General features: G+C 71.3%; 44 protein-coding genes (2 of these 44 only partly in view). 21 read left to right on the top strand and 23 right to left on the bottom strand.

The window, feature by feature from the left end; translation table 11 throughout:
* Together QSK25_RS22350 and QSK25_RS22345 are read left to right on the top strand one after the other, a co-directional pair.
* On the top strand, positions 1-401 hold the end of the coding sequence (locus QSK25_RS22350; RefSeq protein ID WP_285640912.1) for a type I polyketide synthase. Its footprint begins 11,356 nt before the window's first position; only the last 401 of its 11,757 coding nucleotides appear in the window; its start codon lies beyond the left edge, outside the window; its stop codon occupies positions 399-401.
* Entirely contained in the window at positions 398-1,888 is a 1,491-nt protein-coding gene (locus QSK25_RS22345) for a carboxymuconolactone decarboxylase family protein (protein ID WP_285640910.1), read from the top strand. Before QSK25_RS22350 ends, QSK25_RS22345 begins: the two co-directional genes overlap by 4 nt.
* A 24-nt stretch (positions 1,889-1,912) precedes the next feature.
* Here the strand turns inward: QSK25_RS22345 and QSK25_RS22340 are convergent, their stop codons facing one another.
* The 4 genes from QSK25_RS22340 to QSK25_RS22325 form a co-directional block, all read right to left on the bottom strand.
* Complete coding sequence (locus QSK25_RS22340; RefSeq protein WP_285640909.1) at positions 1,913-2,878, bottom strand: aminoglycoside phosphotransferase family protein; 966 nt, start codon at positions 2,876-2,878, stop codon at positions 1,913-1,915.
* Positions 2,879-3,166: 288 nt separating this feature from the next.
* Positions 3,167-3,754: a uracil-DNA glycosylase family protein gene (locus QSK25_RS22335; RefSeq protein WP_285640908.1), complete on the bottom strand. Its 588-nt coding sequence runs from the start codon at positions 3,752-3,754 to the stop codon at positions 3,167-3,169.
* Positions 3,755-4,160: 406 nt separating this feature from the next.
* The gene (locus QSK25_RS22330; RefSeq protein ID WP_285640907.1) at positions 4,161-5,663 is read right to left on the bottom strand and encodes a PPE domain-containing protein; all 1,503 of its coding nucleotides are present in this window, start codon (positions 5,661-5,663) and stop codon (positions 4,161-4,163) included.
* A 27-nt stretch (positions 5,664-5,690) separates the two neighbouring features.
* Positions 5,691-6,083: a hypothetical protein gene (locus tag QSK25_RS22325; protein ID WP_285640905.1), complete on the bottom strand. Its 393-nt coding sequence runs from the start codon at positions 6,081-6,083 to the stop codon at positions 5,691-5,693.
* A 179-nt stretch (positions 6,084-6,262) separates the two neighbouring features.
* Here QSK25_RS22325 and QSK25_RS22320 point away from each other — a divergent pair, with 179 nt between their 5' ends.
* The 8 genes from QSK25_RS22320 to QSK25_RS22285 all read left to right on the top strand — a co-directional run bounded on the left by QSK25_RS22320 (position 6,263) and on the right by QSK25_RS22285 (position 15,740).
* Entirely contained in the window at positions 6,263-6,913 is a 651-nt protein-coding gene (locus tag QSK25_RS22320) for a hypothetical protein (protein ID WP_285640904.1), read from the top strand.
* An 88-nt stretch (positions 6,914-7,001) separates the two neighbouring features.
* Positions 7,002-7,577 carry a hypothetical protein gene (locus tag QSK25_RS22315; RefSeq protein ID WP_285640903.1) on the top strand — a complete coding sequence of 192 codons (576 nt, stop codon included), beginning with the start codon at positions 7,002-7,004 and terminating at the stop codon, positions 7,575-7,577.
* Positions 7,578-7,655: 78 nt separating this feature from the next.
* Positions 7,656-8,126: a hypothetical protein gene (locus tag QSK25_RS22310; protein WP_352236220.1), complete on the top strand. Its 471-nt coding sequence runs from the start codon at positions 7,656-7,658 to the stop codon at positions 8,124-8,126.
* A gap of 166 nt (positions 8,127-8,292) precedes the next feature.
* Positions 8,293-8,964: a response regulator gene (locus QSK25_RS22305; RefSeq protein ID WP_285640901.1), complete on the top strand. Its 672-nt coding sequence runs from the start codon at positions 8,293-8,295 to the stop codon at positions 8,962-8,964.
* Positions 8,961-10,391 (top strand): sensor histidine kinase, encoded by a 1,431-nt coding sequence (locus QSK25_RS22300; protein WP_285640900.1) that lies wholly within the window; start codon positions 8,961-8,963, stop codon positions 10,389-10,391. The genes QSK25_RS22305 and QSK25_RS22300 overlap by 4 nt, the downstream gene beginning before the upstream one ends.
* 168 nt (positions 10,392-10,559) lie before the next feature.
* On the top strand, positions 10,560-14,834 hold the full coding sequence (locus QSK25_RS22295; protein ID WP_285640899.1) for a DUF8616 domain-containing protein: 4,275 nt from the start codon (positions 10,560-10,562) through the stop codon (positions 14,832-14,834).
* Positions 14,803-15,261, top strand: a complete 459-nt coding sequence (locus tag QSK25_RS22290) for an antitoxin YezG family protein (protein WP_285640898.1) — start codon at positions 14,803-14,805, stop codon at positions 15,259-15,261. Before QSK25_RS22295 ends, QSK25_RS22290 begins: the two co-directional genes overlap by 32 nt.
* Positions 15,262-15,302: 41 nt before the next feature.
* A complete protein-coding gene (locus tag QSK25_RS22285; protein WP_285640897.1) occupies positions 15,303-15,740 on the top strand; it encodes an antitoxin YezG family protein in 438 nt (145 codons plus the stop codon).
* A 9-nt stretch (positions 15,741-15,749) separates the two neighbouring features.
* Here the strand turns inward: QSK25_RS22285 and QSK25_RS22280 are convergent, their stop codons facing one another.
* The 4 genes from QSK25_RS22280 to QSK25_RS22265 are packed head-to-tail and all read right to left on the bottom strand — an operon-like array spanning position 15,750 to position 23,300.
* Entirely contained in the window at positions 15,750-16,535 is a 786-nt protein-coding gene (locus tag QSK25_RS22280) for a serine peptidase (protein WP_285640896.1), read from the bottom strand.
* Positions 16,532-21,292 (bottom strand): AAA family ATPase, encoded by a 4,761-nt coding sequence (locus QSK25_RS22275; RefSeq protein ID WP_285640894.1) that lies wholly within the window; start codon positions 21,290-21,292, stop codon positions 16,532-16,534. Before QSK25_RS22275 ends, QSK25_RS22280 begins: the two co-directional genes overlap by 4 nt.
* 47 nt (positions 21,293-21,339) lie before the next feature.
* Positions 21,340-22,731 (bottom strand): DUF4407 domain-containing protein, encoded by a 1,392-nt coding sequence (locus tag QSK25_RS22270; RefSeq protein ID WP_285640893.1) that lies wholly within the window; start codon positions 22,729-22,731, stop codon positions 21,340-21,342.
* Positions 22,728-23,300: a hypothetical protein gene (locus QSK25_RS22265; RefSeq protein WP_285640892.1), complete on the bottom strand. Its 573-nt coding sequence runs from the start codon at positions 23,298-23,300 to the stop codon at positions 22,728-22,730. Before QSK25_RS22265 ends, QSK25_RS22270 begins: the two co-directional genes overlap by 4 nt.
* A 167-nt stretch (positions 23,301-23,467) precedes the next feature.
* On the opposite strand from QSK25_RS22265, the gene QSK25_RS22260 reads away from it, so the two are divergent.
* Complete coding sequence (locus QSK25_RS22260; protein WP_285640891.1) at positions 23,468-27,877, top strand: tetratricopeptide repeat protein; 4,410 nt, start codon at positions 23,468-23,470, stop codon at positions 27,875-27,877.
* Positions 27,878-27,882: 5 nt separating this feature from the next.
* On the opposite strand, the gene QSK25_RS22255 is transcribed toward QSK25_RS22260, so the two are convergent.
* The 10 genes from QSK25_RS22255 to QSK25_RS22210 form a co-directional block, all read right to left on the bottom strand.
* On the bottom strand, positions 27,883-29,331 hold the full coding sequence (locus tag QSK25_RS22255) for a vWA domain-containing protein (RefSeq protein ID WP_285640890.1): 1,449 nt from the start codon (positions 29,329-29,331) through the stop codon (positions 27,883-27,885).
* Positions 29,325-30,254: a coiled-coil domain-containing protein gene (locus QSK25_RS22250; RefSeq protein WP_285640889.1), complete on the bottom strand. Its 930-nt coding sequence runs from the start codon at positions 30,252-30,254 to the stop codon at positions 29,325-29,327. The genes QSK25_RS22255 and QSK25_RS22250 overlap by 7 nt, the downstream gene beginning before the upstream one ends.
* Before the next feature lie 14 nt (positions 30,255-30,268).
* Positions 30,269-31,456 (bottom strand): hypothetical protein, encoded by a 1,188-nt coding sequence (locus tag QSK25_RS22245; RefSeq protein ID WP_285640888.1) that lies wholly within the window; start codon positions 31,454-31,456, stop codon positions 30,269-30,271.
* Complete coding sequence (locus QSK25_RS22240; protein WP_285640886.1) at positions 31,443-33,962, bottom strand: hypothetical protein; 2,520 nt, start codon at positions 33,960-33,962, stop codon at positions 31,443-31,445. Before QSK25_RS22240 ends, QSK25_RS22245 begins: the two co-directional genes overlap by 14 nt.
* The gene (locus tag QSK25_RS22235; protein ID WP_285640885.1) at positions 33,926-34,984 is read right to left on the bottom strand and encodes an ATP-binding protein; all 1,059 of its coding nucleotides are present in this window, start codon (positions 34,982-34,984) and stop codon (positions 33,926-33,928) included. Before QSK25_RS22235 ends, QSK25_RS22240 begins: the two co-directional genes overlap by 37 nt.
* 8 nt (positions 34,985-34,992) lie before the next feature.
* Positions 34,993-36,747, bottom strand: a complete 1,755-nt coding sequence (locus tag QSK25_RS22230; RefSeq protein WP_285640883.1) for a hypothetical protein — start codon at positions 36,745-36,747, stop codon at positions 34,993-34,995.
* Complete coding sequence (locus tag QSK25_RS22225) at positions 36,744-39,296, bottom strand: AAA family ATPase (RefSeq protein ID WP_285640882.1); 2,553 nt, start codon at positions 39,294-39,296, stop codon at positions 36,744-36,746. Before QSK25_RS22225 ends, QSK25_RS22230 begins: the two co-directional genes overlap by 4 nt.
* A gap of 13 nt (positions 39,297-39,309) precedes the next feature.
* Positions 39,310-40,716 (bottom strand): coiled-coil domain-containing protein, encoded by a 1,407-nt coding sequence (locus QSK25_RS22220; RefSeq protein ID WP_285640881.1) that lies wholly within the window; start codon positions 40,714-40,716, stop codon positions 39,310-39,312.
* 66 nt (positions 40,717-40,782) lie between these two features.
* Positions 40,783-41,757, bottom strand: a complete 975-nt coding sequence (locus QSK25_RS22215; protein WP_285640880.1) for an effector-associated domain EAD1-containing protein — start codon at positions 41,755-41,757, stop codon at positions 40,783-40,785.
* A gap of 174 nt (positions 41,758-41,931) precedes the next feature.
* Positions 41,932-42,570 (bottom strand): 4Fe-4S single cluster domain-containing protein, encoded by a 639-nt coding sequence (locus tag QSK25_RS22210; RefSeq protein ID WP_285640879.1) that lies wholly within the window; start codon positions 42,568-42,570, stop codon positions 41,932-41,934.
* Between the two features lie 47 nt (positions 42,571-42,617).
* Here QSK25_RS22210 and QSK25_RS22205 point away from each other — a divergent pair, with 47 nt between their 5' ends.
* A complete protein-coding gene (locus QSK25_RS22205) occupies positions 42,618-43,376 on the top strand; it encodes a metallophosphoesterase (RefSeq protein WP_285640878.1) in 759 nt (252 codons plus the stop codon).
* A 14-nt stretch (positions 43,377-43,390) separates the two neighbouring features.
* On the opposite strand, the gene QSK25_RS22200 is transcribed toward QSK25_RS22205, so the two are convergent.
* Positions 43,391-44,833: an IucA/IucC family protein gene (locus QSK25_RS22200; RefSeq protein WP_285640877.1), complete on the bottom strand. Its 1,443-nt coding sequence runs from the start codon at positions 44,831-44,833 to the stop codon at positions 43,391-43,393.
* A gap of 22 nt (positions 44,834-44,855) precedes the next feature.
* Between QSK25_RS22200 and QSK25_RS22195 the strand changes: the two genes are divergently transcribed.
* Positions 44,856-46,199: an IucA/IucC family protein gene (locus tag QSK25_RS22195; protein ID WP_285640875.1), complete on the top strand. Its 1,344-nt coding sequence runs from the start codon at positions 44,856-44,858 to the stop codon at positions 46,197-46,199.
* Here QSK25_RS22195 and QSK25_RS22190 read toward each other — a convergent pair.
* Positions 46,189-47,190: a hypothetical protein gene (locus QSK25_RS22190; protein WP_285640873.1), complete on the bottom strand. Its 1,002-nt coding sequence runs from the start codon at positions 47,188-47,190 to the stop codon at positions 46,189-46,191. The two genes, QSK25_RS22195 and QSK25_RS22190, sit on opposite strands and share 11 nt — an antisense overlap.
* A 74-nt stretch (positions 47,191-47,264) precedes the next feature.
* Positions 47,265-47,615, bottom strand: a complete 351-nt coding sequence (locus tag QSK25_RS22185; RefSeq protein WP_285640872.1) for a hypothetical protein — start codon at positions 47,613-47,615, stop codon at positions 47,265-47,267.
* Between the two features lie 178 nt (positions 47,616-47,793).
* Between QSK25_RS22185 and QSK25_RS22180 the strand changes: the two genes are divergently transcribed.
* Genes QSK25_RS22180 through QSK25_RS22165 form a run of 4 tightly spaced genes read left to right on the top strand, consistent with a single transcriptional unit; the run spans position 47,794 to position 50,796 of the window.
* Positions 47,794-48,324: an NUDIX domain-containing protein gene (locus QSK25_RS22180; protein ID WP_285640871.1), complete on the top strand. Its 531-nt coding sequence runs from the start codon at positions 47,794-47,796 to the stop codon at positions 48,322-48,324.
* The gene (locus tag QSK25_RS22175; protein ID WP_285640864.1) at positions 48,324-49,181 is read left to right on the top strand and encodes an ABC transporter substrate-binding protein; all 858 of its coding nucleotides are present in this window, start codon (positions 48,324-48,326) and stop codon (positions 49,179-49,181) included. The genes QSK25_RS22180 and QSK25_RS22175 overlap by 1 nt, the downstream gene beginning before the upstream one ends.
* The gene (locus QSK25_RS22170; protein WP_285640861.1) at positions 49,172-50,152 is read left to right on the top strand and encodes a D-cysteine desulfhydrase family protein; all 981 of its coding nucleotides are present in this window, start codon (positions 49,172-49,174) and stop codon (positions 50,150-50,152) included. Before QSK25_RS22175 ends, QSK25_RS22170 begins: the two co-directional genes overlap by 10 nt.
* An 8-nt stretch (positions 50,153-50,160) precedes the next feature.
* Positions 50,161-50,796 carry a GTP pyrophosphokinase gene (locus QSK25_RS22165; protein WP_502881889.1) on the top strand — a complete coding sequence of 212 codons (636 nt, stop codon included), beginning with the start codon at positions 50,161-50,163 and terminating at the stop codon, positions 50,794-50,796.
* 37 nt (positions 50,797-50,833) lie between these two features.
* On the opposite strand, the gene QSK25_RS22160 is transcribed toward QSK25_RS22165, so the two are convergent.
* Positions 50,834-51,655, bottom strand: a complete 822-nt coding sequence (locus tag QSK25_RS22160) for a MerR family transcriptional regulator (protein WP_285640857.1) — start codon at positions 51,653-51,655, stop codon at positions 50,834-50,836.
* A 101-nt stretch (positions 51,656-51,756) separates the two neighbouring features.
* Between QSK25_RS22160 and QSK25_RS22155 the strand changes: the two genes are divergently transcribed.
* The 3 genes from QSK25_RS22155 (at position 51,757) to QSK25_RS22145 (ending at position 53,709) form a co-directional block, all read left to right on the top strand.
* Positions 51,757-52,680 (top strand): anti-sigma factor RsbA family regulatory protein, encoded by a 924-nt coding sequence (locus tag QSK25_RS22155; protein ID WP_285640855.1) that lies wholly within the window; start codon positions 51,757-51,759, stop codon positions 52,678-52,680.
* A 216-nt stretch (positions 52,681-52,896) separates the two neighbouring features.
* A complete protein-coding gene (locus QSK25_RS22150) occupies positions 52,897-53,250 on the top strand; it encodes a DUF742 domain-containing protein (protein WP_285640853.1) in 354 nt (117 codons plus the stop codon).
* 48 nt (positions 53,251-53,298) lie between these two features.
* Entirely contained in the window at positions 53,299-53,709 is a 411-nt protein-coding gene (locus QSK25_RS22145; protein ID WP_285640851.1) for a LapA family protein, read from the top strand.
* Here QSK25_RS22145 and QSK25_RS22140 read toward each other — a convergent pair.
* Positions 53,663-56,287, bottom strand: coding sequence for a helix-turn-helix transcriptional regulator (locus QSK25_RS22140; protein ID WP_285640849.1), 2,625 nt, complete (start codon positions 56,285-56,287; stop codon positions 53,663-53,665). The two genes, QSK25_RS22145 and QSK25_RS22140, sit on opposite strands and share 47 nt — an antisense overlap.
* A 280-nt stretch (positions 56,288-56,567) precedes the next feature.
* Here QSK25_RS22140 and QSK25_RS22135 point away from each other — a divergent pair, with 280 nt between their 5' ends.
* On the top strand, positions 56,568-57,671 hold the beginning of the coding sequence (locus tag QSK25_RS22135; RefSeq protein WP_285640847.1) for an ATP-binding protein. It continues 1,449 nt past the right edge of the window; only the first 1,104 of its 2,553 coding nucleotides appear in the window; its start codon is at positions 56,568-56,570; its stop codon lies off the right edge, out of view.

Genomic DNA, 57,671 nt, shown 5'->3' with positions numbered 1-57,671 from the left:
CCGCGGCCGGGCGGGACGTGCGGGCGGTCGTGCTGGTCGACACCTACCTGCTCGACAGCCCCGCCAAGAGGGCGTTGCACCCGGCACTGTGGCGCGGGCTCTTCGAGCGCGAGCACGTCGTCGACGGGTTCGACGGGACCCGGCTCTCGGCGTTCGCGTGGGCCGAGCGGCTGCTGCTGGACTGGCGTCCCGCGGCCGGCCTGCCCACGGTGCTGGTCCGTGCGGGCGAGCCGCTCGACGGCCTCGCCGGGGACTGGCGCACCGAACTGCCCGGCGTCCCCGCGTTCGCGGACGTCGACGGGGACCACTTCACCATGGTCGAGCAACACCTCGGTGCCACCGTCGGTGTCATCCGGGACCGGCTCGACGCGCTGACCGACGACGCGAGGACCCCACGATGACCACACCGCTCCGCATCGGCAAGCACACCCTGGTGTGGCCCAACGGCGACAGGCGTTGGGCGAGCGGCACCAGCGCCGTCGTGCACGACGGCGCCGAGGGGTTGCTCGTCAACGCCCTGCGCGACCGCGCGCACACCGAGCGGTTGCTCGACGCCGCCCGCTCCGCCCTCCCGGACGTCCACATCGGACACCTGGTGGTGACCGACGCCGCCGTGCACCGGCACGGCGGGTGGGGCGCTCTGGCCGGGGCCGAGGTGCACGTCAGCGCCCGCGTCGCCGCCGAGATCGCCGCCGATCCCGACCAGGTGACCGCCGAGCCGGACTCGTTGCTGGACCGGTACCTGCGGCGCGCGCTCGCCGGTTTCGACCTGTCCGAACCGGGTTTCGCGACCGGCGCGACCTTCGACGCCTGCACGACGATCAAGCTGGGCACCGTGCCGGTCGAACTGGTCGACCTCGGCCCCGCGCACAGCACGGGCGACACCGCGGTGTGGCTGCCCGACGACGAAACCCTGATCACCGGCGACCTGCTCTGCCCCGGCACCCACCCCGCGCAGTGGTCGGGTTCCACCGCCCGGTGGTACGAGGTGTGCGCGGAAATGGCGTCGATGCGGCCCGCCGTCGTGGTGCCCGGCCGCGGCCCGGTGACCACCGTCGCCGGCATCCTCGACTTCCGCAACTACCTGGAGCACCTGCTGGTCGAGACCCGCCGCCGCTTCGACCGGGGCATGCCGGTGGAGGAGACCGCGGTGGACCTGCCCATGCGCCGCTGGGCGGACTGGGCGTGCCCCGAGAACCTCGCCGTCACGGTCGCCCACCTCTACCACGAGTTCGGCGGCCCCCCGACCCCGCGCGCGGCATCGCTCACCCTGGCCGCCGAGATCGCCGAGGGCCTGCGCCGTCCCCCGCGGGTGCGCCCGTACGCCCCCGCCGACCGCGACCCGGTCACCGACGAACGGCTGGCGCTCACCGAGGGGGCGAGCGCGATCTGGGACGAACACCGCGCGCAGACCCCGAACATCCTGCTGGCCCTGGTGCGCCACCCGCACCTCTACGAGCAGACGGTGCCCATCGCCCGAGGCGTGGTGACCGGCGTGCTGCCCGCGCGCGACCGCGAGATCGTCATCCTGCGCGGTGCCTGGAACTGCGTCGCGCCCTACCAGTGGAACCACCACCTGCCCATCGCCGCCGCAGCAGGACTGTCCGCCGCCGAGATCGACGCCCTGTCGCACCCGGTGGACTCCGCCCCGTGGTCGCCGCGTGAGCAGGTGCTGATCACCGCGCTGGACGAGTTGCACGAGCGGTCCACCATCACCGACGACACCTGGCGCGCACTGGCCGCGCACTACTCGCCGGTGGAGTTGATCGAGCTGGTCACGTTGTGCGGGGAGTACCGCAAGATCTCGTTCCAGGTGAACGCGTGGCGCATGCCGCTGGAGCCGTGGGCCGGTCCGTACCGGTTGCCCAGCGGGTGGCGGTCCTCGTGATCTCCTGCTCGCCGAGCCTGGTCGTCACCCGGCACTCGGCACGCGAGTGGCTCCGGACGTGGCGGCCGCCGCAGACCGCATGGCGGCGGCCATCGTCACCTGCCTGCGGTCCAGTGCGGTGGCACCGTCTTCCACGTCCCACAGGCAGTTCTGCAGCACCCGCCCCAGGGTCCACCCGGCAGCCCGGTCGCGGTCGAGGCCCAGTTCGGCGGTGAGCAGGTCGAAGCGCCGCCGCACCACCCGAACCGGTTCGCCGGTGGCGACCACGGCGTCCCACCCGCCGTCCAAGGCGGGCCACAGGTCGAACCCCGGATCGCCGGCCAGCGGCTCCGGGTCGATCGCCAGCCACGGCTCGCGGTCCGCGGCCAGCACGTTGCCGTGGTGCAGGTCCCAGTGCAGGAGGCGGTCGCCGGGTTCGCCGGCCAGTTCCCGCACCGCGGCGGCACACGAACCCAGCAGCTCCCGGTCCGCCGGATCGGTCAGAGCGGCCATCGCCGCGGGGGTCTGCGCCAGCATCTCGGCCGCGATGTCACCGAGCCGCGGCACACCACCGGGCGCGGTCACCGGCGTCAACTTCCTCAGCAGCCCCGCGAGCACGGTCATCGCCTCGTCGTCGTCCTCGACGTCCGCGAGGGTGCGCGTGTCGTCGAGCCGTTCCAGCAGCATCGCGCAGGTCTCCGGATCGCTGTCGAGCAACCGCACGACGCCCGCGCCGTCCCAGACCCGCAGCCCGATCAGCGCGGCCCTCGTCTCGGTCTTGGGCATCTGCAACCGCAGTGCCGCGCGTCCGCCGCCTGTCCGCCGGACCGGCAGCACCAGCGCCGCTTCTCCGGAGCGCGGCTGCCCGTCCGGTTCCAGCGTCCACTCGTCCAGGAACCGGTCGACCAACCCCGGCAGCGCGTCGATCCACTCCCGCTCGGCCTCGCCGCCGTTCCTCCGGTACGAGGCGGCCAGTGCGGCCGGGACGGCGATGCGGGCCGACGCGCTCACGTGGCAACTCCCCCTTGCTCTGCCAGGACCTCCCGACCAACGTAGCGGGTGCGGTGCCTCGCCTCGTGTTCGCGCTCGGCATCCTGCTGTTCGTGCTGCTCGGACACCCCGCCGGAGCGGCGCGGAACTCGCGCGGCGCGCCGCCCGGGAGTCGCTCGCCGTCGAACCGCTCGACCTCTTCCGCGACCCGGGGTCCACTTCGGACCGCGACGGGGTGGTCGTGGGGTTCGCGGCCCCCTCGCCCAGCGGTTGGCCGGGTGCGCTGGAAGCCCTGGTACGTGCGCTCGGCTAGGACGTGATCGCCGCGGCCACCGCGGACCGCAGCGCGGGGACCACGTCCGTCTCGAACCACGGGTTCTTGGTCTGCCAGCGGAAGTTCAACGGGGACGGGTGCACGAGCGGGATCGTCGACGGCAGGTACTCGGCGTAGGCGCGCACGGTCTCGGTGAGGCTCGGCTTGGCGCGGGTGCCCAGGTAGTGCTTCTGGGCGTAGCTGCCCACCAGGACGACGAGGCTCACCCGCGGCAGCTCGGCGAGGATCCGCCGGTGCCAGAGGTCCGCGAAACCCTTGCGCGGCGGGAGGTCTCCGGACTTGGCCTTGCCGGGGTAGTAGAAGTCCATCGGCAGGATCGCGAACAGCCCGGGGTCGTAGAACTGCTCGTCCGTGACGTCCAGCCAGCTGCGCAGCCGCACCCCGCTGACGTCGTTCCACGGCACGCCGCTCTCCTGGGCCTTGCGGCCGGGCGCCTGCCCGACGAGGGCGATCCTCGCGCCGGGGGCCGCGGCGTAGATCGGCTGGTAGCCGAGCTCGCGCGCCCAGGCGTTGGACTCGTGAGCGATGATCTCCGCGCGGATCCGGTCCAGCGGACCTGCCACGACCCCTCCACTCCAGATCGGGTTTGCCCCGCCGAGCGTGACAAACGCGCGCCGGAAATCCAAAACCGCTGTACAGCGGCACCAACAGGCAGTGCGCCTTGCGGAGTTCCTCGTTCATCACATCGCCCTGGGTTCGCGGCGGCTGCTCCTCCGTCACCTTCGCGACCCGCTTCGTCGCCGGCCGCGTGAAGGGCACGGAGAAGTCCAGCGTCACCGCGCAGATCGGCACGTGGTCGTTGCACACCGGCATCGCGGCCCGCGGCGCGCCTGAGCTCCGCCGACTACTTCGACGTCGAGAACCACCCCGGCGGGCCGCTGCTGATCGGGGACGCCACCGATCTGACGCTGGAGATCCAGGCCGTGCCCGCCGCCTGAGCCGGAGGTCAGGCGGCGGTGTTCCGGCCGGCTAGGTCCGCGACTTGCTCCTGGCGGCGCCGATCACCGACGGGGGCAGGTTCTCGCCGGGGAGTTCGAACAGGTCGCCGGCGATGATGTAGCTGGCGGAGCGGTGTTCCTTGTCCTCTTCGCCGCGGCCGCCGGCCGCGGGGGCACCGCCCATCGGGGCGCCCGCGCCCATGCCGGCTGCTGCCGAGGTCGCGCCGGGGCCCGTGCTCATCGGGAAGCCGCCGCGGCCTTGGGCTTGAACGCCCGCCGCACCACCGGACTGCAGCGAGCCGCCGGCACCGCCACCTCCACCTCCTGCACCACCACCGCCACCGCCGCCGCCCGCACCCATCTGCGGGGTGTACGGCACGGGGCCGCCCTTCATGCCCGCGCCAGCGCCACCGGCACCACCTGCGCCGCCACCACCTGCGCCCATCTGCGGCGTGTACGGCACGGGGCCGCCCTTCGCGCCCGTGCCACCACCGAGTGCATCACGACCGCCTGCGCCGCCAGGTCCGTTGTAACCAGGAGCCGTCGGCGAGTAGGGAACGGGGCCGCCCTTGACCGCTTGGGGGCTGTAGCCGGGGTTCTGGGGGTTGTAGATCGGATTGGGCACGTCGCGACCCACGGCCGGGACGGTGCTCCCGCTCGTGGTGGTCGTACCCGTCTGCGGCGTGTAGCTGCCGGAAGCGTGGGTGCTGGAGCTCGCGGCCGGGCTGTAGGCGGGCGCGGTCGGCGTGTAGGCCGCGGCGGCGTTGGTGTTGCCGGTGTTCCCGCCCATCTGCGGGGTGTACCCGGCGCCACCACCAGAGCCGGTCTGCGCACCGGTCGCGACCGGTGCGTCCACAGTGGACTGCATACGGGTGAAACCGTCCACGCCGCTGCTGAGGGCCGCGGCGCCGGTGCGCGGCAGGGCGATCACCGGTTCCTCGACCTGGCCGGTGTTCGGGTTGAACGGCGGCTTGAAGGCCGGCGTCGACGCGTCGATCTGGCGGGAGTTGTTCTCCATGTCGGTCATCACGGTGACCGCCTGGTCGTGTGCCACCCGCGACACGAGGTTCGCCACGGCGATGTCGACGGAAGCCAGGACGAACGCGGGCGTGCCCGGCTGGGCGAGCGCGGCGGCGGCCTTGTTCCAGTCGAACTCCACCGGCGCGGGCATTTGCGCGCGGGCGTTCTCCATCACGCGGCCCTGGTCGGCGACCTTGTTGCCGACCTCGACCGCGGTGCGAGCCGTCTCGTCCACCCAGTCACCGAGCTTCTTCATCGCGGCGCGGGCGGCGTCCGCTGCACCACCGGTCCACTTGGACTCGGATGAGGTGATGACCGAGTTGATGACTCGGGAGGCCTCGGTGAGCTCGCTGCCGTACTTGCCCCAGTCGGAGCTGATCTGGCCGGCTTGACCGGGGTCGTTGTTGTTGTGCACCGCGGCATAGAGCTCTTGGTGCGATCGGGACGCCCAGTTCTGCGGGTCCGTGAGGACCGGGACGTTCTCGACCTCGCTCGGGTCGGTCTCGAGGGCCATGGCGGGCTCGTCTCTCGCGTCGGTGGATCAGCTGGTTCCCATGTGCTTCTTCAGTTCGGCCTGCTGTTCCTGGTCGAGCGCCTCGAAGTTCCCGATCGCCTCGACGATGGAGGTCTTCGTCTGCTCGAGAACCGTGCGGTACGCGGTCATCACGCTGACGAACGAGTACTGCTCACCCTCGGCGCGTTGCGTGAACTTCTCGCGCATCTTGTCGCCCACCGGGTTCGCGCCCAGGGCCGCCGGACGGGCGATGCTGGACGTCGCGCGTTCGATCCACGAGTCGACCTGGTCGATCTGGGCCTGCAGCTGCTTGCGGAGTTCCTCGCCCGCCTCCGGGTCGATCTGCACCTGACCCGAGGTGACGGTCTCGCCGAGCGGAACGACCTTCTCCTCACCGACCTTGTCACCGACGATGTACATGTGGGCGGTCGTCCTTCCTGACAGTCCTCGCGGCAAGCCACGCCATCGCCGTTGACACGGCTGCCGAACGCGGGCGGTTCACCGCGAGACGCACGTCACCGCCTCGATCCTCCGCCGCCGCGATCAACCGCAACCACGATCAACCGGCACCACGCCGTTCTCTGCCAGACTCGGATGGCATGAGGGGCGAGCACGGTCCGCACTGGATCGACAGCGACCGGTTTCCGGAAGACGTCATCGCGACGATCGAGGCACTGCGCCCCGGCGAGGACCTCTTCGTCGTCCGCGACGGCGTGCCGCTCGCGAAGATCACCGGAGCCGCCCGGCCGTCCCCGGCGTCGACGACCGGCACCTCGGAGGCGTACGACGACGTCACGGTCGTGGCGACCGCGATGAAGCTGTCGCCGTCGGCGCGCGCCACGCTGTCGGGCCAGCTCGGTCCCGACTACATCGTGCTCGACATGCACTCCGCTCCCCGGACCGCGGAGGTGCTGCTGATCCCGCCGTTGAGCCCGCAGCTGATCGGAGGGCTGCGCGCGTCGTTCCCGAAGGCGCGGGTGGTCATCGCGGAGGTCGAGGACCGCGAACTCGGCGTCGTCCACGAAGGTCCGGTCCGCCGCCTCCTCGACGCCGGCGCGGACGTCTACTTCCCGCCCAGTTCGATCCCGCGGCTGGCCCAGCAGCTCGACCGCGCGGTGACCCACCTCAACCAGCTCGAGGCCGCGTCCGGCGCGGCGGCACCGCTGGTCATCGAACCAGCGAAGAGCGACGAGGAACGCCCCACCGCCGCAGCCGTTCCAGCGCGACGTCGATCGCGTCGACGTCGATGAAGGCGGTGTTCGAGGCAGGCCCCACCGCGTGCGTCGGCTCAGGGTGGCTCCCGCGGGTTTCGCCGGTGTGCGACGGCATGCTCGCGGGATGGCGGAAGATCTTGCGCTGACCGACTACCAGCTCGGCCTGCGGACGCGGTTCCTCGCGGCTCCCGTGGTGGCGGCCCCCGCGCCGTGGCGGCCGGCGGACAACCACGAGATCGCGGTCGGCGGACTGCTCGGGGTCGGGTTCGGGGTCGACCCCGTGAGCGGCCGGGACCTGCTGCTGCTGGTGGTGTCCTCGCAGGGGCTCGGGTTGCTGGACGCCGTCACCGGGGAGCGGCTCGCGCGGGATCGGGACGACGACCTGGGGTGGCCGGACGACGACCTGACCTGTCCCGGGATCGGCGTGCTCGAAGGGGTTCGCGTGCCGGTGGCCGGATTGGCCGGTGGTGGGCTGCACACCGGAGCCGACGGGTGGTCGGTGGACGTGGTGAGTCCTGACTGGCCGCACGACCGGGTCCTGCTGTCCACCTGGAGTCCCTTCCGCGGGGAACACGGCGAAGGGTGGTGGCACGTCTTCCACTCGCGGCACTCGGAGTTGCGAGCGGCCGGGTTCTCACCGTCCGGCAGGACGCTCGTGGTGGCGACGAGCAGCGACGTCACGCTGTGGACGAGGGCCTGACGAGCAGCGCGACCCCGTACGCGACCAGCCAGACGACCCGCAGCAGCCAGCCCGCCAGCGGTCGCCGAAGAGGCGGAGGTGTCGGTGCCCACGGTCTACGCCGCGTACGGGGACAAGGCCGGGCTGGTGCGGGCCGTGGCCGAGGCGGCGGACCTGGACGCCGACGCGCTGACGATGGTGGCCGAGTTGGAGGACGCGGAACCCGCACGGCAGCTCGCGGCGATGGCGGCCTACGACCGGAGGCTCTTCGAACGGGCGGGGGACGTGATCGCGCTGGTCAGGGAGGCGGCGCGAACGGAGCCCGAACTGGCAAGCGCTTACCTCGACGGGCGGCGGCGCGGGGACGAGACACGCGTGAGGGTGTTCTCGTCGTGGCCAGCACACACGCTGCGGGACGGACTGACCGTCGAGGAAGCGGTCGACGTCTACGCGGCGCTGTGCAACATCGACGTCTACACGACGCTGACCGTTGAACGCGGGTGGCGGCCGGACCGGGTCGAACGCTGGTGGGGCGAGGCGCTGGCCAGGGAACTCCTGCACCGCGTGTAGAAGGTGGCAGCCCCGTTCCCCCGAAGCGGCGCCGCCACCTTCTCCCCCTTGGTGTGGATCCCCTCGTCCACGACGCAGAGCCTGCCAGGGTGAACCTGAAGCCACGCTGAACGAACCTGAACCGGATTTCAGGACGCGGTCGTGATCGATGCGGCAGGCTGCCCCCATGCGCGTGCTCGTGGTGGAGGATGACCCCCGTCTCGCCGACCTGCTCACCCGCGGGCTGACGGCGGAGGGGTTCGCGGTCGACGTCGAGCGGAACGGGACCGACGGGTTGTGGCGCGCCCGCGAGCACCCCTACGACGTCATCGTCCTCGACATCATGTTGCCCGGGCTCAACGGTTATCGGGTGTGCTCGGAGCTGCGGGACGCCGGGGTGTGGACGCCGATCCTCATGCTCACGGCCAAGGACGGCGAGTTCGACGAGGCCGAGGGGCTCGACACCGGGGCCGACGACTACCTGACCAAGCCGTTCTCGTACGTGGTGCTGGTCGCGCGGCTGCGGGCGTTGGCGCGCCGGAGCAGGACGGCGCAGCCGGTGCTCCTGCGCGCCGGGGACCTGGTGCTGGACCCGGTGTCCAGGGAGTGCCATCGGGGGACGGCGCGGATCGACCTCAAGGCCAAGGAGTTCTCCGTGCTGAACTTCCTGCTGAGGCACGCGGGCGAGGTGGTCACCAAGACGGAGATCATCGACGGGGTGTGGGACTCGGCGCAGGACCCCGACCCGAACCTCGTCGAGGTCTACATCAGCGCGTTGCGGCGCAAGATCGACGCTCCGTTCGACCGGCGGACGATCACGACGGTGCGGGGTGTCGGGTACAGGTTGGTGGACCGGTGAAGTCCTTGCAGGTCAGGGTTACCGTGCTGGCCGGGGTGGCCACGGCGGTGCTGCTCGGCGTGGCCGGGGTGCTGATGGTCGAGTCGCAGCGCGAGCAGATCGTGACGCAGACGGCGGACCAGTCGCGGACGCACTTCGCGTGCGCGGGGCAGAAGTGCGTTCAGCTGTACCAGCAGACGACTGTGTCGATGCCGTCGGCGAACGTGCGGTACGCGAACACGGAGATCCGGCCGCGCCTTTCGTTGTGGCCCTTCCGCACCGACGCGCCGTACGACGTGATCGGCGACGGACCGCACCTCGACGAAACGACGGCGCGGTCGATCGCGTCCACCGCGCAACTCGAGCTGAACAACGTCTCGTTGATCGTGCTCGGGGTGCTGATGTCGGTCACCGCGCTGGTGGCGGTCACGGTGCTGACCGCGGTCAGCAGGGTGTTGCGGCCCATCGGGGCGATGCGGGCGGAAGTGGCCGAGGTCAACGAGAACAACCTCACCCGGCGCGTGCCGGTGCCGTCGTCGGACAACGAGATCGCCCGGCTGGGGGCCGCGATCAACGGGACGCTCGACCGGATGCACCGCACGGTCGAGGACACCCGCCGGTTCGTCGGGGACGCCTCGCACGAGCTGCGCAGCCCGCTGGCGGCGTTGCGGGCCGAGCTGGAGATCGCGTTGTCGCACCCCGAACTGGCGGACTGGCCGACGGTGGTCAAGGCGGCGCTGGAGGACGCGGAACGGTTGCAGGAGCTGACGACGGACCTGTTGCTGCTGGCCAGGTTGGACGCCGACGCGCTCGACAAGGTGGACACCGTCGACCTGACGGCGCTCGCCCGGCGAGAGGTGTCACGGCGGGCGATGGTGACGCTCCACGCCGACGAGCACGTGGTCGTGCCCGGCCGCAAAGCCCAGCTGTCGCGGTTGCTCGGCAACCTGCTGGACAACGCCGAGCGGCACGCCGGCACGGAGGTCGTCGTGCGGCTCAGGGGCGGGACCTCGGCGACGCTGGAGGTCATCGACGACGGGCCGGGCATCCCGGAGGCGGACCGGGAGCGGGTGTTCGACAGGTTCACGCGGCTCGACGAGGCACGGACGCGCGCGGCGGGTGGCGCGGGCCTCGGGCTCGCGATCGCGCGGCGCATCGCCAGCAGGCACCAGGGCACGCTCAAGGCCACCGACGCCGAGGGCTTTCGCGGAATCCGGTTCGTGGCAACGATTCCCACCGGCATCTCCCAGCCGAGGAAGGCCGCGGCGACCCAGCAACGGGTCGGCGACGAGGTCTGGCAGTTCCTCAACGGCTCGATCGTCTCCACCCACGACTTCATCCCCGAACCGCGCCCGGTCCCCCGCGCCGAACTGGACCACGGCCGCATCTTCGGCGAGCACCGGCCCGTCACGACCGCGACGCGCGCGGTGGTGGATCTGACCGTTTAGTTCCTGCTCACCGGCGGATCGGCGTTGCTCCGAACGGCCCATTTGCGCGCCTGGTGGAACCGGTTCGCGGAACGCTGCGTCATCCTGTGGAACCTGTACGTTCCGGGGGAAGGTCGCCACCGTGCCTGAACGCGAGTCGGACAACGCCAAGACGGTCGGAGGCGCGCGATGACGAACCCCAATCCCCTGGTCGTCCAGCCCGACGCCGCGCCGACGGGGTTCATGAACGCGGGCACCGGCGACAACGGCTGGATGACCGGCATCTCGATCGCCGAGTCCGCGATGGACACCTACAACGGCATCAAGGACGGCAGCTGGGTCGAGGCCGGCCTCGGCATGGTCGGCCTGGTGGCGGACGCCGCGTCCATGGCGATCGACCCGTTCGGCACGCTGCTGTCCTCCGCCGCGTCGTTCCTGATGGAACACATGCAGCCGTTGAAGGAAGCGCTGGACTGGCTGGCCGGCAACCCGCCGGTGATCGAGTCGTACTCCGCCACCTGGAACAAGGTGTCCGCGGAGATCGGCAAGGTGGCGCAGGACTACCAGGCGGCCGTCCAGCAGGGAACGTCCCAGTGGACCGGTCCGGCCGCCGACTCCTACCGCGCCGCCGCCGCGGCCCAAGGCGACGCGCTGGCCGGTGCCGCCTCCACCGCCGGGTCGGTCGGCACCGTCGTCGGCATCATGGGCATGGTCGTGGCGTTCGTGCGCGAGATGGTGCGCGACCTGATCGCGGACCTGGTCGGCAAGCTGATCACGTGGGTGCTGGAGGCCGTGTTCACGCTCGGCTTCGGCACGCCGGTGATCGTGGCGCAGGCCGTGACCGCGATCTCGAAGTGGGCGACCCGCATCGGTGAGCTGATCGAGAAGCTCATCAAGACCATCAAGAAGGTCTCCCCGATGCTGGGGAAGATCGTCGAGGTCTTCACGAAGATCATGAAGGTCGTGGGCAAGCTGGTCGGCAAGGTGACCGGCCTGGACGTCATCTCGACCAAGTCCATCAAGCCGGGCGGCCTGTTCCACTCGACCAAGGCACCCGACCTGCCGAACGCCGGTGGCACGCACACGAGCGGCTCGCCGACTTCTTCGTCGCCGGACGCCTCGCCTTCCCCGCCGGACGCTTCGCCCTCGTCTCCCGGGTCGCCGTCGTCGCCGTCGTCGCCCGGTGCGGGAACACCGAACTCGCCTGGGTCACCGGGTTCACCGTCCTCTCCCGACGCGCCCAGCCCGACGTCGTCCCCTTCCCCTTCCCCTTCCCCTTCCCCTTCGCCGAGCGGACCTTCGTCCACGCCGAACAGCCCGTCGTCGAACGGCCCGTCGCCTTCGTCGACCCCAGACGCGCCGAACACCTCGAACTCGCCGAACGCCCCGAACTCGCCGTCGAGCGGCGCCCCCACGGGCAGCCCGACGGCGCCGAGCGCGCACGGCCCGTCCTCCACTCCAGACGCCCCTGCGGCTCCCCCGCGCAACACCGGCCAAACCACCCAGGCAGGCGTCACGGCCCCCGAGGCCCCGACGCAGCACGCCCCGTCCGCCCCGCGCGACACGACCCCGTCCGGCCCCTCCACCACCCCGCAGCAGGGCCCGATGGGCGGTCCGGCAGGCGGCCCGGCTGGCGCGCCCTCCGGCAACGCCCCGTCGGCGGGCGGCGCACGTCCGGGTGCGGGCAGCGGCTGGACGGGCACGCCGGGTTCGCGCGGCGACCTGGGCTCCGGCATGCCGTCCCAGCGCACCCCGGACACCACCCCGTCGTCGCCCCGCCCGTCCCAGCCGAACTTCGGCCCGTCCAGCACGCCGAACGCGCCCAGCGCACCCTCCGCCCCGCACGGCGGTCCCAGCGCGCCCACCAGCCCGAACGCACCTTCGGCACCGCACGGCGGCCCGAGCGCACCCAACGCACCGTCCACCCCGAACGCGCCGCATGGCGGTCCGGGCGCTCCTCACTCCCCCGACGGACCGCACGGCCCCGGCACGACCTCCCCGGCGGGCAGGCCGGACGCGCCGACGCGTCCGCAGTCGACCACCTCGCCGACCCACGCGGACGCCCCGTCTGCGCCGCACGCCGGTCCGAACACCCCCAACTCCCCCAACGCTCCCCAGATCCCGCAGCAGCCCGGCTTCACGCCGAACGGCCCCGGCGGCGCACCGCACGGCGGCCCCGGCTCGCACACGCCCAGCGGTCCCGGCGCACGGCCCGACGGACCTGGTCCCCGCCCGGACGGTCCTGGTTCGCGCCCCGACGGACCCGGTTCGCGTCCGGACGCCTCGCGCCCCCGCACCGACGCGCCCGGAGGACACCCCGGCGGTCCCAGCAGGCCTGATGCGCCGCAGCACCGTCCCGACGGCGCACGCCCGCGCGGCGCCGACGGCCCCCTGACCCATCCCGGCCCCCGGACCGACGCACCCGGCCAGCCCCACCCCGGCTCCCGCCCGGACGTGCCAGGCCCCCGCACCGACGGCCCCGGCTCACGGCCCGACGGCTTCGGTCCCCGTCCCGACGCCCCCGGCTCACGACCGGACGGTTTCGGTCCCCGTCCCGACGGACCCGGCTCACGACCTGACGCGCCCGGCCAGCCGCACCCCGCCTCCCGTCCGGACGCTCCCGGCCAGCCGCACCACCAGCCCAACGGTCAAGGCCCCGGCCACGGTCCCGACGGCCCCGGCCACCGCGATGGCGACGGGCCCGGGCACCACGACTCCGACGGCCCCGCCGACAGCCCGAACGACAGCCCGAACACGCACTCCGAAGAGCGCCCCTCCCCCGAGCAGGCCCACGAGAGGCACGCCGAGCAGACGCCCGCCGGTGTGTCGCACCACGGTGGCGACGCCGACATGGGCGACCTGCCGCACCGCGTGCCGGAGGACCCGCGCTTCTTCACCGCCGACGTGCACGTCACGCCGGACGGCCGGGCGCGCATCGGCGGGCACGACTACACGCCCGCCGAGTACGCGGACATGTTGCGGCGCAGCGGTTACGACGGCAGCCGGCCCGTGCGGCTCATCGGGTGCGACGCGGGCAGCAACGACTTCGCGCAGCAACTCGCCCACCACCTCGACGCTCCCGTCGTGGCGCCGAACAAGCCCGCGTGGACCGACAGCAGCGGCCGGGTGTTCACGAGCGACCCCGAGATCGGGCCCGACGGCACGCGCAGTCCCAGGATCCCGCCGAACGGCGAGTGGGAGACGCACCACCCGGACGGCAGCCGCACCAGGGCCAGCGAGGACGGGTACGCGCCCGGCAGCGACCGCGACACCGACGGTGCGGACGCCAGGGACCGCGGCGACGACGACGCGCCCGACACCAACAACGACGATCCCGAGAACCAGCAGCACGACCCGACCGACGACCCCGAGTACACGCCGCCCCCGCAGGACCGGGTCATCTCGCCGGACGACCCGGCGTTCACCGAGCGGTTCGTCGACTTCGACCGGCCCACGCACCAGCCGATCGACCCGAACAACCCCGACGCGCCGCCGAGGCCGCTCAACCGGCACGAGGAGATCGAGGCGCCGCACCGCGACCGCGAGACGGTCCCGGACGGCAACACCGAGCCCGACCGGCTCCGGCCGGTCGAGAACCCCGATCCGGTGCCGGTGCCGTTGCGCGACCACCAGCCGCTCGAGCCGTGGACGGAGTACCCGGTCCGCAACGAGAACGGCACGCGCACGACGTTCATCACCGACGGCGACGGCAACGTCAAGTGGGTCGAGGCGACGCCGGGCCGCCAGGACATGAACATCGACGGCAAGGGCAAGTGGTCCGGCTTCAACCCCGACCTCAGCCACCCGTTGCTGCCGGACGCCAAGTACCAGGTGCCGAACTACCACAACAACGAGAAGATGCTGTCCTTCCACACGGACCAGCACGGGCAGACCGACTCGATGACGGGTGACGTCGAGGCGGGCGGCCAGAACAAGAACTACCGCGACGACGACGCGGGCAAGGGTGCCCAGCAGCGCGCCTACCAGGAAGGCGAGGCCGCGTACCCGAGCAACCCGCCGGACCGCGAGCTCACACCGCAGGAGATCGAGGACTCGCGGGTCAAGTGGGCCGGCGGTCACCTGCTGGCCAACGAGCTCGGCGGGTTCGGCGAGTACCTCAACATGCACGGGCAGATGGCGGCGTCGAACTCCGGCAACGCGCGCGACGGCTGGTTCCACGACCCGTCGTGGCGCGCCAAGGAGAAGGAGCTCGTCGACTTCGCCGGGCAGCCGCACCAGGACATCCAGAACTACCAGGTGCGGGCGACGCGCGAGGCCGACGGCGTGCCGTCCGAGGTGACCATGCGCTGGCAGGAGGTCACGTACGCGCGGAACGCGGACGGTAGCGTTCAGCTCGGCCCGGACAACAAGCCGGTGGTGGAGAACGTGGTCACCAAGGAACGCGTCTTCCCGAACCGGCCGGAGGTGAACTATGGACCCCAGAACCGCTACAAGGGTCGCTGAGATCTGCACGCTGCTCGAGGCGGGCGCCCCGGTCGGCTGGAACCGCGTCACCCTGGACGTCTGGGCGAACGTCATGGCGTACGAGCTCGCGTCGTCCGCGAAGGACGGCGAGGGCCGGTTCGCGGGCGAGGTGCGGCTGGCGGAGATCACCGACCAGCTGCAGGAGCTGCGCGAGGAGATGTACGAGGAAGGCCGCGGCACGTGGCTCTCCGCCCGGTTCACGCTGCACCGCGAGGCCGAGCCCGAGGTGACGTTCAACTACGACGAGAACCCGAACTGGTCGCCGGACCTGCATCCGATGATGTTCGTGCGCGACCTGGAGGCCTTCCCGCGCACCGAGGAGCACGTGCCGGACTGGCTGCGTGAACTCGTCGAGCGCGCGCTCGAACTCCAGCGCGCACACGAGGCGAGCCTGGCCGATCAGTAGGCTGGCCGGGCACGACCGCGATCTAGGAGGAAGCGACAACCATGGCGAACTGGCCGGCGCTCAGCCCCGTCGAGCAGCAGGAGAAGCTCGCGGAGATCACGCAGGAGATCCTGCCGACCCTGCCGCAGGGGTGGTCGCGCCTGGTGCTGCGCGCCAAGATGATCGGCCCGCACAGCGAGGCCGACACGGGCGTGAAGATGACGGACGGCACCGTGCGCGGCTGGTCGTTCCCGCCGGAGGTGTGGCGCAAGTTCCAGCAGCTGCGCAAGGGCATGTACTCCGAGGGCCTCGGCTCCTGGATCGAGTTCGAGTACATCTTGGACCCGCCCGGCAAGTTCTCGATCCGCTACAACCGCGACGAGGCCCCGAAGTTCGACGCGGCCCCGTCCCCGGAGAACTTCGCGACGGAGCAGAAGTGGTTCCCGCGCGCGGACGAGCAGATGCCCGAGTGGTTCCGCCGCGGCCTCACCCCCGCCTGATCCCCGGTTTCACGCGAGCAGACCGGCTACCTCCGCCGTGCGCAGGTAGCCGGCCGCCGTGTGGAAGTCCCATTGCCCCACAACGACTTCGACGTCCTGCTCCACCCCGTCGAAGTGGTCCCGCAACCCACCCCGCGGAATCGCGACGAGGTCCCCGACGTCCGCGACGTTCACCCACCGCTTGACCCGAGGCGGCATCCCACCCCCTTGCGGCACCAGCCGGGGCGCCACGATCCCGGGCATCGCCAGCGGACTACCGATCGTCACCAGCAACTCGACGTCGTGCTCCTGGTGCGCCCAAAGCGTTTCGTACGTGACGACGCTGCCCAGTGAGTGCGCGACGATCACCTCAGGCCGATGCCGCATGATCGCGTCCGCCACCGCCCTGCGCGCGGCCAGCCGCCGCGGCGAGTCCGGTGTGGACAGATACGTGTGCACCTCGCGGCAGAACGCGATCGCGAACACCCGAGCCGCTCCACCGAACTTCCGCGTCATCCAGTCGGCCGCCTGCCGAGCCCTCCTCGTCCGAGGCCCCTGCGGGATGTGCTCGCCCGGCTGCAACAACTCCGCCCACTCGACCAACAGGTCCTGAGCGCCCGGCTCCAGCCTGGCCGGGTCGTCGTCCGCACCCATCGCCGTGCCGCGGTGGAGCAGGTGCGCGTAATAGGCGGCACCTACATCGTTGCGTCCCAACGCCTTCGCCCAATCCTCAGCCATCGCGGCCGCGGCAGCCTCCTCAGATCCGTTCTCGCGGAAGTACTTGTAGTTCCAGATGCCGTGCACGCCGAGGATCACTTCAGGCCTTCCTTCTTGAACGCGAGCAACTCACCGTCCGCGCGGACGACCAGGTACTTGCCGTCGACCGACTCGATCCGGCGGATCGGCCGACCGATCGTGAGGACGTCGTGCAACATCCGGGACACCGGATCCCAGACAAGCACCAGGCCGTCCTCCCCACCGGTGAAGGCGAACGGTGCGCCATCGACGTAGGCGCAGTGCACGACCTCGCAGGAAACGTGCGTACCGAGCTCCGTCCCCTGCACGACACCGGAGTTCGTGGTCAACATCCACACCATGTCCGCGTCGTGGCGGACCTCCACCAGTTCGCCGTCGACCACGATGCGGGCGGAGTGGTCGTCCCGCCGGAAGCACGCCGCCGCCCAGTCGTCACCCGGACCGATCGTGATGAACTCGTCCAGGGCGCCACGGGTGAGGTGGTACCCGTCCTCGTGGGCGAGCAGCAGGAAGTTCTCGCCACCGACGTCCACCACGGCGAGGTCGAGGGAGGAGGTCGTGCCCCACAAGAGGTCCCCGATCTCCTTCAACTCGCCGTCAGCGGCTTCGACGCTGAACACCGGCCCCTCTCCCAAGGCCAGCACGAGGCCGCCACCGAGTTCGTGCAAGGCGTTGACGTAGAGGGCCGACCGGTCGGGCTGGGCGTCGTCGGCGAAGTGCCGGACGAACGGCGGCAACCGCCAGGCCGAGGTTCCGTCGAAGCAGTGGGCCACCTGGTTGTTGTCGAAAGCGACGGCTCGCACCCCCTGCGCGGATTCCATCGACACGATGGGGAGCGCGGCGGGTAGTGAGGATCTGGTGTACTGCTGCTCCCCGTCGAAGAAGACCACCGAACCGTCGGCGAAGGCTGCCGCCAGGTCACCGTTGAGCGTGAACGAGAACGCGGTCACGGCGCGACCCGACGCGGGGCAGACGGGTCGCTCGACGCCGTCGCCGCGATCCAGAACGCTGATGGAACCGTCCGACAAACCCACCACCAGCTTCAAGCCGTCAGGGCTCAGCGCGACGGCCGTGTGCTGGTCGTCCAGCGGGTACGACTCGATCTCTCCCAACTCGTCGTCGAACAGCGCGACCTGGCTCGTGACCACACTCGCGTACGCCACCACGACACCATCGGCGCCCTCCGCCAGCATGCACATGTCCGTGTGCTCTCCGATGTCGAGTCCGGCGATCTCCTCCACCACCCGGTCATCACCGGCGAACCTCAGGACCCGGCCGTCCTCGGTGACGCCGAGCAGGCCGGAGTCGGTCACCACCGCGGCGCACAGCGGTGTCTCGACCCGGCCGAGACTGCGCGGCGCCTCGGTCCCACCGAGCTCGAACCAGGTCACCTCCTCGCCGATGGCCGCCGCGAACCGGCCATCGGCGGACAGGTCGACCCAGTACCCCTCGGGGCAGCTCAGGATGTCGTCCGGATCGAGGCCAAACGGCTCGCCCACGGGCCAGTTCCACACGGCGAGCGCCTCGCCGATCAGGCCCACGACGACCGTTCCGTCCTGCGAGATCGCGATCGAGCTGAACCGCGGCGGGACGTTCTCGGCCGGCGGGAGCGCCTGCGAACCGATCGACCAGAGCGGTTGCCACGTCAGCGGAACCTCGCCGGCCATGTTGGCGGCGCGCCGGGCCAGTTCGCCCCTGCCCGCTCTGGCCGCTGCCAGGGCCAGTTCGGCCGGGGTGCGGAGGCCGGCGAACAGGCGTGCGTTGGCGGCCACCGCAGCGGCGGCGTGGGAGTCGTCGGTGGCGGCGGTGAGGGCGAGCGACGAGTCGGGGTGCAGGAGCAGGCCGGGGTCCGACTCGATCTCCTCGATCCGGCCGGCTTTCACACCGTGGTCGGCGACGTGGCGGAAGAGGTACGGCTCGGCGGCGTTCCAGTCGCGGTTCTCCGGTGGGCCGAGGGACGACAGGAGGGCGTCGAGGATCTTGCCGTGCACCTCGGGCGTGGGGTGGGCGAGCGTGTCGGCGAGGCCCTGGTGGAAGAGGCGGTAGACGTTGCTGCGGTCGGTGTCCATCTGCTGACGCAGGTAGAAGCGGGCGATCGCGAGCGCCGCGCGGACCTGGGCGGTGGTGGCGGCCTCGCCCGCGAAGATCGGGACGATCCGGGTGATGACCGAGACCGGCATGCCGGCGCCGCGTGCGTGGGCGAGGGCGGTGAGGACCGGGCGGAGCCAGACGTGGTCGCGTTCGAGTTCGAGGTCCAGTTCCAGGACGCCACCGAGGTCGGACGGCACCTTCTCACCCAGTTCCGCGGCCACGGCGGCGTCGGTGACGACCTTCTCGGCGTTGGCGGCCAGGAAGTGCCTCGTGTACAGGCCCGCCACCAGGAACGGGCCCCACCGGCGGCCACCGTCCTCGTCCGGAGCGGCGAGCGTGGTGGCCACCGCGTGGGCGAAGGCGCCCGTCACCGCACCCTGACCGCGGTACTCGGCCGTGGTGCGCAACAGGTTCTGCACGTACGTGAGGAGGTCGTCCTCCAGCACGTGTTGTTCGACCTCGTCGAGGTCGAGCACCCAGCCGCGGTCGAACAACGGGGAGAAGTCGTCGTAGTTGCGCACGCCGACCAGCAGCCGCACGGGGTTTCCCGGTGCGTCGGGATCGGTCAGCGGCAGGAGGAAGTCGTTCATCAGCGCGGCCGGGTCGTCGGCCTCGTCCAAGGCGTCGACGACGAGCACCGGCGCGATGGGTCGCGTGCGCAGCGCGGTGATCAGCTCGGCCGTCGTCAGGTTCTCCGGCAGGTCCAGCTGGCGCGCCACCGAACCCACGACCGTGGCGACACCGCGCTGACGGGCGTGCACCGCGGCGAGGCGGTCGAGCGGCAGCGGTGCCTGGACGATCCGGTCCCAGACCTGTTTGGTGGCGTCGCGCAGGTCCGGGCTCGCCGCGCAGACCAGCACGCCGAGCAACGCCGACTTGCCCGCGCCAGGGCTTCCCGTCACCACGCACAGCGGCGGTTCGTCGCCGTGGCCGTTCAGCCAGGGCGAGACCCGCTTCAACTCCCTGTCCCTGCCGGTGAAACAGCCGACGAGACCAGTGTTGCTGTCGGTGAGCCGGCCGAGCCCGGTCGCGCGCTCCAGGAAGTGCCGGGGGTCGAGCCCCTCGTCGAGGTCGTCGAGGAACGGCAGCTTGACGGGGTCGACCGCGGCCCGGAGCCTCGGGCGGTCCGCGGGGTCGTGGCCGGGGTTGGGGAAGAACGGCGGTTCGACGTCCGAGCTGATGTCGACCGGCGTCGCCGTCACGCGCTGGGGATACGCGTCGTTCTTCTCCGCCAGGCGGTTGACCTCGCGCCGGATCGCGCGCGCCACGGTCGTGAGCGGGACGTGCGGCAAGCTCGGGTCGATGTCGAGCTCGCCCTCCCGCAACGCCTCCAGCACGGTCACGACGGCCTCGGTGAACCTGCCGTCGTAGGCCGACTCGTGCTCGCTGCAGGCGGCGATCACCCAGCCGCGCAACGGTTGTTCGAGCTTCACCTGCCACGGCAGGCGGGCCGCCGTGCCCGCGCCGCAGAGGTCGAGCAGGAACAACGTCGTCGGGCGCTCGTCCGACTGCTGCATGGTGAGCCAGTGCGCGATGCTCGCGTCACCGTGCTTCTTGCCGTCACTGCCCAGCGCGAAGACCGTGGCGTCACCGTCGAGGCCTTCGCCGTGCGTCACCAGGTGCACCACGGCGAGGTCTTCGGGCTTGCCGGACTCGAGGGACCGCTTGACGTGGCCGCCGAGTGCCTCGCCGGACATGCGTTCCTCGGTGTGCCACTCGGCGTCGTAACCCAGGTCGGCGAAGACCTGGCTGAGCCGGTGGGCACGTGCCGGCGCGAACTCGAGCCGGACGTCGCGGTCGAAGTCGCGCACACCGATCGACAGGGCGCGCCGGATCGGTTCCCCTTGCGGGCGAACGTGCTGGGTGAACGTCCCCGACTCGGGCACGGCTGAAGGAACAGGCTCGGGAGGCACAGGTGGCGAAGTCACGGCTTTTCTGGGCAGCTGAGGCCGTATGTGGAGCAGATCCCTGACGAGCTGTTCGGCCAACTCCTGGTGCGGGAAGCTGGGTCGGACGCGATCGAAGTCGACGATCACTCGCCCGTTGTCGTTCTGCGGCTCCCCGGACAGGAAGACGATCTCCGGCGCGTTCGCGAACTCTCTGGGATCGCGGCCTTCACCGGTCGAGTAGGACCACCGGCGTCGGATCCCCGATGACTTCAGGTGCCCATCTGCTGCCCCGCGAAGCCCCCACACGAGCGAAAGGCGTTCCGAGCTCGGACATCCCACGATGCCCAGCGACTCAGCAGGATGATCGAGCAGCACGCTCAGCGCGTCGGCCAGTTCGCGAGCGATGGGCTCCACCCTCGCCAGCCACGGCACCAGGGTCGATTCGTCCACCAGCCGCCGACGGGTGAGCTCTGCCGCCCAGGGAACGGCATCGGCGGTCCTGCTCCACCCCTTCCACCGGTGCAGGCGGAAGGACATGTGCGAATCGAGCGTGGCGGCATCACCGACCAACACGTGCGCGTTGCTTTGGTGACCCGGCTCCTCGACGCGGAACTGCCGGACGACAGCCGCGGTCCCGTCGTCGAACGTGAGGTACGACGACGCGCTGTCCGGTTCGACCCCGTGGTGCATGGCCACCAAACCGACGTGCGGCCTCAGTTTCGAGTCCCAGGCCCCCAGCATGCTCGTCTCACGGTACGAGCTGCTCGCGACGTAGTCGTCACCGACCACGTTCTCGTAGAACAGCTGATGAACGACCTCGTCCGGCTTCTCGTCCACCAACTCGGTGCTCCTCCCCAGATCGGTTCTCCGTCATGCGGCTCTGTTCAGCCCTCCTGCGGCCGGAACGGCCGGGTGATCGGGTCGAACGGCATCGTGCGGTCCGCCTGCGCCGGCGGTGGCGGGTTCGGCGCGGGTCTGCCCGAAGAGCGGAACCACTCGGTCAGCTCGTGGTCGCTCTGGCGCCGCGCCTCCTCCGCCCACCGCCGGATCGCCTGCTGGGCGATCAACGACTGTTGGTCGACCAGCAACCGATTGGCTTCCAGGCCCGCCTCGTACTGGCGTTGGGCCTGGTCGTGTTCGACTTCGGCCTGGAGTTCGGCGTAGTTGTCGGCGACGTTCTGCTCGCGGGCCGCGTTGCGGGCCGCCGTGCGTTTGGCGTCGGCCTCCATGCGGTCGATCAGCTGGTCGTAGGTGGTGGGTGGACCGCCCAGCTGCAGCAGCTTGGCCAGGACCGGCAGCACTTCCAGTGACAGGAACAGCAGGAAGAGCACGAACTGGGCCAGGCCCAGGCGGGGGCGCTTGTCCGCCAGCGAGTTCAGGGCCTCGATCCGGGACAGGAGGCCCTCGTCCTTGGCCAGGCGTTCGTTGAAGAGCGCCCGGTCGGCTTCGCGGTCGGCTCGGCGCCGCTCCACGTCGGTGCGGAGGCGTTCGGCTTCGCCGCGTGCCGAGAGGGAGGCGGCCGCTGCCCCGTCGCGTGCTTTGGACTGGGCCACGTCGAGCCTGGTCTTGGCCTTTTCGTAGTCGTCCAGGGCGATGTCACGTGTTCGGCGCTTTTCCTCCGCCGCCTGAGCCACGCCCGGAACGCCGGTGCCACAGGTGCCGTCGATTTCGCAGGTGGCCTCGCTCTGCGCCTTCTCGTAAACCCCACGCGCGCGTGTCACCTCGGTTTCCGCGGCCTTCACGCCTTCGTCCGCGGCCACTGCCGCGTCGGTGCTGCGGTCGGCCACGGACTGCGTTTCGGCCAGCTTCTTCTCCAGGTCGGGGATGACCTGGTAGCGGGGATTGGCTTCCAGTTCGGTGGCGTACTTGGAGTTGCGTTCGTTCTGGAGGGCCTTCAGCTCGGTGTCGATCTCCGGCTGGAAGATGCGCAGCACCAGCGGGGTGGAGATGACGGTGCCCAGCAGCACGGCGAGTGCCACTCGCGGGAGGGCGCCGACGATGTTGCGCAGCCAGCCCGCCCGGCGGGTCATGCCGATGATCAGGAGGCGGTCCAGGTTCAGGATCACCACGCCCCACAGGACGCCGGCGATCAGGGACGCCCACCACGGGAGGCGGACGGCCATCTGGAGGGCGAAGGCGGCGGAGACCGTGGCCACCGCCGCGGTGGTGAGGAGCACGCCGCCCGTTGCGGTGTACTTCAGGCGGTCGGTCGGGGTTTGTTCGAGAACGTCGTACCTGCCGCCCGCGAGGGTCGCGAGCCACTTGCGCAAGATCACTGAGGAGCTCCTCGGAATAGCCTGGTTCCCCAGCGTCGCAACGAGGTCCACCACGGCACGCGGCCCAGCCACCTGGTGTGGCTCGACCACCTCGGACGTCCTGGCGCGCGGGCGGGCACGACCGAGGTCAGGCCCGTCGGCGGGGTCGCCCAGGCCGGGCGCGGCGGAACGGCGGCGGGCGCCAGGGGTGCGAGGTCGAGGACGGACCGTCCTCTTGCGACCAGAGCGGGTGTCAGGCCCGTCGGCTGCACGAACCGGATGCCGGTGCGCCCGAACGACGGCATCGGTGCGCCGATGAGGTCGGGCATCGGCACCGGGACGACCTCGGCCGGTTCGAACACCGCGACCTCGCGGTACACCGACGCAGGCAGGCCCCGGCCGTGGGCGGTCGCGGTCACGACGCCGGAAGTGGTGACGACGAAACGGAACTCGCCCGCACCGTCGAACTCGTAAATCATTCCATCCGGCAGAGAAAGCACGACGTGGGTCGTGTCGATGGTGTTCCACCTGGCCGTCACGGATTCACCGGCCAGCAACGCCACCCGGTCGAGGTGGAATTCGGTGAACACGGCAGACATCGTCACTCCGGGCGCGGGAACGCGGGAAATCCTTGGTGCGCCGAGGGTTCTGTCGGCGCATCCACCTTGTCGATCCGGCAGGGCCGATCGTTACGCCGCTAACGAACTCGTTCTCGGGCGCGATCGAAAGCGGTGGCGGCGAATTGTGCGGAGGGCCGATGAGCAGCACCGAAAATGGGGATCGCGACCAGGAAGAGCCGGTGGCGCTGCCCCGTTTCCAGAGCACTTTCACCGCTGTCGGCGGTTCTCCGCGCAAAGGTGAGGCAGCGGAGGAACTGCGGCCCATCACCATCGCGCCCCGGCTCAGCCTCCTGCCGGGCCGGCTGTACGGGCGGGACTCGGTGAAGCCGGAGCTCACCGACGCCCTGCAGCGGCCGGACGGCCGGATCTGGGTGCTGCACGGCATTCCCGGGGGCGGCAAGAGCACGCTCGCGCTGTGGCTCGCGCGGCAGGCCGCCGACCAGGGGCGCCGGGTCTACTGGATCGGGCACAGCGACGTCGAGCGGTCCATGCACGCGGTCGCCAGGGACCTCGGCGTCGACCAGGGACGGCTGGGTGACGCGAACGCGCGAACCGTGGTGTGGCAGGCGTTGGACGCCCAGGACGAGCCCTGGTTGCTGGTCTTCGACAACGTCGACGACGTGCACCGCGAGGACCTCTTCGGGTCGTCGGGGCCTCGGCTCGACGGCACCGGCTGGATCCGCACGAGCCGCAGGGGCATGGTCGTCGTGACCAGCCGCCGCAGCGACCGCGGCCCCTGGGGCGAGAACGCCGAGATGCGCCGCGTCGAATGCCTCAGCAACGCCGACGGAGGCCTGGTGCTGTCCGGGCTCGCTCCGGGCGCCGGCACCGAGGAGGAGGCCCAGGCGCTGGCCCGGCGCCTCGGCGGCCTTCCGCTCGCGTTGAGGCTGGCAGGCCGCTACCTCGCCGACGACCCGCCGTTCAACCGCACTTTCGTGACCTATCAACAGGCTTTGGAACGCGACCTGGACCTGCTCGACACCGCCGATCCCACCGCGCCCGCGCCGTTCGACGAGGAGTCCGCGCGCAGGTCGATCAAGCTGACGTGGGAGCTCTCCCTGGCGCTGCTGGAACAACGCGGCCTGCACGCCGCGCGCCCGGTGCTGCAGCTCCTGTCCTGCTTCGGGGCACCGCACCCGATCCCGGTCGGCATGCTGGCCGCCGAGGAACCGCCGTTGCCCGGCCTGACCGCGACGCAGCTCGACCAGGTCGTCCGCGGCCTCACCTCCTCGGCGTTGCTCGACCAGACCGTCGAGCCCGACGACGACGCGGTCTGCCTGCGCCTGCACCCGTTGCTGTGGGAGGTGATCTCGGCCTCCCTCGACGCCACGACGGGCGCCGAGATCTGGCCCGCGGCCGTGCGGCTGCTGGCAGGGGCGGACCTGCGGTCGGCCAGGATTCCCGCGATCTGCACCTCGCTCGTCACCCACGTCCCGGACTCCGACCTGGACGTGCTGGCCGGCGCCGTCGACGCCACCGACGAGTGCGCCTCGTACCTGCTCACCTCCGGCGCGATCAGGGCGTCGCACGACATGAGCAGGCTCGCGCTCGACCGGGCCGGTGTGCTCGACTCACTGCATCCCGTGCGGCTGCAGGCGAGGCTCGCCGTGGGCATGATCGGCCGCACCGAAGGCCACGCCACCGCCACCGAGGAACTCATGTCGCTGTACGGCGACGCGCGGCAGGTGTTCGACATGGACGAGCCGTTCATGGTGACGTTGCGGCAGCAGCTCGCGCACGCCGCGTGGAACAGCAACGAGTACGACATAGCCGACGACCTCTACGAAGACCTCCTGGAGGCGCACGAACGCGGCATCTGCCCCCACCTGAGCCGCACCACGCGGTTCGGGTTCGCGCAGATGATGACGCGGCGCGGCGTGTTCGACCTGGCGGAGCAGGAGTTCCTCGCCGTCCTGGAGGAGGAACGCGCGATGTGGCCGGACGACCCCGACCACCCGGACATCCTCGTCACCAGGGCGATGCTCGCGGACGCGTGGGCCGGCAAGGGCGACCTCGTCAAGGCGCGCGACGAGCTGCAGTCCGTGCTGGAGGCCCAGGAACGCGTGCACGGACCGGACAACCCGCTCACGTTGTCCGCCCGCGTCACGCTGATGGGCGTCCACTCCATGCTCAACGAGCAGGGCAACGCCGAGGCCCAGCTCAACCAGATGCTGAAGATCCACCACAACGCGCTCAACCCCGAGGACCCGCTCGCCCTGCTCGGCATCGCCACGCTCATCAACATGCGGGCGCACAGCCAGACCGCGGACGCCGACCCGCGCCGCGACGCCGACCGGCTGATCCACGTCGCCGTCACGATGGCGGGCACGCTCGGCGACGACCACCCGTACGTGCTGTCGACGCGGCTCGGCGCGGCGGTGCAGCGCAGCCACTTCGACCCCACCGTCGCGCGGGAAGAAGTCGAATCCGTCCTCGACCGGCAGATGGACACGCACGGCCCGTTGCACATCGCGACGCTCACGACCCGGCTCGTCTACACGCAGATGCTGGTCGCGTCGGAGGACGACAACGCCGAGGCCGAGGCGGAACTGCGCGACCTGCTGGACGCGCAGATGCAGGCGTTCGGGCCGGACAACCCGCACACGTCGCTGGTGCGGTCGGCGCTCGCGAACATCGCGCTGGTCAACGGAGACCAGGAGGGCGCGGAGGACCTGCTGCGCCAGACCCTCGAGTCGCGGCAACGCATCCACGGCCCCGACCACGACGAGACCAGGGAGACCCGCGCGGCGCTGGCCCGGCTGCTCGCCGACGCACGGCGGTTCGGCGAGTCCGAGGAACAACTGCTGCTGCTCATCGAGTCGTTGCGCAAGGACGACCCGGAGTCGAACGACACGCTCGGCGCGCGGCTGCTGCTGGCGCTCGTGCACTGGGCCGACGAACAGCGCACGGTGGCGGAAGCCGAGACGCGCGACCTGCTCGCGGTGCTGGAACGGCTGGACGAGGACCACCGCTACGACATCGCGATGGTCAACACCGTCCTCGCGGGCATCGTGCGCGAGCTGAACCGGCTCGGCGAGTCGGAAGTGCTGCTGCTGGGCGTGATCACCGCGCTGGAGGAGCTCGGCGACCCGGACGACGACATCGTGTACGTGCGGCTCGCGCTGAGCGAGGTGCTGCACGACCTCGGCAAGCTCGGCCCGGCCGAACACCACCTGCAGCTGCTGCTGAGGAACGTCGACCGGCAGGACCACGCCGAGGAGGCGGACCGGGCGCGCGTGCTGCTCGACACCGTCGTCGAGCAGCTCAACAACCCCGTGGCCGTCGAGGCCGCACCGGAACCACCACCGGCACCCACGCCGGAACCGGCGCCGGAACCCGCGGCACAGCCGGAGAACGACGGGGCGGCGCGCTGGCGGGCGTTCCTCGGCGGCGCCGGGGAGGCTCCGGAACAGGTCGTGCCGGTGCCGGTGCCCGAGCCGGATCGGCCGGTCGCGCCCGCCCCGCCACCACCGCCGCGCCCCGAACCCAGGACCGTGGTGGTGGACCCGTTCCACGCCGCGATCGCGATGCTCGACCAGGGTCTCACCGACCAGTCCGAACGGGCGTTGCGCCGACTGTCTGCAGAGGACTACCGGATTCCGCTGACCCTGGCCCGCATCTGCCGCTCCACCGGCCGGATCGCCGAGGCAGAGCGGCTCCTGTCCGCCGCTCCCGACCACGCCGAGATCGCGGGCGAACGCGCGGAAACGGCCAGGGACCACCGCATCACGCACGCCGAGGACCTGCGGCTGGCGAACGCCATGGCGGCGGTGCTGCGGCGGACCGACCTGTCCGCGCCGGTGCGGGCGGAGGTGCGCCGGCGGTACGCGCTGGTGCTCGCGGACCAGGGTTTCCTCGCCGCGGCGCACGGCCACCTCGCGGGTGTGGTGTCCGCCGCGCACCGGCTCGGGCTGCCCACGTTGCCGTGCCTGGTCGACCTCGCCCTGACCCGTCCGCACGACGAGGACACGGCCGCGCACCTGGACCGCACCCACCGCACGGTCGTGGAGCAGGTCGGCGACAACCACGCGCTGGCGCTGCGCGTCGCCCAGGACCGCGCCGCGCTGTGGTCGGACCGGGGCGACCCGGCCAGGGCCGTCGGCGAGCTGAACTCGGTGCTGCGCGTCAGGATGCGCCTGTCCCCCTCACCGGACCGCGCCAAAGCGGTGTTGCGGCGCGTGCTCGCGACGGCGTTGTGGCGCACCGGTGACCACGGCGCCGCCCGCCAGCTGCTGAGCCAGGCGATCGGCGAACTGGGCCCCGCGCTCGGCCGCGAGCACCCGGAAGTCCTGCGCTGCCAGGCGGCACTGGCCGCGCTCACGAACGACGAGCTCCGTCCCGTGCTCGCCGCGCAACTCCGCAGGCGCGGCGAGTGGCACCCCGACGTCGCCGAGACCCGGCACCACCTCGGCGTGCGCGCGGCGGCGCGGGGCGATCGCGAGACGGCGCGGACCGAACTGGCGCTGGCCGTGCGGATCAGGGTCCGCGGCCTCGGCGCCGGCCATCCGGCGACAGAGGCGAGCCGGCAGGCACTGGCTCGCCTCTGACCGGCTCAGATCCGCTCGTCCGGGTGGTGCCGGAACACCACGCCGTACAGGTCGAGGTCGTCACCGTCGGGCGGGCACTGCCGCGACTCGCCCTTCTTGCCGTTGGGCTTGAGGAAGGTGAGCACGGGAACACCGCGCACGGGCTTGGTGGCGCCACGCACGTGGAACTCGCCGCCGAGCCCACCGTCGCGTTCCGGCCGCGGGAACGTGAACCCGCGGCGGTGGCCGTGCACCGGGATGCGGTGGGTCGTGGTGTCACCGCCGATCGCGACCAGCACACCCCGCATCGGCGGGTGCCGCCGCAGCCACAGGACGATCCCCAGCACCAGCGCCGCGATCAGCACGATGAACGCGAACGCGATGTAGCCCCAGCGCACGCCGGTGGTCAACACGCCGTTCCACGTGCCCTCGGCGGTCACCACCGGGATCGCGGGCCGCACGGCGAGTTCGCGTTCGAGGACCGTCCGCCACGGCGTGTCGGCGTCGGCGGCGAACTTCAACCCCGCCCGCGCCGGTGAGGTGGCCTGACCGAGCCGTTTCCAGGTCGCCTCGGTGGAGCTCAACCTCAGCGGCAGCTCACGCCGTTCCCCGGGAGCCAGCTCGACGCGGTCGGGCAGACCGCGCAGTTCCCCTGACACGCCACCGAGTTCCACCCGCAGGTTGCGCAGTTCGAGCGGCATCTTCCTGGCCGTCGACTCCAGGACGAGCCCGATCTCGACGGTGTCCGCGAGGTTCTCGTCGGCGGGCAGCGACCAGCCGGCCTTCACCGCGGCCTGCGCGTCGTCACCCAGCGCGCGCTTGGCGTTGCCGCGCTTGACCTGCTCCTGCAACCGGCCGAGGAAGTCTCCGACGCCCTCGGTGTAGGGCAGCACGACGGTGTTCGGCACCACCGTCATCATCTGGCCGGTGCCCGACTCGCCGGACACCACCGGCACGACGTACCCGCTGGTGCGCGCCGCGAGGTCACGCCCGCGCGCACCGAGCGCCGCCCACGCCGGCCCCTGCTCGTCGTGGTAGCGGCTGGCGCCCGGCGGTGCCGAGATGCCGTCCGTGATCAGCACGATCGCGCCGGACTGGCCGGTTTTCCCGCCCTCCAGCACGGTCATCGCGACCTCCAGTGCCGCACCGATGTCCGTGGCGGCGCCGTCCGGCACGGCGGGCATCGCGTCGATCGCGGCGACGGCGCTGTCCGGCGACCCGGTGTGCAGCACGCTGGGCACGACGTCGAACGTGACCAGCGTGACCTGGTCGCGGTCCTCCAGCTCGCCGACGAACGTGCGCAGGTTCGCGCGAACGTTGTCGTAGCGCTGGTTCTGCGCCATCGAACCGGACGTGTCGACGAGCAGCACGTAGTCCGTCGGGGTGTCGTGCACGCCCAACGCCTTGTAGACGTCCTCCGCGGTCGGTTCCGCCGTTGTCAGCAGAAGTGCGAGGACGGCCAGCAGTCTCACCACCGCAACACCTCGCGGTTCTTCTCGACGAACTGGTCGTAGCGCACGAGCGCGTCACCGAGCGCGGTCTCGACCTGGTCGAGATTGGTCTGCACGTCCGCCAGCAATGCCCGCACCCGGTCGAGCGCGCCGCCCTCGCTCACGGTGCTGAGCCTGGCGCGCAGGTCCTCGTCGCACTTGCGCTGTTCCTCGAACGCGCGCAGCTGGGTGTCCCGTTGCTCACGCAGCTTCTCGAACTCCTTGTGCTTCTCGGCCAGCGCGGTCGCCCGCTTCGCGTAGTCGCCGTGCAGGTCCGCCCACTTCTTCTCGACGCCGCGCAGCTCGTCGAGCTGCTCCCTGGTGCGGCGGTCGAGGTCGGCGATCAGCTCGTCGCGCAGCACCACGACCTGTCCGGCGGTCGCGACCAGCGCCTGCTCCGCCTCCGCCGACTCCGACGTCATCGCCTGCAACCGCCGCCGCAGCACCTCGTGCTGCTCGCGCATCTCCGGCAACGCCTCGGACAGGCGCTGCAACCGGTTCAGCTCCTCGACCTGCGCACCGATCCGCTCGTGCTCCTCACCGCACGCCCGCAGCTCCTCCTCGACGGCGAACAACGCCTCGTGCTCGCGCCGCACCGACGCGACCCGGTGCGCGAGCTCGGTCAGCGCGGACGCCTGCCGCGCCAGGTACTCGGTGACGGGTGCGCCGGCGACCCCGGCGTCCGCGACCGCCACCACGTTCTCCACCAGCGCGTCGACCTGGGACAGGGCGTCGTCGAGCACGATCACCAACTCGATCGCGGCGGGATCGGTGTGCTCGCGCGGTTGCGCGTTCGCCACCGCCCGCGCCGACCACGCGAGTGCGTGGCGCAGCACGAGCAACGCCGTATGCGGCCCGTCGTCACCTTCGGCCGCCGCGAGCAGCGCGGCGCGTGGGTCGTCGTTCACTGGCAAGCCCCTCTTCAGGTCGTGCCGTCGAGCACGGGCCCCGCCTCGGCACCCAACGGCAACACGATGTCGGCGCCCGCCCCCGCAGGACGCAAGAGCACAGCGCCCAGACCGCCCCTGCGGCCGAGCGCCGTGACGTGGTAGGTCCCGCGCGGCACGTGGACCCGGTGCTGTTGCCCGGCCTCGCGCCACGGCCCCTGCCGGTCGATCCGCACCCGCACCGGCACCTGTCCACTGTGGTCGGTCTCGACCTCCACGGTGACGGGGGTGCGGCCGCCGACCGGGATCGTCGTGGACTCCAGCAGCCCGCCGGCGATCCGGCGCACGCCGATGCCGAGCTCGTGCGGGTAGCCGTCGAGCGCGGTGGCCCGGCCGGCGGCGATGCGCCACGCCCCTCGTGCCGCCTGGTCGGGCGTGAGGACGTGGACGGGTGCGCCGGCCGCCGCACGGACCGCGGCCTCGACCGGGCCGAGCACGTTGCCGCCGGTGAGCAGCACGTGCCCGACCGGCTCGCCGACCCGTTCCAGCACACGGGTCACGAGCGCGGCCGCGAGTGTCGCGAGTGGACGGAGAGCTTCGAGCACCATCTCCGCCGTCACGCCGGGCAGGTACACCGGCGTGCCGAGATAACGCTGGTGCGTCCGCGCCCTTTCCAGCACGATGACCGCGCGCTCGGCCGCCTGGCAGCGGTGTTCGTCGAACGCCACGAGACCCGCCGGTTCGACGCCGGCCTTCTCCCGCAACGACTCGCGCACCTCCGACCGGGCGGTCTCGCTGTCGAGCAGCCGCGAAGTCGTTGCCTCACAGGCGTAAACGGCCGCGGTGACAGCGCTGGCCCCGACGTCGCACACCAGCACGCACCCCGTGGTCTCGCCGTGCGCCGCCGCCACGCACTGCGACACCGGCACGAGCCGCACCGACCCGAACCCGGCTCGTTCGGTGAGAACCCGTGCCAGCTCGGCACCCTGCGAGGTGTGCTCGACCGCCTCGGTCCACGTTCCGTCCGCGCCTTCGGCGGCCCAGCCGTCCGGTACCGCGACCACCGCCGCGGCGCCGTCCGGCTCCACGCCGCAGTCGCGCCGCACGACCTCACGCAGCAGTCCGGCGACGTCCGTGCTGGACGGCCCGTGCCACACCCGGTCGCCACACGCCACCTTGGTGCGCGCCGACCCGACGTCGATCCCGATCTCAGTGGTGGTCACGAGACCCCTCACCTCGGCCGAAGATCCTGCCGATCATGCCCTTGGGCATCACGTCCTTGACGCGCTTCACCAGGTCCTCCAGGAAGAGGGCCAGGTCCTCGCCGCGGCCGGAGGCCTGCGTCGCCCGGAAGGCCTCGCGGAACACCTCCACGGTGAGATACCCCTGCTGCATCATGTACGCCGGGAGTTGCCGGATCGCCGCCTGTTGAGCGTCCTCACCGAAGTCGCCGCGCATCAACGCGTGCACGAACTTCGCGCAGATCTGGGGTCCCTTGAAATCGCCCATCCCGGCGAGACGTGCGTTCAGCACGGCGAGGAACTCGACCCAGCCGTACGGCGGCGGGCACCAGATGCGGCGGAGCACCTCCAGCACGTCGTTCTCCCCCACCACCTTCCGGTGCAGGATCGTCGCGACGAGCACCGCCACGTTCGCGGGTGCGGCGTTCTCCTTCACGCCGCGCAGCTGTGCCATGAGAACCTGGCTGTGCAACTCGGGGTCGAGCGCGAAGAACGGCAGCCACTCGGCCAGGCGACCGTCGTCGAGCCGCTCCGGCGCCCCGCGGATCTGCCCGGCGATCGACCTCAGCAGGGTCACCGTCAGCACCTCGCCGCCACCGGTCGCGGCGGAAAGCCGCCACAACCCGTCCATGACGGCGAAGAAGCGGCCGGACTCCGCACCCCAGTCACGACCGAGCGCGCTCGCGAGCGTGTCTCCGAGCACCTGCCGCTGCCGTCCGTCGACGTGGGCGGCACGGGCGGCCTCGACCAGCCCGTCCCAGTACGCCACCCCGGCCAGGCCGAGGTTCTGGCCCGGCGCCTCGCCCCGGCGGCACAGCTCGAAGTCCGCCCTCGCCCGCTCGGCCGGTTCCATCGGCTCGAGGCCGTGCCGCAGCAGGTCGACCCACGACCGCACCAGCTCGTTACACCGGCGGACCAGGTCGAGGAACCACCCGAGCACCCGCGGCCACCACCCCGGCTCCGCGGTCTTGCGCGCGTGGCGCATCACGTCGGTGACGGCCTCGGGGTCGATCGAGTGCAGCTCGCTCAGGTTCTGCTCGCTCAGGTTCTCCGGGCGCAGGTACGGCCTGCCGTACCGCGACCAGCTGCTGTTCGGGTGGTCCTCCAGGCCTGCCAGCAACCGGGGGTTCACCCCGGAGCCGTCGGGCAGCGCCGCCCGCAGGACCGCGACCGAGAGCTGGTCGGACTGCGTGATGACCGGTACCAGCGCCTCGCTCCAGCCGTCGTCCGACGCGAGTCTCATCACGACTTCCCGCAACGACGACGAGTTGCGCTCACTCGCGCACGACCGCAACGCGCCCGCGAAGGCCTGCCGCGCCCCGACCGCGGCGCAGATGTCGGCGACGACGAGCAGGTCCGCGATCGTCCAGGCGCGCTGCGACACCCGTTGCCGCACCAGGTCTTCCAGGTTCCGGTCGAGCGAATACCGCCAGGTCTCGACCAGGAGCGCGCGGTCCCGCCTCAGGTCCTCCGCCGAAGCCAGTTCCAGGTAGCTCGCCAGAATCGTCTCCCGCTGGTCGTCGGCCATCCCGCGAAACCTGGCGGCCCCGAGCCTGCGCAGCATGCCGACCGTCAGCCTGCCGGTGGTGGCGGCCTTGAACAGCAGGTTCTCCTGGTCCATGTCCTGCAGCGCGGCGAGCACGTCGTCCAGGTCGCGCGTGCGGACGGTCGTCATGGTCGCGAGGTGCGCGCGGACCTTGGCCGCCCCGTACTGCCCGACCAGTTCGGTGAGCTGGTGGCCGTACGCACCGCTCGCCCGGGGAGCGGCACCCTGGACGTTGATCCCCAGCGCGGTGTCCGGCACCTGCGGCGCGAACGCGAGCCGCAACGGGTAGCGCGTGGAGGTGTCCGTCCACCCGCCCGCCGACACCCACGCCCTCGCCCCCGCCGGCAGGAACGCCAGCACGTCGTCCAGCACCGCGATCCGCTCGTCGAGCGAGACCGGACCGCTCAGCAACCCCACCCGCTGGCGTTCCAGCAAGCCGGCGGCCGCGGCCATGGCGTGACCGTCGGGCAACGGTTCCCGCTGCCGCGCCGGCACCGGGTTCAGCGGGACCGGGCCGCTCGGCAGCTGCTCGGACAGCGGCGTGTTCTCCGCCGCGCGGTAGAAGTCCGCATAGGACAGACGAGCCGCGATCAGGTCGTCCGTGCGCACGCAGTAGAACCGCGACACCACGATCGGCCGGTTGATCGCGTCCAGCGCGTCCGACCACGTGCTGATCGTCAGGCAGACGTACCTCGTGCTCTCGACGTTGATGGTGGAGAACCAGGCCCACGGCATCGCGCCGGGACCGGACTCCTGCACCACCGACTGGTCGGCCGGTGCCCTGTCGATCACGATCTGCCGGAGGCTGCTGTGCGTGAACGGCTCGCGGCTCGCGGCGAGCACCCCGTACTCCTCGTAGCTGCCCGGCCGTTTCCCGAGCAGCGCCCAGTACGCGTCGACGCCGGTCATGGCCGTGCCGGGAGGATGCTCTGGTAGAGCCACAGCAACGGCTCCAGCACGTTGATCGGGTAGACCCGGCCCTTGATCCGGAACCCGTCGGGGCCCGCGTTGACGCGCTCGACGTTCAGCGAGTCCTGTGCCCGGAACCTGTTGCCCGCCACGTAGAACCCGATGGACGAGGTGATGAAGTAGTTGAGGGTGCTGAAGTACTGCCGCAGGCCCTTCTCCACGAGGTCGGTGTTGCTCTGCGGGTCGGCGCACAGCATCGCGAAGAACTCGCCCGCGCTCTCGTTGGGGACGCGGGGCAGGTACGGCGGTTCGCCGTCCATCAGCGTGTACCCCTTGAGCTGGGCCTGCCGGTAGATGTTCGGCTGGTCGAACTTCGTCACGCAGACGGCCACGTGGTGCGGCAGCCGCGCGCGGTTGAAGTGGACCTGGCTCATCACCCGCTCGGTCAGCTTGTCGAGCACGGGGTGGAAGTAGCGGAACGCGTCGTGCTCCACGGAGTCGCGCTCGGGGTCGAAGAGGTAGACGATGCCGTGGCACATCTGCAGGTGGTCGAGCAGCTGGTTCTCCTGCTCCACCGGCGACATCGCGGGCGCGTGCAGGCGCTCGGTCTCCACGACCTCGTCGTCGCCGAACCCGAGGTCCTGCTTCTGCTGCTCGCCGCCCTGCGACAGGCGGTCGCTGTCGTACCGGCCGCCGGGGACGTCGAGCACGTCGAGTTCGAAGGAGATGGGCTCCATCTCGACGACCTTGCGGCCGAACCTGTTGCGGCGCGTCACCTCCCGTTCGCCGGTGAACCGGAACAGCATGCTCTTGTCGGTGGACGTCGCCCTGGGGAACGTGCGCTGGTGGGTCAGCTGGTCGGTCGACTCCTGCAGGAAGCGGGTCGACTCGTCGTCCAGGCCGCTCATGATCCAGTTGCCGACGCCCTCGGCGCGGCGCATCGTCGCGAGCTTCAGCGCGGCCAGGTAGGTGGTCTTGCCGCTGCCCGGCGGCCCCCACAGGCCGAGCCGCAGCTGCGTCGGCGGCGCGGGTCGGTTGTTCTGCGGCGTGGTCATGGGTCTCCTCAGTTCTTGATCACGAGAGGGAAGAGCAGGGGCGGCTGAGGCGTGGCGTCCCGGACGGCCTTGGCCTCCTTGACGACGTACGCCGCGGTCACGCCGCCGTGCAGCAACATCGGTGGTCTGGGGCTGGCCAGCGCGTGCCACGTCTGGGTGGCGAGCTTGGCCTCGTTGTTGGAGCGTTCGGTCCAGGCGGGGCGGTCCCACACGGCGGCGTGCACCACGTGGTCGTTCTCCAGCTGCCGCAACAGGACCCGCCAGTCGTACTGGTGCGGGCAGCGGCTGATCCCGGCGTCCACGGCCGGGTGCGGTGGCCTGCCGCCGATGACCAGCAGCCGGCGGGCGGACGGCAGCGGTCGCCAGGTCAGCGCGCGGGCGGTGGCGAGCGCGTCCTCCACCGGGGCGCCCTTCGGTTCGACCGGGGTGCTGCACGGCAGCGTGGCCGCGAAGTCCTCGGCGTCCTGCAGGCCGACGAAACCGCGCGTCTTCTTGAGGACGCCGCGGCCGCGGAGGTGGTCGTCGTAGCCGATGACGCAGACCCGCACCGCGGACGGGTCGGGGTGGTGAGCGGCCAGGTGGGCCAGCACGCCCACGGCCAGGTCGCGTCTCGGGTTGACGGTGTCCGGGTCCCCGCCGAGCTCCAGCGCGATCGCGAGGTCGAGCGCGTTGGCGTCGGGCTGGTAGCGCATGGGCATCTCGTCCAGCAGATCCGGCCAGCCCGCCGCCGTGGTCGCGTCGGTGGTGCCGCCGGGGCGCACCAGGGCGACTTCACCGGGGCCGTCGAGGCGGAACTCCAGTTCGTGCGGCTGGGACGGGGTGAGGTCGCAGCGCAGCACGGAGATCGGCGCGCACTGGCGGGGCGGGGTGCCGGGCGGGCCGCTCACGACCGCCAGCGCGAGGGCGTCGCGGCCGCCGGCGGGTGCCTGCACGTTCACGCGCGCGAGCGGGAGGTCACGGGCCGAAGTGCCCGCGCTGAACAGGGTTCTGGTGACCGGGCGGGTGACCCCGGCGTCGTCCACGTCGACCAGGACGAGGCTGATGTCGTGCCGCAACGGGGCCCTGGCGATCCAGGAGGCCACCGCGGCGTCGTCCAGGGGCTCGCCGCGGGAGACCAGCCGCACGTCGGCGAAGCGGGAGACGAAGATGTCCGGGATCGTCAGGCCTGCCAGGCGGTGCAGGACGAGGACGTGGTCGCCCAGGTCCAGGTCCGCCAGTTCCACCGGTGCGCGGCGCTGGTCGCGGCCGACGCCTCCGGCCAGCACCAGGGCGAGTTCGTCGGGGTCGTGGGGCAGCGACGGCATCAGGTCGCGCCACGCGTGCAGTCGCACGGTGCCGGTCAGGGCGGGCACGTGGCGGTCGGTCACATCGATCCTGGCCACCGCGACGCCGTCCAGCCGGACGTCCACGACCGCCAGCTCACCGCGACGTGCCACCAGTTCCATCGCCGTGGCACCCACCGCGGCCAGCGGCTCGGTCCGGTGCGCGGCGGGGCGCACGCGGACGGGCTGCTCCGGTGCGCCGCCCCGCACGTGCGCCAGCAGGCGTCCCAGCAGGTCCGCGTCGTCCCCGGAGGCGAGCAGGGCCGCGGCGACGTCGAACTCCTGACGGGCCGCGGTCAGTTCGGCGTGGAAGTCGTTGCGGCGCCGCAACGGGTCGACGTCGAGCCACGGCCCGGCCGACAGCACCCAGTCGCACCGGGTGCACGACGGGGTGGCCGGCACGACGTACGCGCACACCGGGCAGGTGAGGGCCGTGGTCATGACGCCTCCGGGTCGGGAACGTCGACGGCGAGGACGTGGCGTGCCTGCGCGCGGCGTTGCTCGGCGGGCAGCTTCAGCACCCGCACGGCGAGGCGGCGTTCGACCGCGGCGACGAGGTTGCGGACGGTGCGGGCGTTCGCGAACTCCCTGCCCTGGCGCGCCATCTGGTCGCGGTTGTGCTCTAGCCAGCGCACGGCCCGCGCGGGCACGGTCGGCTCGTAGGTGTAGCCCATCGCCTCGACCATGCCGACGAAGATCGACCGCAGCTCCTTGAGCGTGTAGTCGGCGAAGTGCAGCCGTTCCGCGCGCGAGAGCACGCCGCTGTTGCTGCGGACGAACTCGTCCATCCGGTCCGGGTAGCCAGCGGCGATCACCACGAGCCGGCCGCGGTGCTGCTCCATCAACGTGATCAGCTCGGCCACCGCCTCGGAGCCGAAGTCGTTGCCCTCGCCCGCGAGTTCGTACGCCTCGTCGATCAGCAGCACGCCGTCGAGCGCCTCCAGCACCTTCGCGCGGGTCTTCGGCGCGGTCTGGCCGACGTACTCGCCCACCAGGTCGGCGCGGGTCGTCACGACGACGTGGCCGCGGTAGAGCAGGCCGAGCGCGGCGAAGGCCTTGCCCATCAGCTCCGCCACCGTCGTCTTGCCGGTGCCGGGCGAGCCGAGGAACAGCATGTGCGGCGCTGCGACGCGGCCGGGGTCCTCCTCCTGCAGCTTGCGCAGTTCCAGCACGGCGGCCAGTTCGCGCATGGTGTCCTTGACCGCCTGCAGGCCGGTGAGCTGGTCCAGCTCGGCCAGCACCTGGTCGAGCGGCTGCTGTTCGGCGAGGTAGGGCCGGTAGTGCTCGGGCACGTCCGCCGCGGTCGCCGGGCTGATCTCGCCGTCGCGGGTCAGCCGGGTGCGGCCGGCCCACTCGGTGCTGATCTCCGCCGCCAGCTCGCGCATGGTCCGCGCGTTCGCGAAGTCGGCCGCCCTGGTGCGGTACAAGGCCTCCGTGATGGTGCGCAACGCCGTGACGAGGTCGTCGGCGCACGTCAGGCCCCGCCGCCGGAGCTGGCCGAGCAGGATCTCGTGCAGCTCGGCGGGCGTGTAGTCGGGGAACACCAGGCGGTTGCCGCGCGGGAACCGGCCCGACAGGCCCTGGTTCGTGGCGAGGAAGTCGTCGATGCGGTCCGCGTACCCCGCGATGATCACGACGAGCCGTTCGCGGTTGTTCTCCATCTCGGTCAGCAGCACGTCGATCGCCTGCGTGCCGAGCCCGAGCGGATCCTCGCTCAGCCGGTACGCCTCGTCGATGAACAGCACGCCGTCCAGCGCGTCGCGCACCCGTGCGGACGTCAGCCGCGCGGTGTCCCCGGTGGGGGACACCAGGTCCTCGACCTTCGCCTCGATCACGTGCCCGCGCCGCAACAACCCCAGGTCGCGGTACAGCTCACCGACCATGCGCGCCACCACGGTCTTGCCGGTGCCGGGGTTGCCGGTGAACGTGAGGTGCAGCGCGGCGGGTTCGGCGTCGGCGTCGAGACCCCGCGCCCGCAACGCCATCCCGGCCTCCAGCACGTACCGGTGCCGCGTCAGGAACGTCTTCACCGCGGTCATGCCGACCATCTCGTCGAGCTTGCGCCAGACGTCCCTGGCGTCCGCGACCGCGACCTCCGCCATTCCCCGCTCCCGCAGGACTTCCACGGACAACGCGGCGCGGCCGGCCATCCGGCGCAGCACGGGTTCCCAGGTCTTGACCGGCACCTCCTGCGCGACCATCACGCGCAGCACGTGGGGCAGCGCGGTCCAGTCCTCGATGCGCAGGCCGTGCCGCAACCGGGTGCCGTGCACGAGCGCGCCGAGCTCGGTCTCGTCGGGGAACCCGAGGTGGCCCACCGCCCGGCCGGACCGCCGGGTCGCGAGCGCGGCGAGCTTGTCGGTGAACTGGGGCAGGTAACGCTGGTCGTGCAGGAAGTTCACGATCGAGGTCAGGTCGGGTTTGCTGAACAGCAGCACGCACACGTTGTCGCCGCCGGTGCCGCCCGCGCTCCAGCGGCCGAGCATCTCGGCGAGCGGGCGGCGCATGTCCGGCTGGATGTTCTCGAACCACGTGTCGGCGTTCGGCACCACCACGGCGCTGGAGATCGCGGGGTCGACCATGATCCCGTCGAGCATCCGCAGCCGTTCGGTGTCGGTCGCGGCGGACGGGCGGCGCGGCTGCGGCGGGGGTTCGGACAGCAGCATCGCGTCGCCGAACGGCCCGCTGAAGCGCCGCATCGCGTTGCGGCGCCTCGGTTGCGGCTCGGCACCCGGTCCGCGGGTCAGGTTCCGCGAGGTGTCGTCGCGGAAGTAGACGGCGTCCCGGTAGCCGCTGAACACGATCCGCTGGTACCCGGCCGCGTGCAGCACCTCCCACAGCATCTCCTCCGCCGTGCGGACGTGCAGGTCCGCACCGACGAACCGGTCGTCGACGCCGGGGCCGTGCAGGATCCACAGCGGCTCACCGGGACGCGGGCCGCGCCCGCCGGTGAGCCGCGCCGGCGTGGCGTCGGAGAGATCGGTCGTCATGGAGGTTCTCCGGTCAGGCGCGCCTGCGAGCCCGGGGCTCGTCCGTGCGCGGCGTGGTGCTCACCGGGGCACCGCGGGCGATGAGCGGTTCGATGTCGCGCTTGCGGTCGTCGGGCTCCGCGTACTCCTCGGTGGAGCGCAGGTCGATGCCGCTGTGCTCGAGCACGTTGCGGTGGATCGACTTCGTGCGCGCGGACCGTTCGGCCTCGGAGGCGCCGTCGGCGTCGAAGTTGTGCAGCCGCACCAGGGGCGGACCGTCGACGCGCTCGCCGGGCTCCACCTCGATCACGATCTCGCTGCCGCTCACGTGGTGCACGGACTTCGCGAGGAACGCCTCGCGCTGGTCCTCGCTCGCGAACCCGGCGGTGGTGACCTGGTAGTGGTGGTGGTGATCGAGCGCGTCGGCGATCAGCTCGGCCAGGTTGGTGCGCAGCTGGGCGGCCTGCATCGCCGTGACCGCCTGCGTCACCACGGTTTCCAGCCGCTGCTCGTACTCCGGCACGGTGTCGACGACCGCGAGCAACGCCTCCGTGGTCATCGGCTGCGCGTCGTCGCGGACCTGGGCGAGCAGCGAGTCGACCTCGGTGGCCAGGCGGGTCAGCGCGCCGCGCGACCAGTGGTCGACGTCGGGCAGCTCGGCCGGCGCACCCGCCGGTACCCGGCCCCTGAGGTCGATCTTCTCGTTCTGCGCCATCAGTTCGCGCATCCGCACGAGGTCGCGTTCGGCGGCCATCCGGCACGCCCGCCACTCCTGGTCGAGCCGTTCGAGGTCGAGCCGCAGCTCGCTGAGCGACTGGACGAGCTCCTGCGCCGCGGTGAGGCTCTGCGCGCCGAGGCCGCTGTTCACGTTGGACACCAAAGTGGACAGCCTGGCTTCCAGCGGCGCGACCCTGCCCGGCAGGTAGCGGTCGTGCGGGTACTGCGCCACCTGGTCGCGGAGCAGCTGCGCGTCCGCGACGTACTCGCGGGCGATGCGTTCGGCTCGGTCCTGGTCGGCGCGCAACGCGTCGATCCTCGCGTTGATCTCGGACTGCTTGCGCTCGCGTTCCTGGCGTTCGCGGTCGACCGCCCGCGTCAGCGTCTCCTGCTGCTGCCGCAACGCCTCCGACGTCTCGGCCCGCAACTGCTCGCCCTGCGCGGTGATCTCGCGGTGCAGCCGGTCGTTGTTCTCCCGCATGCGCCGGGCGGTCTCGCGCTCGACCTCGCGGGTGTGCTCGCTCAGCTGCGTCATCGCCTGTTCGAACCGGGCGTGCCGCTGGTCGACCTCGCGCATCGACGACTCGATGTCGGCCTGGGTCTGCGCGCGGATCCGCTCCACCATCCTCGGCACGTCGCGCTTGAGCTCCGCGAGCTTGCCGGCTTCCTGCCGAAGACGATTCCATTCGCCTTCATCGACGTAAATGCGCTTTCTTCCGCTCACCGAGCCACCCCTAGACGAACTCCACGGGAACAAGCACCCGTCTTGTCAGCGAAGAGCGGGGATTCGTTACACCGATCGCAGGTGCAGCTGTTCGGGGAGGTTCCGGCATTCCGCGGCGGCGCCGCCGACCTCTTCCGCGGCCACTCTCGCGGCCGCGCCGAGTGATCGCACCGAGCTTTGTGCCAGGTGCCGGTACATCGCCGCGGAGAACGCGATCGCGCAGTCGTCGCCCAGGTCGTTATTCCACGCGACCACGGTTTTCGCGAGTCCTTCGAACAGTTCCGCGAACTCCGCGCTGCGACCTGCGGAAAGGACCAGCCCGGACAGCACGAAATCGGTGTGGTCACGATAGGCGCGCAATCGACTGGCCAGCGCTTCGACCGAAACCTGGTGCGTGTCGCCGTACGGGTCCCCGAACCGGAGCGCGCCGCCGGAAGCCCGGCCGACGAGGTGCAGGACGTCCGGGCGTTCCGCCAGCAGGCCGGCCACCTCGGCGACGGTCCTGGCGGTCCGGCTGACCACGCGCAGCACGCCACGCCGTTCCCCGGCGTGGGCCGCCTGGAACTCGCGGTCGGCCCGCAACCGGCCGAGGTCGATGTCGAACGGGCTCGTGCCGACGAAGAAGACGCTGGTGGGAACACTCTTCTCAGGCTTGGCCGGCGGCTCACCCGCAGGGGGCGCGCCGAAGTAGACCGGCCCTTCCGCCCGCTCGACGACGTACATGGGGCCGTCGGAGTGGTAGCTCCTCGTCACCTCCGGCCGCCGCTCGGCCGGCGCCTCCCGCTGCCCGGCGAAGAGCGCATGGGCGGGGTAACTGCGGCGCACGGTCTCCAGCAGGCGTGCCCGCCCGGCGACCAGCACGCCGTTCTCCAGCAGACGCGACGCGCCTTCCCAGAACGTACGGACATCACCGGCGTGCGCGATCTCGAATACCATCTCGCGTGGCATACCGCATTCCACGAGAACCTCGCGCGCCGATTGCACCGACCGGTACAGGTGCGCGAGTTGACCGATCTCGGCGGCCGAGAGCCCCTCGCTCATACGACCTCAGATCACTTTCCGGTCTCGGTTTCCGCGACAACGGGGAACGCGCGCGGTTCGCGCACGGAAAAAACCGCACCAGCCGCCTGGGTTCGCGGAGGACGTTCCGAATCATCCATGGCGCTGACCTTCGTGTTCGGCGGGGACGAAGTGCGGTATTCGGGACGGCGAAGATTACCTCGTCCGGCGCGATCTGCCAGGCCCGCCGATCACGGGAGCCAATCGCACCAGCAGATCGGCGGTGGGCACGCCGACCAGCGCGACCTCCCGCTCCCCCACCCGCACCTCGGTGGTCCGCTCCCGGTGCTCGAAGTCGTAGCCGACGTCCGCGAGCCGTCCGGTGAGGTGGTGCACGACCTGGTTCGCACTGCCGCGCAACCCGAGTCCGTCGTCGCGTTCGCGCACGTACTGCCCGTCGATCAGAACGTCCACTTCGGACAAGAGCTGGGGCGCGTCCGGCCGCTCTTCCAGCTGCGCCAGCGTGAAGCCGGTGAAGCAGACGATCGACAGGTCACGGACCTGCCGGGCGACCCTGGCCAGCTCGGCGAGTCCGGCGGCCTGGGCCATCGGCTCGCCGCCGCTGAACGTGAGACCGTCCACCCGCTCGTCCGCCAGCAGCTCGGCGGCCAGCTCCTCGACGCCGACGAGCCGCGCGGGCACGTCGGGAATCCACTCGGGCGCGACACATCCCCTGCACCGGAACGGACATCCCTGGACCCACACGACGGACCGGAACCCCGGGCCGAGCGCCGAGGTGCCGACACACGTGGAGGCGACGTTGAGCCTGACCACCATGCCCTGTTGTCGCCGCACCCCCAAACGATCGTTACACGCGGGGTAACGTGGTTCTCGGGGTGGACATGGCCGAGGTGGCTGTCATCGGGGACGTCGGCGGGCACGCCGACCAGTTGCGGCGGGCGTTGCGGGACCTGGACGGGGTGGTGGTGGTCCAGGTCGGCGACCTGGTGGACCGCGGGCCCGCCAGCACGGAGGTGCTGGAGGTCGTCGCGCCGCGCCTCGGCCGGGACTGGGTGCAGCTGATCGGCAACCACGAGGCCCAGTACCTGCAGGGCCAGGAGGTGTTCTGGCCGGATCCGTTGCCGCGCGAGGGCGTTGCCCGGTTGCGCGAGTGGTGGGCGGACGGGCGGATGCGGGTGGCGGCGGCGGTCACGAGCGGTGGCGAGGAGTTCCTGGTCACGCACGCCGGGATGACGCTGGCCGTGTGGCAGGAGCTGGGCGAGCCGGAGTCGGCGGTCAAGGCGGCGGAGCTGCTCAACGAACGGCCTGAGGTCATCTGGCGGATGGGGGTGCACGGGCGCGATCCGGAGACCGGGCCGTTGTGGGCCGAGTCCGGGGCGGCGTTGCACGAGCCGTGGATGCGGTACGGGGGAATCGTGCCGTTCGGGCAGATCCACGGGCATTCGACGGTCGTGCACTTCGGGGACCGGAGGTGGACGTGTGACGGGCGGACGCGGCAGCGCTCGACGGTCGACTGGCAGGCACGGCACGTCCGGGTGCGGGTGAACGGCCGGGTGTTCATCGGGGTGGATCCCGGGCACGGGCGGCACGGCGCGCAGTCGTGGGAACCGCTCAGGCTCGGCGACGCCGAGGTGCACTGAGCTGTCGTCGTGGCCTAACTCCGGTACAACGGGTTCGGGCAGTCGACGTACCGGCTCGCCGCCCCCTCCGCCCGCGTCCAGCGCAGCAGCAGGTTCGCCTTCGCCGGGACGAACGGCGAAGCCAGCAACGCCGACAGCGACTCGGGTGAGCCGTGTTCACGGCCGTAGGCGGCGAAAACAGCGCGTGCCTCGCCCCACACGTCGATGCCGGGGTGCCGGTCCAGCACCGCACCGGCGATCTCGATCAGGTGGTTGACGATCAGGCAGTACTGCAGCCGCTCCCAGCCCTTGGCCTCGGACACCCCGCGCGACCCGTCCGGTCCGTCCATCGAGGACAAGAGCTCCGCGTGCCGGGGCAGCAGCCGCATGCCCTCCGGGTCGCGGAAGACCGCCTGCACCGGAAGCCCGGCACCGTCGACCCCGACCAGGACGTTCTGCAGGTGGCACTCCATCACGACACCGTGCGCGAAGAACGCGTGCAGCACCGGCGGCACGACCACCGAGACGTACTCCCGGAACCACCTCAGCGCACCGTCGGGGTCCAAGCCGTCCAACGGGTTCCCGTCGAACCCCTCGCTGATCCCCGCCGCCAGCAACGGCGTCACACCGGGCAGCACGTGCTGCCGGACGCCGTCGCGCACCACGACGGCCAGCCCTTCGAAGGCCTCGGGAGAGGTCCGGTAGCCGCGGTCGATCAGGAACGACGCACCGGGGAAGACCGAGGAGATGTCCGCGAACACCGGTCTGAGCAGGCGTGCGAGCGGCGGGATCCAGCGCAGGTCGTGCTCCCACAACCGGCGCACGTCGTTGGTGATCCGCACGTCGAGGCTGAACTTGTAGAACAGGTCGGCGGCGGGGTCGTAGACCGTGCGCACCGACGACGTCGGCCACACCTCGTCCCCGCTGACGTCCCCTTCCAGCCCCAGCAGGGAGAGTTGCCACGGGTGCGCCGGCAGCACTCCCCGGGCGAACGGCACCTCGCCGTCGTCGACGAACGCGCCTTCCAATCGTGCCAAGGGGAAGCTCGCGTGCACCTCGGGCGAGTACGGCAGCCACTCCGACGCGGGCAGGCCGCCGCGGCCCTTGGGCGCCGGGTGGTACCGGTGCCCCGCCACCAGCGCCTGCTCGGACCGCCGGTAGAGGTCGGCGGGCGGCGCCGTGCGGGCGTCCAGCAGGGCGGCGATGGCCGAGCGCGAGCCCGCGATCTCGTCCAGGAACCCCACCGGCGGGTCCCCGAGCTCCTTGCTGATGAGCACGGCGAGTTCGTGCCACGCCAACGGTTGCCACGAACCGGTGAACACCTCGGGGTCGGACAGCCAGCGCCCCTCCCGCGCCCGCAGCAGCGTGCCGCTGCGAGGCAGCCGCAGCGTGCCGTCCGCCCACTCCCCCACCTCGCGGCGCAGGCAGTTCAGCAACGCCGTCGCGGTGATGCCGTCGGGATCAGTGATCGCTTCCACCGGTGTCCGCTTCCCTCTGGCGATGTGTCAGGATCGAATCATTCTGACGCACACGCCGATCGAGTCCGACTTCCTCGCCGCACTGGGGGAAAACCGCGCCGAAAGATTCCTCGCGGAGCTGCCGGGGGCCCGTGCGGCCGTTCTCGCACGCCTGCGCCGGGCGTTCGCGATCGAACCGTTGCCGCAGGTCAGGGCCGACCCGGACGCCTTCGACCACCCGGTCGACCTCCTCACCGCCCAACGCTGGCGCGACTCGGAGAACCTGATCGGTGAGGTCGCCCACAGCGTGGCCGGACTGGCCCTGTCCCGCACGACGAGCCCGATCGCCACGCCATTCCTGGAAAGGACCCTGGAGGAGCACGAGCAGAGCGTCGTGGACGGCCACCCGTTGCACCCGTGTTGCCGCAACCGCACCGGGTTCACGGCGGCGGACCACCTCGCGTACGGCCCGGAACACCGCCCGATCGTGCGACTTGCCCTGCACTCGGCGGCAGAGCACGTGACGTTCGGCGACTGGCCGGACGACCTGCGCGACGGCGAGCGGGTCCTGCTGCCGGTGCACCCCTGGCAGGCGGCCCGGCTGGGGTTGAGCACCACCGGCACCCTCGACGCCAGCCCGCTGATGGCGTTGCGCACGCTCTCGGCCGGTCCCTGGCACGTGAAGACGACGCTGAGCGCGCAGATCACCTCGGCCGTGCGGGACATCTCGGCGGGTTCGATCACCACCGCCACGACCGTCTCGGAGTTCCTGGACTCGGCCGTCGAGGGCATCGAACTGCAGCACAACAGGGCGTCCGCCGCCGTCCTCACCGACGGCGAACCGGACCGCAGGCTCGGCGTGGTCCTCCGGGACCGGCTCGTGCCACGCGAGGGCGAAACCCTGCTGCCCCTGGCCGCGCTGCGCCACCACACGATCCCCGACCCCGTCGAGTGGCTCGCGGAGTTCGCCGAACTGACCGTGCCGCCGCTGATGACGCTGCTCGCCCGCGGCGTCGCCCTGGAGGCGCACGAGCAGAACCTGGTGCTGGGCCTGGTGGACGGCAGGCCGAGCCGGGTGGTCTACCGCGACCTCGCCGACATCCGCGTCAGCCCTCGCCCCGACCTGCCCCAGCGCCTGCACGCCGACCAGGAGGCGTTGCGCACCAAGACGTTCGCGACGTTCTTCGCCACCGCCCTGACCGGCCTGGTCGACACGCTCGACGCCGACCCGGCCGACCTGTGGGCCGCGGTGGCCGAGACGATCCCGGACACCCCGGACCGGCACGCGTTGCTGCACGACCCGTTGCCCGCCAAGCCGCTCACCCTGATGCGCCTCGACCCCGGCACGAAGAAGTGGGCCTACCTGCCGAACCCGTTCAGGGCTTGAGCAACGCCTCTCGGTGCCGCCACGCCAGCGACAGCAGCGCGGCCCCGGCGGCCTGGGTGGGTTCGCGGTGCACGAACCGCTCGACGTTCTCGGCGGTGAACGGAAGTCCGCGCAGCACCTGGCCCTCCTCGTTGTGGGACACCAGATCCCCGAACAACGCGTCGAACCGGGAGGCCTCGATCACGGCCACCGTCAGCATGTCCGTGGCGAACGTCAACGGGTCGACGCCCATCCCGAGGTAGAACACGCGGGCCGCCGCAGTCAGCTCCCGCGCGAACGGCCACGCGTCGTAGTCGACCGAGTGGATCTCTTCTGCTCCCAGCATCTCCTCGGCGAACTCGCGGATCATGCAGTGCCACAACGAGAAGTCGGCGTCGGACGTCCCCTGGAACACCCCGACCGGCAGCACCTGGAACATCCCGCCCGCGTGCCCGACCCGTTTCGGGTCCCGCCAGTGCAGGTAGAACGTCGCCTCGCCGGAGACCTCGTCGTGCCGCAGGGTGAGCGTGCTGACGGCGACGTTCACCGGCCGCCGCCGCGGGTCGCACGGATCACCGACGGCCGACCGCAACGGCAGCCCCTCGGCCTTACCCGCGTACTCGTGCGCACAGGCCTCCCCGACGTCGATGCCGTCGAAGTAGGTGCCGAGCCCGAACGTCAGGTGCCGCCCGGTGAAGCCGAGCAGCCGGTAGGTCTCGCGGTTCTGGAACACCGTCGGCGAGGCGAGCGCGGCCATCGCGGCGGAGTAGCTGCCGAACCCGTCGGGTACCGCGGCCACCGGCAGCGCGGGCAGTCCGGGCGACTCCTGCAGCTCGAGGGTCAGCTCCGCCAGCGGCACCGGCTCGGCGGGCATCCAGTCCGGTGACGTCAGCAGCGGCGTCCCGGCGACCCTGGGCACGTCCGGGTACTCGGCGACGGCCTCGACGGCCAGCCGGTGACGGTGTTCGAGGAGGTGGGCGCGCACGGCGAGCCACTCGGCGGACGTCGGCATGATCTCATTCAACCCGGTGCTCACGACGAACTGACCGGGCCACCCCGTGGCCCGGTCGCCGCTTCACGCGCCCGTCAGGCCCGCCAGCGCCGGGACGCGTAGACGACTTCGCCCACCGCCCTGGCCAGGCTTCCGTCGGCGTCGACGTGACTCTCGTGGTGCTCGGCCGGCAGTGGCTGGGCCACCTGCGGCGGAGCCTCGTACGGGTCGCTGTCTTCCCAGCGCAGCCTGCGCGCCGTCTTCACGAACGCGATCGCCGCGGCCAGCAGCAGCACCCCGACCACGGCCGGCCACCAGACCGATTCCGCGACCGCGATGGCGAACTGGACCTGGGCCACCACGACGAACACGACGGTCAGTCCGACCACCGACCACGGCGCCGATCTGCCGTCATGTCTGCGCTGGGAGGCACCGGTTGCCCCCATTGGCGTCACCTCCACCGATGTTGCCTCGGACATCGGCGATTGATCGCACGGAGTTACAGGGCCAAGGGTACTCCTCGGTCGTTTGGTTGCAGACCGTCACCTTCCGGACATCTGCCCACCAGCGCGAAACCGCTGCACAGCGGGTGCGCGATTCACTCGGTGGTGTGATCATCAACTCGTGTCAGCACTTCACGCGGGAGACCCCGCCTCGTTCGCCGCCGACGTCCTCGACGAGGGTCCGGCCGAACTCGAGTTCGTGCCCGGCGTCGCGTCGAGCCGTCCCACCAAGACGGCCGCGGGCGGCGCGCTGATCCGCGATTCCACCGGACGCGTGCTGTTCGTCGTGCCGACCTACAAGGCGGTGCTGGACATCCCCGGCGGCATGACCGAGGACGACGAATCGCCCAAGGCCGCGACGCTGCGGGAAGTCCGGGAGGAGCTCGGGGTCGCGCTCTCACTCGGGGCACTGCTGGTGGTCGACTGGACGCCCCGCAACGGGGTCTGGCGCGACTGCCACCAGTTCGTGTTCGACGGCGGCGTGCTCGACGACGCCGTGGCGTGCGACCCGGAACTCGCCGGTGTCGTCTACCTGACGCTGGACGAGGCCCGCGAGAGGATCTACCCGTCCCTGCACCGCAGGCTCACCCTCGCCGTCGCGGCACAGGAGAGCGGTTCCACGAAGTACGCCGAGTTCGGCCGGGAGGTCTGATGAGGATCGTCTCGCTGCTGCCCGCGGCGACCGACGTGGTGGCCGAACTCGGCCTGCTCGACCACCTGGTCGGCCGCACCCACGAGTGCGACTGGCCGGCCGGCGTGGAGGGTGTGCCGGTCGTCACGAGCACCGGCGTCGACCAGAACACCGCGAGCAGCCGGGAGATCAACTCGACCGTCCACCACGGCTCGTCGCTCTACGGCCTCGACGCCGGCCTGCTGCACGACCTGAAGCCGGACGTGATCCTCACCCAGGACCTCTGCGACGTCTGCGCGATCTCCTACCGCAGGGTGAGCGACACGGTCCGGCTGATGGACATCGGCCCCACCGTCCTCAGCCTCGAACCCTCCACTTTGGACGAGGTGCTGCGGTGCCTCAGGACCGTCGGCGACGTCCTCGGCGTCGACAGCACGGAGAAGATCGCCGCTCTGCGCCACCGGATCGACGTGGTCGCGGCGCGGACCGAGGACCTCGACCGGCCGCGCGTCGCCGCGATCGAGTGGCTCGACCCGGTGTGGCCCGCGGGTCACTGGGTGCCGGAGCAGATCACGAAGGCCGGCGGCACACCTCTGCTCGCCGAACCCGGCGAGCACACCCGTCCCGTCACCTGGCAGGCCGTGCACGACGCCCGCCCGGACGTCGTCCTGCTGATGCCGTGCGGGTTCCCGCCGGAACGGACGATGCGGGAGCTGCCAGACGAACCGCTGCCCCAGACGTGGGTCCTCGATGGACCGTCGTACTTCAACCGGCCAGGTCCTCGCGTGGTGCGCGGCATCGAGGTCTTGGCGCACGTGCTGCACGGCATCGGCGAGGTCACCGAGCAGGAGGCATCTAAGCTCCCGGCATGGACCTGAGCGCGTTCCCCCGAGTCGCACTGGGCAACTGGCCGACCCCGCTCGAAGCCGCACCGAGGCTCGCGGCCGCGCTCGGCGGTCCGCCCGTGCTGATCAAGCGCGACGACGTGAACGGCCTGGGCGCGGGCGGCAACAAGCTGCGCAAGCTCGAGTTCCTGCTCGGCCAGGCGATCGAGCAGGGTGCGGACACGATCATCACGTTCGGCGCGCTGCAGACCAACCACGGCCGGCAGACCGCGGCCGCGTGCGCGAAGCTCGGACTCAGGTGCGAACTCGTGCTCACGGCCAAGGTGCCGATGACCGGCGACGCCTACGAGCGTTCCGGCAACGTCGTGCTGGACCACATGTTCGGCGCCACCGTGCACGTCTGCCGCGACGCCGAGGAGACCGTCGCCGCGTACGAGCGCATCAACCACGACAAGGCCGTCACGCTGCCCGTGGGCGGTTCGAACGGTCTCGGCGCCCTCGGCTACGTCGCCGCCGCCGCCGAACTCGTCGGGCAACTCCACGAACTCGGCGTCGACAACGCCACCATCGTCGTCCCGGACGGCTCCGGCGCCACGGCCGCGGGCATCGCGCTCGGCACCGAACTGCTCGGCTGGTCCGGCACCGTGCACGCCGCGAGCGTCTCGCACACGGCCGAGGACGCCACGAACGAACTCCACGCCCTCGCCACCGCCGCCGCCGAACTCCTCGGCAAGCCGGCGCCGGAGCTCGCCCACGTCACCGTCACCGACGACACGATCGGGCCGGGCTACGGCGTGCCGACGCCGGAGATGTGGAACGTGCTGAAGCTCTTCGCCGAGACCGAGGGCGTCCTGCTCGACCCGGTCTACACCGGCAAGGCCGCGGTGAAGTTCCGCGAGCTCGCGCCGCGGTCCGACGTGCCGCTCGTGTTCCTCCACACAGGTGGTCTTCCGGGCTTCTACGGCTACGCGCCGGAGGCGGTGGCCCGGTTCGGACCGGCGTGATCAGTACTCTGGACGGCGTGACCGATCTGGCCGACGACCTGGGTGTGCTGCGTGATCTCGAACGAGGACTGCTCGTCTACAAGTTCGCGATCGAGGAGCTGATGACGAAGCTCCGCATCCTCAGCGAGGAGTTCGACGCGGTACACCACCACGACCCGATCGAGCACATCACCAACCGCGTCAAGAAGCCCGAGGGCATCCTGGAGAAGCTGCGGCGCAAGGGCTTCCCGCTCGACCTCGACGCGATCGGCGACTGGCTCGACGACATCGCGGGAGTGCGCGTCGTCTGCCCGTTCGTGTCGGACGTGTACCGCGTGAGCGCGATGCTGGCGCGGCAGCACGACGTGGAGATCCTGCGCACCAAGGACTACATCGCGCAGCCGAAGCCGAACGGCTACCGCAGCCTGCACCTCATCGTGCGCATCCCGGTGTTCCTGTCCGACCGGGTCGAGCACGTGAAGGTCGAGGTGCAGCTGCGGACCATCGCCATGGACTTCTGGGCGACGCTGGAGCACAAGCTCTTCTACAAGTACGACGACAGCCCGCCCGCGGAGTTCGTGGGCGAGCTGATGTCGACCGCGATGATCGCGGCACAGCTGGACGACCGGATGGAGACGCTCCACCGGCGCATCCACCCCGACTAGCGCCCCTCCGCCGCGTCTTCCGGCACCCGGAGAGGTGCTACGGCTTGGTGATCTCCAGCTGCAGCTCGGTCACCCAGTCCGCCGGGTCGCCCTCGCCGTAGTTCAGGTACACCTCGCGGGCGAACCCGTTCTGCCGGTACCCGTGCGCCTCGATCCACGCCGCCACGGCCTGGTACGACGTGTCGACGTCGTCCATGGTGCCGCGGTGCACGATCGTCGCCGCCTCCCCCAGCGCCGGCAGGTCCACGACGTCGAAGTCGTACCCGGCGGACGGCTCGACCGCCACGGTCACCCCGGCGTGCACGACGACGGCGTCGCCCTCGGCGGGCTCGTAAGTGGCGATGCCGTAGCCGGACGGCTGCACGCCCGCGCGCCCGAGGCGTTCGAAGAGCTGCGGGTAGAGCGGCTGGATGACCGGGCCGATGTCCTCCGGGCCGTAGGAGGCGGCGGTGGCGGACAGCCGGGCCACCCGGACGGCGGGGACGGGCTTCACGATGATCTCGTCGGTGGGCATGGCGCCCTCTCTTTCGATGACGCGGAGACGTGCCTCGACGCGGCGCAGGCGGAACTCGTCCGCGAGGATCTGCTGCCGCAGCTCGGCGCGCCGCAACGACAACATGCCGTGCAACTGTTCGACGGAGAGCTTCTCGTCGAGCACGACACCGACCTGGTCGAGCGTCAGACCGAGGTCCTTCAGCGCGAGCAGGCGGTTGAGGCGTTGCAGCTGGGCGGCGGTGTAGAAGCGGTAGCCCGTGGACGGGTCGACGTGCGCCGGCGGGAGCAACCCGACCGCGTCGTAGTGGCGCAGCATCCGCACCGACACGCGCCCCAGATGGGCGAAGTCTCCGATGGTGAACATGACTGCTCCTGTGTAGGGGCTGACACGGTGTCAGAGTCAAGAAATGATGGTTTGGGCAACGCACCGGGTGGGGATCCTGGGACGTTGACGAGAGGTGGCACATGACGTTCGCACATCCGGCGCTGTTCTACAGCGATGACGACTCCTACATCGACGGGACAGTCCCGTTCGTCGTGGAGGGTCTCGCGAACGGTGAGCCGGTCGCCGTGGCGGTGCCGAGCAGGAACCTCGGGCTGCTGCGGGAGGCGCTCAGCGGGTTCGCCCACCTCGTGACGTTCATCGACATGGCGGACACCGGCCGCAACCCCGGCCGGATCATCCCCGAGCTCCGCGCGTTCGCCGACCGGCACCGCGGAGCCGTCCGGATCATCAGCGAGCCGGTGTGGGACCTGCGCACCGACGTCGAGTACCCGGCGTGCGCGCTGCACGAGGCGCTGGTCAACTACGCGTTCAGCGGACGTGACCTGAGCATCCTGTGCCCCTACAACACCACGGACCTCACCCACGACGTCCTGGCCGACGCCGAGAAGACCCATCCCGTCGTGATCGACGCGAGCGGCCACCGCCCCAGCGACCACTTCCACCCCGCGCGGGTGGTCGTCGCCGCCCACTCCCTGCCGCTGACCATCCCGGTCGACGCGGCGAGCACCTCGGTCGGTGCCGGCGCGATGGCAGCGGTGCGGGCATTCGCCCGTGAACAAGCAACCAAGCACGGACTCACCCGGGACAGAGTTGACGACTTCGCCCTCGCGGTCACCGAGCTCGCGACCAACAGCGTGCGGCACGGCGGGGGCGAGAGCACGGTCCGCGTGTGGGCGGAAAGCAGAAGTATTGTTTGCCAAGTCAACGACAACGGACACATCACCGATGTTCTGGCTGGCCGCACCCCTGTTCACGCAAACGAACCAGGCGGTCGCGGTCTGTTGCTTGTCAACCGTTTGGCGGACCTTGTCCGCACCCAAACGACGTCAAGCGGCACCGCAATCCAAGTCAGATTCGACCTGACTGACAAAAAGGCGACTTGATCCACATACATTTGGGCGATCTCGTTATAGCTTGAGCACGTGCACGACGAGGAAGCGACGGAAATCGGTTACACGGGGGCCCGATTCGGGTCTCCGGCGACCCGCAGACGGCTGCACGCCGACGGAAGTGGAGACTTCAACGGCGCGGAGACGCAACAACTGCCCCGTCAGGAACCGTTGCGCCATCGCCCACCGGAACCGCCACCGGAGTGGCCTGTGCAAGAGGACGAAGCACCAGAGGTCCCCGCGAGGGACAGTTCGCTGATCCGCCCCTACGCCCGCACCGGCGGCCGCACCACGGCCCGTCACGACCTTCGCCTGGAAACGCTGCTCTCGACCGACGAGGACCGGCTCTACCGCGCGAACAACGACCAGGCGGCGATGATGCGGCTGTGCCTGCAGCCGCGGTCGGTCGCCGAGATCTCGGCGCTCATGAAGATCCCGCTCGGCGTCACGCGGGTGCTGCTGAGCGACCTGATCACGCTGAACCTGGTCGCGGTGCACGAACCGAGCGACAAGCCCAACATCGCTCTGCTCGAACGCGTGCTGTCCGGGTTGCGCAAGTTGTGACCCGTTCGCCAGCGCGCGGGATCACGCCTGGTCGCCGATAATCCTCCTGTGGCGACCTCCAGCGACGAGACCCCGAAGACGCCGGTCACGGCCCCGGTCACGGACCCCGTCCCGACCGGCCGCGAGTCCGTTCCGCCCGCCGTGCCGCCTGCTCCGGCGGCCGCACCGAAGAAGCTGCGGCCGACCCGGATCAGCGGCACCTGGATCGCCGTGCTGGTGGCGATCGTGGTGCTGACGTTCCTGCTGGTCTTCATCCTGCAGAACGGCGGCAACGCGACGATCCACTTCCTGTGGGGCCAGTTCAGCCTTCCACTGGGCGTCGCACTGCTGTTCGCGGCGATCGGCGGCGCACTGCTCGTCGCGATCGTCGGGGCCGCCCGGATCCTGCAGCTGCGCCGTCAGGCCAAGCGGGTCACTGGTCGTCCCGCGACCTCATCACCAGCTCGACCCGTGAGCTGATCCCGAGCTTGCGGAAGATCTTGCGCAGGTGGAAGTTCACCGTGTGCGGTGACATGAACAGCTGCGTCGAGATCTGCCGGTTGGTCTGCCCCTTCGCCACCAGGTTCGCGATCGCCCGTTCGGTGTCGTCCATACTGGACCATCCGGATGCAGGTCGCGCCGGGGCGGCCCGGCGCCTGCGGCCGAGCTTGCGCAGCCGGCCGAGCACCCGCGCGCTGTCGCGGGACGCGCCGATCTCCCGGTAGATCGCGAGCGCGTTCTCCAGCGCCCGCACCGACTCCGCCCGGTCCGGTGAGCCGGCCAGCAGCACGCCGAGGTCCTCGGCCGCGTTCGCCCGCGCCCACAGGTCGAGGTGCTGCTGCGCGGCGAGTTCCAGCAGTTTCGCGTCGGCGTCGAACAGGCCGCGCGCGTGCACCGCGGCCGCCGTGACCGCCGGGAAGCCCGGATGCTCCTCGGCGAGCCGCTCCACGCGGCCCACCACGGCCTGGGCGAGCCGCTCGTCGCCGGCCTCCAGCGCCCGGCGGGTGAACCACCCGGCGGCGCGCGGTTCCTCGGCGAACAGGCCCGACGACACCAGCCCCGGGTACTCGTCGGTGAGCAGGGCCAGGGACTTCTCCAGGCCGGAGCCGACGTACGTGACCAGCACGTCGGTCCACTGGTAGTAGGCGCGCGAGAAGACGATCCCGTCGGCGGAGACGTGGTCGCGGCAGCGTTCGACGTGCTCGATCGCGGACGGCAGGTCGCCGGTGTGGATCGCGACCACCGCGAGCACCGCGAGCGCCGGCGCGACGACGGTCTCGTGCCCGGTCTCCTCCGCGACGGTGAGGGCGGCGCGGGCCTCGGCGGCCGCCTCCTCGATCCGCCCCGCCTGCAACAGGATCCTGGCCTGCACGACCGAGGTCATGACCTCCCTGGTCACCACCGCGGACGGCCCGCTGCGCACCCGCCGCACCACCGTGTCGGCGTCGGCGAACTCGCGCAGCCCGGAGAGCAGCGTCGCGAACAGCAGCTGCGGGTAGGCGCTGAGGTCGTGCGAGGTGCTCGACCGCGCCGCCGCGCGGGCGAGTTCCAGTGCGGCACCGGGCCGGCCGGTGTCGCGGGCGATCGCGGCCAGCACCGCCAGCGCCGTCGCCAGCACGTCGTCCGGAGAGCCCTGATGGGTGCGCACGACGACCTCGGCGAGTTCCTCCGCGCGGCTCCGGTCGTGCCCGAGCAGGGCCATCAGCCGGGTGATCTCCACCCAGGGCACGAGTTCCGGGGCCAGGTCGGGTTCGCGCAGCAACGCCTCGGAGATCTCCAGCGACTCCGCGTGCCGGGCGGCGAGCAGCAACGTCGTGGCGACGCAGTGCCGCAGCTTCGCGGCCGGTTCCGGGGACACCTGGCGGGACAACGCCTCCTGCGCGAGGGCCTGCGCGGCGGTGAGCCTGCCGGCGGCGGTGAGCGCTCTCACCGCCATGACCGTGCGGTGCACCAGCGAAGCAGACGCTTGGTCGGTGAGCTCCAGCGCGCGCACCGCGAGTTCGGCGGCGGCCTCCGGGGCGTTCCACAGCACGGCTTTCGCGGCCGCGACGAGCCCGTCGATGGACCGGGCGTCACCGCGCTGGGCGCCGTGCAGCAGGTGTCTGGCGGCGGTGACGGCGGAATCCCCGCGCCGCAGCAGCATTTCGCCCACCTCGCGGTGCAGGGCGCGGCGCACGGGCTGCGGCACGGAGTCGGCGACCAGGCGCCAGAGCAGTTCGTGCCGGAACGCGAGCCTGTCGTCGAGCGAGGTGACGACGCCGGCGCCGATGACCTCGTCCAGCGCGGGCAACAGGATCGCGGTGCTCGACGCGAGCATCTCCGCCACGTCACCGGGTTCGAAGCGCGGGCCGAGCACGGACGCGACCTGCACCAGGTGCCTGGCCTTGCCGCTCAACGCACTCACGCGGTCGCGCAGCAACGCCTCGGTGGCGCGCGGGGAACGATCGGTGCGCAACGCTGCCCGGCCGTTCGCGACCACGACCTGCCCGTCCTGGGCCAGTGCGGCGAACAGCCCGATCAGCGCGGCCGGATTGCCCTGCGCGGTCGAGGCAAGCGCTTTCAGGTCGTCATCGGGAACACCGCCCGCGAGGTCGGTGACGAGGTCCTCGACCACGTCGTCCGCCAGCGGACGCAGGTCGATCCGCACGGCACCCCGCCCCGCGGCGGCGGCGAACAGGCGGTCAGCGCCCTCGCCTCGGCGGCGGGCGAGCAGCCAGACCACCTTTTCGCGGGTGGAGGCGGGTAACAACGCGCGCAACGCGGCGAGCGTGCCGGGTTCGGCCAGGTGGAGGTCGTCGAGGACGACGAGCGTCGGGCCGTCCGGTGGCCGTTCGGCGAGGCGTGCCAGCAGGAACGGCTGGTCCAGCTCGTCCTGCGCGGTGGCGACCGCGAACCCGCGGCGCGTGGCGAGGGCGGCGACCTCGGCCAGCAGCCGGGTCTTCCCCGTTCCGGCCGCGCCGTCGACGAGCACCACCCCGGTGCCCTCGTCCAGCACACCGTTCAGGAGGTCCCGTTCTCCCTCACGGCCGCGGAACACCCCGTCACGATTCCCCGACACGCATTTTCCTTTCGCTCCGCGGCGGCGGAGAACAAGCGCTGCATTACCACAACGACCCTCGCGACGACCACCCCCGAGCCGTCGCGTCTAGCCCGTTGGGACGACCTCACGGGCCGATCGTGAAGCTGCCGCTACCCATTCGGGTAGTTGCCCGCGGGATCATACGTGGACCGGTCCTGTTGAGACGCCCATAGCGCAGGAAGCTTTACCTGGGCAAGTGGCGCTCTTTCTCCTAGCATCAATTCCGCTGATACTTTCAGCGGCGGATTGTGGAGAGATCTTGGAAAACCGGCTGAAAGTGTGGTGCGCCGGAATCAGCGATCAGGTGGCGGCGGGCACGACCACCGTGCTGGAAGGCGCTCCCGGCACGGGGAAGACGGCCGCGCTGGACGACCTCGCGGCACGCTGGGAGGCCTCCGGCGGGCACGTCGTGCGCGCTCGCGGAAGTGCATTGGAAAGCGATCTTCCATTTGGGATCGTGGCACAGCTCTTCGACCTGGTGGACCCGGATCTCGTTCCCGCCGAGGCGTTGGGTGCGCTGCGGCTCACCGCATCGGCCGCCGAGTTTCCGGTGCTGCACGGCGTGTACCGGCTCGTCGCCGCACTGGGTGCGCGCGCAGATCTGCTGATCGTCGTGGACGACGTGCACTGGGCCGACGCCGCGACGGTGCGCTGGCTCGCCTACCTGGCCTTGCGGGTGCAACGGCTGCCGGTCGCGCTGGTGCTGTCGCTGGGCGTGGGCGAGCGGTGCGACGACCCGTCGTTCGGCGAGATCATGGCGGCGTGCCAGCGGATCACGCTGGACAACCTGACGTCCGCCGAGGTCGGTCTGCTGGTGTCCGAGGCGCTCGGTGCGCCGGCACCCGAGTTCGTGACCGCGTGCTTCGAGGCGACGAGCGGCAACCCGTTGACGGTGACCCGGCTGTTGAAGGCGCTGGCCGAGGACGCGGTGCCGCCGACCGCCGAGGCCGCGTGGCGGGTGGCGCAGCGCGGTGCGGAGGTGTCCGGCGAGATCATGGCGGCCCGGCTGCGCCGCCGTCCCGCCGCGGTGGTGGCCGCGGCGCACTGCCTCGCGGCGCTGGGACCGTCACCGCATCCCGGTGTGCTGGCCGAGTTGACGCGGCTGAGCCCGGTCGAGCTCGCCGAGGCCGTCCGGACCGTGGAACTGCTCGGCGTGGCCGGACCAGCCGTGCTCGACGACATGCCCGCTCCCGCGCGGGCCGCCCTGCACCTGCGAGCCGCGCGGTCGCTGCGGGCGCACGGTGCGTCCGACCGGGCGGTCGCCGACCACCTGCTGGAGACCTCGCCGGGCCTGGAACCGTGGGCGGGCGAGGTGCTCGACCGCGCGGCCCAGGAGGCGGTGAGCCACGGCGACACGGCCGGT

This window comes from Lentzea sp. NBRC 102530, assembly GCF_030269365.1.
GTDB lineage: Bacteria > Actinomycetota > Actinomycetes > Mycobacteriales > Pseudonocardiaceae > Lentzea.
Note: the sequence above shows the minus strand (reverse complement) of the source record. Positions and strands in the feature narration are given on the sequence as shown.

Coding starts and splice junctions, on each gene's coding strand:
- QSK25_RS22325 (WP_285640905.1), bottom strand. CDS start 6,083: ATGTACATCGTCGGTGACAAGGTCGGTGAGGAGAAGGTCGTTCCGCTC.
- QSK25_RS22305 (WP_285640901.1), top strand. CDS start 8,293: ATGCGCGTGCTCGTGGTGGAGGATGACCCCCGTCTCGCCGACCTGCTC.
- QSK25_RS22170 (WP_285640861.1), top strand. CDS start 49,172: ATGGACCTGAGCGCGTTCCCCCGAGTCGCACTGGGCAACTGGCCGACC.
- QSK25_RS22190 (WP_285640873.1), bottom strand. CDS start 47,190: ATGCCGACGTCCGCCGAGTGGCTCGCCGTGCGCGCCCACCTCCTCGAA.
- QSK25_RS22320 (WP_285640904.1), top strand. CDS start 6,263: ATGAGGGGCGAGCACGGTCCGCACTGGATCGACAGCGACCGGTTTCCG.
- QSK25_RS22175 (WP_285640864.1), top strand. CDS start 48,324: ATGAGGATCGTCTCGCTGCTGCCCGCGGCGACCGACGTGGTGGCCGAA.
- QSK25_RS22185 (WP_285640872.1), bottom strand. CDS start 47,615: ATGGGGGCAACCGGTGCCTCCCAGCGCAGACATGACGGCAGATCGGCG.
- QSK25_RS22285 (WP_285640897.1), top strand. CDS start 15,303: ATGGCGAACTGGCCGGCGCTCAGCCCCGTCGAGCAGCAGGAGAAGCTC.
- QSK25_RS22315 (WP_285640903.1), top strand. CDS start 7,002: ATGGCGGAAGATCTTGCGCTGACCGACTACCAGCTCGGCCTGCGGACG.
- QSK25_RS22260 (WP_285640891.1), top strand. CDS start 23,468: ATGAGCAGCACCGAAAATGGGGATCGCGACCAGGAAGAGCCGGTGGCG.
- QSK25_RS22205 (WP_285640878.1), top strand. CDS start 42,618: ATGGCCGAGGTGGCTGTCATCGGGGACGTCGGCGGGCACGCCGACCAG.
- QSK25_RS22345 (WP_285640910.1), top strand. CDS start 398: ATGACCACACCGCTCCGCATCGGCAAGCACACCCTGGTGTGGCCCAAC.
- QSK25_RS22160 (WP_285640857.1), bottom strand. CDS start 51,655: ATGTTCACCATCGGAGACTTCGCCCATCTGGGGCGCGTGTCGGTGCGG.
- QSK25_RS22215 (WP_285640880.1), bottom strand. CDS start 41,757: ATGAGCGAGGGGCTCTCGGCCGCCGAGATCGGTCAACTCGCGCACCTG.
- QSK25_RS22225 (WP_285640882.1), bottom strand. CDS start 39,296: ATGACGACCGATCTCTCCGACGCCACGCCGGCGCGGCTCACCGGCGGG.
- QSK25_RS22330 (WP_285640907.1), bottom strand. CDS start 5,663: ATGGCCCTCGAGACCGACCCGAGCGAGGTCGAGAACGTCCCGGTCCTC.
- QSK25_RS22290 (WP_285640898.1), top strand. CDS start 14,803: ATGGACCCCAGAACCGCTACAAGGGTCGCTGAGATCTGCACGCTGCTC.
- QSK25_RS22195 (WP_285640875.1), top strand. CDS start 44,856: ATGTGTCAGGATCGAATCATTCTGACGCACACGCCGATCGAGTCCGAC.
- QSK25_RS22235 (WP_285640885.1), bottom strand. CDS start 34,984: ATGACCACGCCGCAGAACAACCGACCCGCGCCGCCGACGCAGCTGCGG.
- QSK25_RS22230 (WP_285640883.1), bottom strand. CDS start 36,747: ATGACCACGGCCCTCACCTGCCCGGTGTGCGCGTACGTCGTGCCGGCC.
- QSK25_RS22295 (WP_285640899.1), top strand. CDS start 10,560: ATGACGAACCCCAATCCCCTGGTCGTCCAGCCCGACGCCGCGCCGACG.
- QSK25_RS22155 (WP_285640855.1), top strand. CDS start 51,757: ATGACGTTCGCACATCCGGCGCTGTTCTACAGCGATGACGACTCCTAC.